48 protein-coding genes (1 of these 48 running past the window's edge) are annotated in these 57671 nt (G+C 50.0%); 30 read left to right on the forward strand and 18 right to left on the reverse strand.

The window, feature by feature from the left end:
• Positions 1-554: alpha/beta fold hydrolase (locus JRI95_02835; GenBank protein MBW2060480.1), on the forward strand; the 554-nt coding region annotated here is incomplete at its 5' end.
• A 95-nt stretch (positions 555-649) separates the two neighbouring features.
• Positions 650-1447 (forward strand): NAD(+) diphosphatase, encoded by a 798-nt coding sequence (nudC, locus tag JRI95_02840; protein ID MBW2060481.1) that lies wholly within the window; start codon positions 650-652, stop codon positions 1445-1447.
• 247 nt (positions 1448-1694) lie between these two features.
• On the opposite strand, the gene JRI95_02845 is transcribed toward nudC, so the two are convergent.
• Positions 1695-2888, reverse strand: coding sequence for a cation:proton antiporter (locus JRI95_02845; GenBank protein ID MBW2060482.1), 1194 nt, complete (start codon positions 2886-2888; stop codon positions 1695-1697).
• A gap of 214 nt (positions 2889-3102) precedes the next feature.
• Here JRI95_02845 and JRI95_02850 point away from each other — a divergent pair, with 214 nt between their 5' ends.
• The gene (locus JRI95_02850; protein ID MBW2060483.1) at positions 3103-3411 is read left to right on the forward strand and encodes a hypothetical protein; all 309 of its coding nucleotides are present in this window, start codon (positions 3103-3105) and stop codon (positions 3409-3411) included.
• Positions 3412-3496: 85 nt separating this feature from the next.
• On the opposite strand, the gene JRI95_02855 is transcribed toward JRI95_02850, so the two are convergent.
• From JRI95_02855 to JRI95_02865, 3 genes are all read right to left on the reverse strand, one after another.
• Entirely contained in the window at positions 3497-3976 is a 480-nt protein-coding gene (locus JRI95_02855) for a universal stress protein (GenBank protein MBW2060484.1), read from the reverse strand.
• 480 nt (positions 3977-4456) lie between these two features.
• Positions 4457-5845 carry a sigma-54-dependent Fis family transcriptional regulator gene (locus JRI95_02860; GenBank protein MBW2060485.1) on the reverse strand — a complete coding sequence of 463 codons (1389 nt, stop codon included), beginning with the start codon at positions 5843-5845 and terminating at the stop codon, positions 4457-4459.
• 7 nt (positions 5846-5852) lie between these two features.
• Positions 5853-8417, reverse strand: coding sequence for a PAS domain S-box protein (locus JRI95_02865; protein MBW2060486.1), 2565 nt, complete (start codon positions 8415-8417; stop codon positions 5853-5855).
• Between the two features lie 545 nt (positions 8418-8962).
• Between JRI95_02865 and JRI95_02870 the strand changes: the two genes are divergently transcribed.
• From JRI95_02870 to JRI95_02895, 6 genes are all read left to right on the forward strand, one after another.
• Positions 8963-9820, forward strand: coding sequence for an AAA family ATPase (locus JRI95_02870; GenBank protein ID MBW2060487.1), 858 nt, complete (start codon positions 8963-8965; stop codon positions 9818-9820).
• Between the two features lie 27 nt (positions 9821-9847).
• A complete protein-coding gene (locus tag JRI95_02875; GenBank protein ID MBW2060488.1) occupies positions 9848-11548 on the forward strand; it encodes a hypothetical protein in 1701 nt (566 codons plus the stop codon).
• Between the two features lie 118 nt (positions 11549-11666).
• On the forward strand, positions 11667-12518 hold the full coding sequence (locus tag JRI95_02880) for a zinc ABC transporter substrate-binding protein (protein ID MBW2060489.1): 852 nt from the start codon (positions 11667-11669) through the stop codon (positions 12516-12518).
• Positions 12519-12526: 8 nt separating this feature from the next.
• A complete protein-coding gene (locus JRI95_02885) occupies positions 12527-13288 on the forward strand; it encodes a metal ABC transporter ATP-binding protein (protein MBW2060490.1) in 762 nt (253 codons plus the stop codon).
• A gap of 1 nt (position 13289) precedes the next feature.
• Positions 13290-14150, forward strand: coding sequence for a metal ABC transporter permease (locus JRI95_02890; GenBank protein ID MBW2060491.1), 861 nt, complete (start codon positions 13290-13292; stop codon positions 14148-14150).
• 22 nt (positions 14151-14172) lie between these two features.
• Positions 14173-14607, forward strand: a complete 435-nt coding sequence (locus JRI95_02895; GenBank protein ID MBW2060492.1) for a transcriptional repressor — start codon at positions 14173-14175, stop codon at positions 14605-14607.
• Positions 14608-14792: 185 nt separating this feature from the next.
• Here the strand turns inward: JRI95_02895 and JRI95_02900 are convergent, their stop codons facing one another.
• On the reverse strand, positions 14793-15071 hold the full coding sequence (locus JRI95_02900) for a sigma 54-interacting transcriptional regulator (GenBank protein MBW2060493.1): 279 nt from the start codon (positions 15069-15071) through the stop codon (positions 14793-14795).
• Between the two features lie 332 nt (positions 15072-15403).
• Between JRI95_02900 and JRI95_02905 the strand changes: the two genes are divergently transcribed.
• Positions 15404-16792, forward strand: coding sequence for an aspartate aminotransferase family protein (locus JRI95_02905; protein MBW2060494.1), 1389 nt, complete (start codon positions 15404-15406; stop codon positions 16790-16792).
• Between the two features lie 437 nt (positions 16793-17229).
• Here the strand turns inward: JRI95_02905 and JRI95_02910 are convergent, their stop codons facing one another.
• From JRI95_02910 to JRI95_02925, 4 genes are all read right to left on the reverse strand, one after another.
• A complete protein-coding gene (locus JRI95_02910) occupies positions 17230-18228 on the reverse strand; it encodes a nitroreductase family protein (GenBank protein MBW2060495.1) in 999 nt (332 codons plus the stop codon).
• Between the two features lie 234 nt (positions 18229-18462).
• Complete coding sequence (locus JRI95_02915) at positions 18463-19296, reverse strand: glucose 1-dehydrogenase (protein MBW2060496.1); 834 nt, start codon at positions 19294-19296, stop codon at positions 18463-18465.
• 497 nt (positions 19297-19793) lie between these two features.
• A complete protein-coding gene (locus JRI95_02920; GenBank protein MBW2060497.1) occupies positions 19794-21044 on the reverse strand; it encodes a thiolase family protein in 1251 nt (416 codons plus the stop codon).
• A gap of 111 nt (positions 21045-21155) precedes the next feature.
• Positions 21156-22394, reverse strand: coding sequence for an acyl-CoA/acyl-ACP dehydrogenase (locus JRI95_02925; protein ID MBW2060498.1), 1239 nt, complete (start codon positions 22392-22394; stop codon positions 21156-21158).
• A 73-nt stretch (positions 22395-22467) separates the two neighbouring features.
• Between JRI95_02925 and JRI95_02930 the strand changes: the two genes are divergently transcribed.
• From JRI95_02930 to JRI95_02970, 9 genes are all read left to right on the forward strand, one after another.
• Positions 22468-22719: a hypothetical protein gene (locus JRI95_02930; protein MBW2060499.1), complete on the forward strand. Its 252-nt coding sequence runs from the start codon at positions 22468-22470 to the stop codon at positions 22717-22719.
• 351 nt (positions 22720-23070) lie between these two features.
• Positions 23071-23550 (forward strand): response regulator, encoded by a 480-nt coding sequence (locus JRI95_02935; protein ID MBW2060500.1) that lies wholly within the window; start codon positions 23071-23073, stop codon positions 23548-23550.
• A gap of 72 nt (positions 23551-23622) precedes the next feature.
• Positions 23623-25356, forward strand: a complete 1734-nt coding sequence (locus JRI95_02940) for a histidine kinase (GenBank protein ID MBW2060501.1) — start codon at positions 23623-23625, stop codon at positions 25354-25356.
• Positions 25325-27391, forward strand: coding sequence for an anion permease (locus JRI95_02945; protein MBW2060502.1), 2067 nt, complete (start codon positions 25325-25327; stop codon positions 27389-27391). The genes JRI95_02940 and JRI95_02945 overlap by 32 nt, the downstream gene beginning before the upstream one ends.
• A 35-nt stretch (positions 27392-27426) precedes the next feature.
• Positions 27427-27915: a response regulator gene (locus tag JRI95_02950; GenBank protein MBW2060503.1), complete on the forward strand. Its 489-nt coding sequence runs from the start codon at positions 27427-27429 to the stop codon at positions 27913-27915.
• Between the two features lie 44 nt (positions 27916-27959).
• Positions 27960-29624, forward strand: coding sequence for a GHKL domain-containing protein (locus JRI95_02955; GenBank protein ID MBW2060504.1), 1665 nt, complete (start codon positions 27960-27962; stop codon positions 29622-29624).
• A 25-nt stretch (positions 29625-29649) separates the two neighbouring features.
• The gene (locus JRI95_02960) at positions 29650-30096 is read left to right on the forward strand and encodes a response regulator (protein ID MBW2060505.1); all 447 of its coding nucleotides are present in this window, start codon (positions 29650-29652) and stop codon (positions 30094-30096) included.
• A 31-nt stretch (positions 30097-30127) separates the two neighbouring features.
• On the forward strand, positions 30128-31975 hold the full coding sequence (locus JRI95_02965; GenBank protein ID MBW2060506.1) for a DASS family sodium-coupled anion symporter: 1848 nt from the start codon (positions 30128-30130) through the stop codon (positions 31973-31975).
• Positions 31976-32286: 311 nt separating this feature from the next.
• Entirely contained in the window at positions 32287-33198 is a 912-nt protein-coding gene (locus JRI95_02970) for a response regulator (protein MBW2060507.1), read from the forward strand.
• 116 nt (positions 33199-33314) lie between these two features.
• On the opposite strand, the gene JRI95_02975 is transcribed toward JRI95_02970, so the two are convergent.
• The 8 genes from JRI95_02975 to JRI95_03010 all read right to left on the reverse strand — a co-directional run bounded on the left by JRI95_02975 (position 33315) and on the right by JRI95_03010 (position 43921).
• Complete coding sequence (locus tag JRI95_02975) at positions 33315-35777, reverse strand: hydrogenase iron-sulfur subunit (GenBank protein ID MBW2060508.1); 2463 nt, start codon at positions 35775-35777, stop codon at positions 33315-33317.
• Between the two features lie 101 nt (positions 35778-35878).
• Positions 35879-37075, reverse strand: a complete 1197-nt coding sequence (locus JRI95_02980) for a (Fe-S)-binding protein (GenBank protein ID MBW2060509.1) — start codon at positions 37073-37075, stop codon at positions 35879-35881.
• A complete protein-coding gene (locus JRI95_02985) occupies positions 37072-37497 on the reverse strand; it encodes a hydrogenase iron-sulfur subunit (protein ID MBW2060510.1) in 426 nt (141 codons plus the stop codon). Before JRI95_02985 ends, JRI95_02980 begins: the two co-directional genes overlap by 4 nt.
• Position 37498: 1 nt before the next feature.
• Positions 37499-40855, reverse strand: a complete 3357-nt coding sequence (locus tag JRI95_02990) for an FAD-dependent oxidoreductase (protein MBW2060511.1) — start codon at positions 40853-40855, stop codon at positions 37499-37501.
• Entirely contained in the window at positions 40852-41448 is a 597-nt protein-coding gene (locus JRI95_02995) for a 2-oxoacid:acceptor oxidoreductase family protein (GenBank protein MBW2060512.1), read from the reverse strand. The genes JRI95_02990 and JRI95_02995 overlap by 4 nt, the downstream gene beginning before the upstream one ends.
• 5 nt (positions 41449-41453) lie before the next feature.
• Positions 41454-42353 (reverse strand): 2-oxoacid:ferredoxin oxidoreductase subunit beta, encoded by a 900-nt coding sequence (locus JRI95_03000; GenBank protein ID MBW2060513.1) that lies wholly within the window; start codon positions 42351-42353, stop codon positions 41454-41456.
• Positions 42350-43474 (reverse strand): 2-oxoacid:acceptor oxidoreductase subunit alpha, encoded by a 1125-nt coding sequence (locus JRI95_03005; GenBank protein ID MBW2060514.1) that lies wholly within the window; start codon positions 43472-43474, stop codon positions 42350-42352. Before JRI95_03005 ends, JRI95_03000 begins: the two co-directional genes overlap by 4 nt.
• Positions 43475-43651: 177 nt before the next feature.
• On the reverse strand, positions 43652-43921 hold the full coding sequence (locus JRI95_03010) for a ferredoxin family protein (GenBank protein ID MBW2060515.1): 270 nt from the start codon (positions 43919-43921) through the stop codon (positions 43652-43654).
• Between the two features lie 461 nt (positions 43922-44382).
• Here JRI95_03010 and JRI95_03015 point away from each other — a divergent pair, with 461 nt between their 5' ends.
• The 5 genes from JRI95_03015 to JRI95_03035 all read left to right on the forward strand — a co-directional run bounded on the left by JRI95_03015 (position 44383) and on the right by JRI95_03035 (position 50577).
• Positions 44383-45822, forward strand: a complete 1440-nt coding sequence (locus tag JRI95_03015; protein ID MBW2060516.1) for a CoA-binding protein — start codon at positions 44383-44385, stop codon at positions 45820-45822.
• 59 nt (positions 45823-45881) lie between these two features.
• On the forward strand, positions 45882-46718 hold the full coding sequence (locus JRI95_03020; protein ID MBW2060517.1) for an alpha/beta hydrolase: 837 nt from the start codon (positions 45882-45884) through the stop codon (positions 46716-46718).
• Between the two features lie 81 nt (positions 46719-46799).
• Positions 46800-48761, forward strand: a complete 1962-nt coding sequence (locus JRI95_03025) for an FAD-dependent oxidoreductase (GenBank protein MBW2060518.1) — start codon at positions 46800-46802, stop codon at positions 48759-48761.
• A gap of 279 nt (positions 48762-49040) precedes the next feature.
• Entirely contained in the window at positions 49041-49763 is a 723-nt protein-coding gene (locus JRI95_03030; protein MBW2060519.1) for a TetR family transcriptional regulator, read from the forward strand.
• 313 nt (positions 49764-50076) lie between these two features.
• Complete coding sequence (locus JRI95_03035; protein MBW2060520.1) at positions 50077-50577, forward strand: rubrerythrin family protein; 501 nt, start codon at positions 50077-50079, stop codon at positions 50575-50577.
• Between the two features lie 175 nt (positions 50578-50752).
• On the opposite strand, the gene JRI95_03040 is transcribed toward JRI95_03035, so the two are convergent.
• On the reverse strand, positions 50753-51955 hold the full coding sequence (locus JRI95_03040) for an ISNCY family transposase (GenBank protein ID MBW2060521.1): 1203 nt from the start codon (positions 51953-51955) through the stop codon (positions 50753-50755).
• 406 nt (positions 51956-52361) lie between these two features.
• On the opposite strand from JRI95_03040, the gene JRI95_03045 reads away from it, so the two are divergent.
• The 6 genes from JRI95_03045 to JRI95_03070 all read left to right on the forward strand — a co-directional run.
• Positions 52362-53375 carry an iron ABC transporter permease gene (locus JRI95_03045; protein ID MBW2060522.1) on the forward strand — a complete coding sequence of 338 codons (1014 nt, stop codon included), beginning with the start codon at positions 52362-52364 and terminating at the stop codon, positions 53373-53375.
• Positions 53372-54151 carry an ABC transporter ATP-binding protein gene (locus JRI95_03050; protein ID MBW2060523.1) on the forward strand — a complete coding sequence of 260 codons (780 nt, stop codon included), beginning with the start codon at positions 53372-53374 and terminating at the stop codon, positions 54149-54151. The genes JRI95_03045 and JRI95_03050 overlap by 4 nt, the downstream gene beginning before the upstream one ends.
• Entirely contained in the window at positions 54148-55242 is a 1095-nt protein-coding gene (locus tag JRI95_03055) for an iron ABC transporter substrate-binding protein (GenBank protein ID MBW2060524.1), read from the forward strand. Before JRI95_03050 ends, JRI95_03055 begins: the two co-directional genes overlap by 4 nt.
• Positions 55243-55309: 67 nt before the next feature.
• A complete protein-coding gene (locus tag JRI95_03060) occupies positions 55310-55939 on the forward strand; it encodes a methyltransferase domain-containing protein (protein MBW2060525.1) in 630 nt (209 codons plus the stop codon).
• An 83-nt stretch (positions 55940-56022) separates the two neighbouring features.
• Positions 56023-56544, forward strand: a complete 522-nt coding sequence (tsaA, locus tag JRI95_03065) for a tRNA (N6-threonylcarbamoyladenosine(37)-N6)-methyltransferase TrmO (GenBank protein ID MBW2060526.1) — start codon at positions 56023-56025, stop codon at positions 56542-56544.
• A gap of 690 nt (positions 56545-57234) precedes the next feature.
• Positions 57235-57671: the start of a CocE/NonD family hydrolase gene (locus JRI95_03070; protein MBW2060527.1), read on the forward strand. Its footprint extends 1294 nt past the window's final position; 437 of the gene's 1731 nt are visible here — the first part of the coding sequence; the start codon lies at positions 57235-57237; its stop codon lies off the right edge, out of view.

The following is a 57671-nucleotide window of genomic DNA, read 5'->3' on the forward strand; positions in this document are numbered from 1 at the left end:
CCTGTGTGCTCGGTTACTCCATGGGCGGACGAATCGGACTCCAGTTTGCGTTGAAATATCCTGAAATGGTTACGGGGCTGGTCTTCGCCAACAGCGGCGTTATGTTGCCAGACATACAGCCTTCGCCTGAACAGATCGCCGAGATGATGGAACGCCGGGAGCAGATGATGGATTTGATAGAAACCGATGATATCGAGGCGATCGCTGACGCCATGGCTGAGCGTTCTCTTTCACCCGGCTTCAAGGACAAGGAGCCAGCTACATTTCAAAGATACAAAGAAGTCAAGCTGCAAAATAATCCCAAGCCATACCTTCCAATTATGCAGGCCATGACCGAGGCTATGGCCAACCCGCCGGACCTGACCCAATTGAGATGCCCGGCTTTAATTATCGCTGGGGAGCATGATAGCTTTATGGCCGTGGATGTAGCTAGCTCGATGGAAAAAGCCATCAAGGACGCGACGGTAAAAATCCTGCCGACAGGACATGCCGCTGCCATTGAAGCGCCGGAGGAATTCAACAAGGCCGTGCTTGGTTTCATGAACAGTTTGTAACGGTCAGTACGACCGATTTTTTTTGGCGGTTAGGATAGAATTTTTTTATCGGCTCTTCTCTATAATAAGAGACTCCTATGCGTTTTATACCGGCCATGATGTCTTCTTCAAAAGGGACTGGACCTGCCTGGTGGTTTTTATTTCGTGAAGACAAGCTTCTGGCCAAACAGCAGGATGGAGTCACCGCCATCCTGTATCTTACTGACCTGGCCGCATTAAACCTGAAGCCAATACGCACCCAATACCTGGGTAAACTTAACGGCAGCCCGTGCTATTCAGGGGAATTAGACCATGATGCGGCGGCGCCTTCCGGAATGACCTTTTTAGGGCTGCGGCGTCTGTTTGAACAGGTTGAACAGGATTTATTTAACATAGCCGGTCGTGCTTTTCAGATCGTTAAGTGGGATCAAACACATCAGTATTGCAGCAGATGCGGCGCGCCTACCGAAACCAAAAGCGACGAGAGAGCTAAAATCTGCCTCAAATGCGGGCTTATAAATTATCCACGAATCTCCCCGGCCATCATCGTGGCAGTGGTTAAAAAAAACCAGATACTCCTGGCCCGCAGCGAACGGTTTCCCACCGGATTCTATAGTGTGCTGGCCGGCTTTGTGGAGCCTGGAGAAACATTTGAAGACTGTGTAAAGAGGGAAGTCAAGGAGGAAGTTGGTCTAGATGTGAAAAATATACGCTACTTTGGCAGCCAACCCTGGCCATTCCCGGATTCTCTTATGGTTGGCTTTATAGCTGATTATGATGGTGGCAAAATACTGATAGATAAAACTGAGATTAAAGATGCCGGCTGGTTTACAGCTCACGACCTTCCTCAAATTCCTGGTAAAATCAGCATCGCCCGGCGTCTGATTGACTGGTTCGTGCAGAACTATCAATAGATACTTATTACAACCTGGCTAGTATTCAAATACGGATTTCATGATAATCGCTGTTTCCATGTGAAAAGAAACAGGCCTTTAACCGGTAAGTGACATCAATTAATCTGGAGAAGAATCTAATTTTATAAAACAGATAAATATATCACGCCTGATATAACAGCCATGTGCCTGTTTTATCTTCAAGCTTTTTCAGTTAAAAAAATCAGGACGGCATTAAAAAGCTCTGGGAAATCTTTATCTTAAAGGCCTAACTCGAGTTTCGGGCGGGGCCGGTTCCGACCTCTTTTAGGGAAACGAGTGAAATTCTCGTCAACAACGGCCCGATTATTTCGAACAGAACCGTTGAGGCTATGACAACAGGGAGGATTATCTCACCTAGGTCTGGACGTCGTTCAACTGCAAGAAGGGCCATGCCCAGGGCGATTCCGGCCTGAGGCATCAAGGCCATTCCCATCCATCGCTTAAATGGCGGGTCGGCCTGACTCAGAACTCCCCCGCTCACAGAACCAACAAAACGTCCTATAATCCGAAAGATAATATAGGCCAATCCGAGCAAGCCGATCTGCGAGAGCGATCCAGCCTGGAGCGAAGCTCCTGCCAAGACGAAAAACAGGATCATAAAAGGCCATTCAATACCTTCAATGGCATGGAAAGGACGCGAATGATGGTGGGCCAGATTTGCAACCACGGCCCCCAGAACCATCGAGGCCAGTAAAAATGAAACATCAAGCCACATTGCGACTCCGCCGCATAAAAAAACCAAACCCAGCGCCTCAACCAAGGTGGGTTCTCCCGGCCGAATCCGGCCGGTCAGGAAGGCCATGGGGAGGCCCAGGCCGACACCGACAAGAATAGCACCGCCAATCTCCCAGGCACCGGTCAGCAATGTGGCCAGGCCTTCACTATGTCCACCGAAGGCCTGGGCCGCGGTAAGCAGGAGGCTGAAAACAATCAGGCCCCAGACGTCATCAACGGCTACAATACCAAGCAGGGTGCGCGTGAACAGACCATCTGATTTGGTTTCGTAAACAACGTCAATCGTGGCCGCCGGATCAGTGGCTGCAGCGATTCCTGCAAGCAGCAAAGCGATCTCTACCCGCACCCCAATCAAGAGCAGACCGACCAGGACCACCGAGACCGTCATCACTACCTCAGAAACAGAAAACCAAAGCACCAGTTTGCCATGCTGGCGCAAGGCGGAAAGTGTAAATTTCTCTCCCAGGAGAAAGCCGATCATGACCAGGGCCAGGTTCGTCACTACAGAAAACCACGGCTCGTCTTCTGGAGACAACAGGTGTAAGCCAGAGGGGCCAATCACGAAACCAAAAATCAACAGGAGCGTAACACGAGGCAATCGAGTGCGGCGGCCGATCAGATCAGTCGCAAGTCCTAAAAGAAATAACGCACCTAAAGTAATGATTATTCTAGCCGAATCATGCATCTTTCTTTACAAACTTTGGCACTGTCCTCTCAGCTTTCCAAGAACAAACTTAGAAGGATAAGAAAGATTAAATCTTTCTGATTAATAATGGTTCTTTATGTCCCAGGGTATGAGGGTCATGATACTTGCCCATGGCCCTGGTTTTTTCTCATGGATAATACGGTTTATTCTCTGCTCATTACTGTCCCACACTTACTGCATTTCTGATCATAGCATGGAACCCCCAATTGATGAGGATCTCTTTGGCCGCAGTTTGGGCAGACGCAGAATCCGCCGGGGCCTGCCGCCCGGCCGCCTTGTCGGCCTCGGCCTCCGCCCCCTTGGCCTCGGCCTCCGCCTCCGCCGGCAGCTCCGCCGCTCGGTCCTGTCCCGTCTCCTCTTGGCATTTTCGCTTCTCCTTTCTGTTCGCTTTAAAGAATTTTATTCACCTGTGCGCATATTCGAGCGTAACTTCCTGAAAAAATTTCCGCGAATGCATCAAATAAAGCTCCAGGTCTTTGGCAAAACATACATATCCAGCTAGAAACACCCTGCTTCACGGCGCCCCTTGGTTGCAGCTATCTCCAGCGTAGCAACCGGCTCACTCCTTTAAGCCCTTTCTCATCAGGTTAGTCTTCGCTACTGGCAGCAGCCTCCTCAGTTGACATCCTGTAGGGATTTATAGTCAGAACAGGAATTGGGGATTTTTGAACAACATGATTTGCAACACTCCCGAATACAATTCGCTTGATCATCCTTCGGCCGTGAGTACCCATGATGATAAGATCAATGTCTTGTGACTGAGCGTATTTCAGAATCTCCTCGGCAGGATATCCAGAGACGACCTTGACCTTGACCGGATAATCTTTGAAACTGGCGGCTATGAATTCTTCAAGCTTTTTTTCAGCGCCTTTTACAATTTCAGATTCAAAGTCGCTCATATAGGCGTAAGGCATATCAATACTGACGTAGTATCCGGTGACATGCGCCACAAAAACAACATGAATTTCCGCTTCGAACTTATCGGCCATATCTTGAACATAAGAAACGATATGAGCTGAAGCCTCAGAAAGATCCACAGGAAACAATATCTTATTGAATTTCGTCATGGTATTCTCCTTTTTTATCCGGAATTCACAGCTACTATTTTACTCTCTTGGTATTGACCAGCCATAACATCCATAAGATCAATATAGATTTCTCATTCTCTACTTATTTATTTACTACTTACCTCCAATAATTTCAAATAATCTTCTTGGATTAGCCTTGCATCTTCCTTGTTTCCTTAGAAAATGCACCCGGGAACCACAAGGACCCTATTTAAAATCATTCTAGGCATGAAGCGTGCCATCTTATGATGATCCTAGTAAAGACTGTAAATTCAGACAGTTGTCATCGTAGATTCCCTGAAATTTTTTTTCATCCAGCCAAATTTAGAAAAAATTCGAAATTCTGCTTCTTAAAAATTCAAAACAAACGGTTCAATATAAATAATATTAATATTTACATTATTTAAGAAATATATCTTTTGAGAGGAATAATTGGCTAATTTGGAAACTGATGAATATGCAGGCATGATACAGAAAGGTTTAATCTATCCCTAATTTTTTTTTGCGGTAACGAAAGGTGTGGTGGTTTATATTTAGAAGTTTTGCGGCCTTACTTTCGTTTCCCTTAGCCATCCTGAGGGCCTCCTCGATATAGAACTTTTCCATTGATTTCTGAATGGAGGATATGTCAATACCTGCTGGGGGAATGGGCGGGAACTCAGGTTTCTCCCTAACTGGCTCCACCATTTCACCTTTATTCACTCCTTCTAGCTCAAGGTCTTGGATTGTCAGCTCTGGCCCTGGGCCGGTCAGCACTCCTCTTTCAATAAGGTTTTTTATTTCACGCACATTACCAGTCCAGTTGTAGTTTTCCAAGGCACGTATTGCCTCGGGAGAAATATCTGTAAATGTTTTTGAAAATTTTTTATTGAACTCATATAAGAAATATTTGGCCAGAGGAAGAATATCATCCCGTCGCTCATTGAGCGAGGGAACTTTCACCTTCACCACGCCTAACCGGAAAAAAAGGTCTTTTCTGAACAGACCTTGGTCCATCATGGTGTCTATATTCTTATTAGTCGCTGAGACCACTCTGGTTTTGATTTTTAACTTTTTTGTTCCGCCAACTCTATAAAATTCACCGCCTTCGAGGAATCGGAGAAGCTCTGCCTGGGCCTCTAAACTCAAATCACCTACTTCATCGAGAAACAGAGTCCCATTAGCCGCATCTTCTATCAATCCTTTTTTACCTGTAGCGCTTGCCCCGCTAAAGGCTCCCTTTTCATACCCGAAGAGTTCGCTTGCGATAAGATCTTTTGGGATGGCGGCACAATTCACCACGGTTAAAGGGCCCTTGAAATTGGGGCTCCTGTAATGAATGGCGCTGGCAATCAGTTCTTTACCTGTACCAGTCTCACCGAGAATAAGAATCGGGGTGTCCGGGCTTTGAGCGACCTTCTTTATAAACTCCATCGTGTTCTGGATGACGTTGCTTTCCCCGATGAAGCAAGGGACGTTCTCTTCAAGGTATGTTTCCTGGAGGAGCTTGACCTCCTTCCTCAGCTTGACGGTTTCGAGGGCATTCTGAATGGTCACCTCCAAGCCATCCATATAGATAGGTTTTACCACATAATCATAAGCGCCAAGTTTCATGGCGGAGACCACGGTGTTGATGTCTTCATAGGCGGTGATCATGATGATCACAATCTCAGGATCCAGGGCCTTGATTTCACGAAGCGCATCAATCCCATTCATGCCTGGCAATCCAATGTCGAGCAGAACCAGGTCAGGCGGATTGTTTTTGATGGCTTCAATCGCCTCTTCGGCTGCGGGAAAGGTCTCCACCTGATAATCTGACTCAAGGGCCATGGTTATGCCTTCCCTGATAGTCTGTTCATCGTCAATAACATATAAGGAGAAGGAAATCATTTTCAGTTTAAAGGGCCCTTTTAACTGGAATTTCAATGATGAATTCAGCCCCGCCCCACTTACTGGTAGATACTCCCAAAGATCCGCCGTGGTCAGTAATAATTCTTTGATTGAGGCTGAGGCCTATCCCTGTGCTGTCTGTCTTGGTGGTATAAAAAGGATCAAAAATTTTATTCCTCAGATTTAATGGCACACCCGGACCTGAATCAGAGACCTTCACGATAATATGGTCATCTTCAATAGACGAGGTCACTCCTATTTTTCTAATGCCATCTATATTTTTCATGGCTTCAGCGGCATTAGTAACCAGGTTTAAAACCACCGCTTCGATCAGGTGTGGATCCATGTGGCACTTGGGCAGGTTCTCAGCCAAGGCTTTCTCAATCGTAATCCCGCTTCTCCGTAAGCTTACCGAGGAGAGGTTAACGGCTTCTTCGATAGGATGATTGATATCTGCTAAAACAAATTTAGGTTCACTCGGTTTGGAAAAATCCATGACCCTTTTGATAACGGACTCGATCTTGCTGGAAGCGGATTGAATTTGTTTCAGAATTTTTGGCACCTTTTCCAGATTTTCCGCTTTTTCGTAAATCTTTTCCAGTGTGTTCAAATAGATGTTGATCCCTGAGAGGGGATTCCTTATCTCATGAGCGATGCCAGCGGCAATACGCCCCAGGGAAGACATTCTATCTTTTATCGTTAGAAGGTTTTCCAGCTCCTTGGCCCGACTCATATCCATCATGTTGAACAGGGTCGCTTCCCTGCCTTGATATTCAATCAGGCTAGCCCGGCAATCAACCCATTTCATATCAGGCTTACTACCCATTTTGCCTGCAGGATAAAACCTGAAATCCGCGTCTAAAGTCTTGGCTTCCCCGGAAATGACACGCTGAAAAAACTGCTTGACCTTTTCGACGTCATCCGGATGAAAATTTTCAAAATCTGCAAGGTTAAATGATTCAGGCAAATCGCCGAACAGCCTTTTTTGTTCTGGATTCTCGTAAACGATCTTTCCATCCTGAACGATAAAGATGCCTGTTAATGAATTATCCACCAAATCACGCAAACTCTTCTCGCGCATCCGCACCGCCGCCTCTGCCTTCTCCCTTTCAATGATTCTTCCCAGACGCCCGGCAATAGCGTTGAGAAGGCTTTTCTCTTCGTCGAGAAAGGTTCTTCCCTTGTTCCCCAGTCTTTCTTCCAGGTAAAAAATCTCCAGAACACCGCTCAGCTCACCATGCACCATAACGTCAGAAGCCAGCTTCCAAGGAGTTTCCTTAAAATTCCTGGTCCTTGCTTCCAGACCTTCCAGGGTGACCCGGGCACACGCTATATCTGGAAACTCCAAGGCAGGAGGAATAAGGTAAACAACTCCCTGAAGCATCTCCCCGAGAGAAATCCCCGGTCTTTCAACTAAGCGAGAAATGGCAAAGAGACAATTCAGCTCCTTGACACGCTCGTTAAGCTTGTAAACCGTGTCCCGCAGCGCTTCTTCCGCCCGCTTGCGTTCCGTGATGTCCCGGGCCACCGTGGAAGTCCCAACAACCTTGCCTTCTGCATCTCTGATCGGAGATATGGTCAAGGAGACAGGTAGCAGTGTTCCGTCTTTCCGGGCGCGAATGGTTTCAAAGCGATCCACTTTCCCCCCCTGACTGATTTTCGACAGAACCTGCGGTAATTCATCAGAATGCTTGGGAGGAACCAGGATAGAAATGGGTTTCCCCATGATCTCTTCAGCCGAGTAACCGTAAATCTTTTCCGCACCAGTATTCCAGGTTTGTATAACGCCGTCCAACGTCTTGCCGATGATGGCGTCGTCAGAGGATTCCACAATGGCGGCTAACTGGTTCACCGCCTCCTTTGTTCGTTTGCGATCTTTCTCCAGTTCGAAATTACGCAAGGCAGAGGCAACATCTTCACCAACATCCTTTAAAAGCTCTCGCTCTTCCTCTTCTGATATGAATTCCCTTGGAATGGACGCACTCAAAAGACCATAGATTTTTTCTTCGTAGGCCAGCCGAAGAGTCATGGCCGCCCGGCCAGCGTAGTTTAAGGCTAAGGGGCAGTTCGTGCAGGTGGAGATTGGATTTTCGATGCAGACTACCTCAGATTGAGCCAGCGCTAAACGCGCGCAGTCAGTTAATTCACCACGCCTCAACTGTTCGACCATAGGCAAAAAATTCTGACCTAGCCCGGCCGCGGCAGCCTCAACCAGTTTCCCGGCCTCATCCAACAAAGCAATCCAAACGTTGTAATACCCTCGATTTTCTATAAGGATATCGCAGATGCCTTGAAGCAGCCTGGAGCGATCTTTTTCCTTGGCCAAAAACTGGTCAACATTCCGTACAGCCCGCAGTGAAAGATTAAGGTGCCTTATCTTCCTTTGGTCCTGCCTGAGCCTCAAGCTCCACAACCCAATGATCAAGCCGAAACATCCACCCAAAAGGACGGGAGTAACGTAACCTTTTAAAACGAGAGGAGCCTCCACCACGATTCTTTGCAAGGTGTAAAGCAGGCCAAACACAACTGCTCCAAGTAAAAATGATAGGACTCCGATGATCAACCTTGGCATAAAAGCATCCAGATTTTATTTAATAATGTAGATCCAAATCATAATTGCCAGACATCGCTTTTTTGAAGCTCGCGGTCCGGGTTAACTCAATTCCTGTCCGGCAAGTACTTCCGCTCCATGACAAGCCACTTTACCATGTTCTTGGAAACACGATCATCCAGATTATTAAGTTTCAGTTTAGCACCTTTGTCTCTTCTTGCAAAGGGGATACCCGGTCCTAGGTGCGCCCTCAACTTTACCAGGAAGCATCATACGAGTGAAGGAAATAAGAACGAGCACGTCCAGAAAAGGCGAATAAGTTGCAAGTAAAAAAACCTTCACCTTGAAGGACTGCTTCCTGTCCCTGGTTTTTCGACGCGATGAGTGGCATACACTTAACTCTTGCTATGAAGGAACCATCCGATGTAAATTGAAATAATCGGTTCTCCTGATTTCAGGATTGAGGCGCCTTGCAGTCATGCGGCCTGGGGTTTTAATTCATGTCATTAGGGGGCCGGATTAATTTTTGATGGTAAAAGTTCTCAAGACACTGTTAGAGGAATGTCATGGCTGAAATATCGAAGCAGTTGAAAATCCCTCAGCCTGATCCGAACTTTTTTATTTTGAGGGATCACAAGAAAAATTTGGATAGATTTGAAAAGATGTCGGAAAAGCATCCGGTAAATATACTTACAACCGGGAACCAAGGATGCGGCAAATCATCGCTTGTGAGGCAATTTGCCTATATCTATCAGAGGCCCCTGGTTACCTTTCAAATTGGGCTTCTGCTTGAGTCCGGCCAGCTCTTTGGTCAGCAAAGACTGAAAGGGGGCGAGACTTATTACCAGGAATTTTTATTTCCCAAAGCCATCCAGACGCCGGGTTGCATCATCCATCTGGAAGAGATAAACCGGTCAGAGAGCCCTTATGCCTTAAACGAACTTTTTTCCGTTCTGTCTGAAGATCGAAGCATCTGGATAGATGAACTGGGTTTTGTGGAGGTGGCCCCACGCGTCATCTTTTTCGCCACGATGAATGAGGGTGACGACTTCACAGGGACCGAGGAACTGGATGCGGCCTTAAAGGACAGGTTTTATCACATTCATCTCGAATACCTTCCCCCTGATGTGGAGAAGGAGGTTTTGGTCCGAAAAATCGGCTTGGATGAATCAAAGGCCGACCGCATTCTAAGAGTAGTAAATAGCATCAGAAACAATGATGAGCATGGGATGAGCATCTCGATAAGACACAGCTTGATGATCGCAGAGCTTGTCTCCCTGGGGGCGTCTTTAAAAGAAGCGATGATTTACAGTCTTCATTTATCAAAGGATACTCTGGAATCAACGCTCCTGGCCGTGCATGTCGAAACTCAAGAATTTGAGGGAAAAGAGGATGAGTATATCCTGTTTCTCCCGCAAGGGTGACCGGCATGGACGGCCTATTATAAAGCGATGAAAGCTTATTCGAAATACTGGCGAAAAAATCGCTCTGAGCATGAAGCAGCTGAGCTTGCCTTGAGTTTGAGGGCTTTACGCAAGGTGGCGGGCCATATTGGACAAAATACTAAACCGATTTTTTGGAAAGGGATGGTCGAAGCCGGTGAGAACGCTCTTCTTCTGGATGCGGAGGATATTAAAAACCTGCACCCCATTCCTCACCATAGGTTTGACATCCTGGTGGGCAAGGTTGTGCTGGAAGAACTGTCCACGACCGAATGGACTGACGCAGTAACAGAAAAGGTGTTTGAACAAAATCCTGATCTCGTTGAATCCGTGAAACCCTACCTGGCAAGTATCATAGATGCTGCGGAGGATATCTATATCCATGAACTGGTCAGGCCGCATGTTTGGTCCTTCTATTTATCAAAATACTGGCAGATTGAACTTCTGACGGAAAAGAGGAATTCGACCCCACTGCCAAGTCCGTCGAACCTCGCCAGCATCTGGAGGAGAAAGGTCATTGTCGGCGAGCAGACTGAGCACTTACCTTACTATTTTCAGGACCTTTTGAATATTTTGATCAGTTATACGACCGCTATCAAGGCGGTTATCTCTCTTCCCTCTTCAGTAAAAAGGAGGGACAGGAGAGTGGACCTCTATCTGAGAATGTGGTCTGAGGTTTTTCAAATCCTCTCCCAATGGGAAGAAAACCCGCTTAACCCTGATGCAACTGATTGGTTCGATGAGGCGCGCTCCAGGATCGAGAAGTTCGATGTCAGAAGCATGGGAAGGAATGAGCAAGAAGAAAGACAAAAGGATAAGCAAGAAACTGATGGACTCGAGGAGGATCTTGCTGCAAAGGTGAGCCGGCTTATGGAAGGGAAAGGATTCGACCAGACCCAGGGTCTAGCCGTTGCCATGGAGAGTCCTGCGGCATCTTCCATGGGAACCGTGTTCACGCGCAGTGAGATCAGAACGAATATCAAGCCTGATGAAAGGATCGTAAGACACCTTAAAAGAATTTTCAAGAAGCAGAAGGCCCTCATAAGAAGGTCAAAAAAAAAGTATATCAGAAGGAGACTGCCAGCAGGCAAGTTGGACGCTCGCCGCCTTTACAGGGTGCCGTTTGACGAAAAGGTGTTTAAGAACAAAGAAATCCCCCGTTCCGACCCCATGTGGCAAATTTGTATCGTGACCGATGCCTCGGCCTCCATGGCTGGTAGGGGGCAGAGCCAAGTACCCTGGGAAATCGCAGAAAGGACCTTTGTTTCCCTGGCAGCCGCCGCCAGAGGATTTAAGAATCATCTGGATATATACGCTTACAATGAAGAGAAAAAAATATGTCAATTAATTCAACTCTATCGCGGCGGAGAAATCTATTCAGTGGCTCCTGCCGGCCGGACACCTTCTGGAGAGGCCATTATGGCTGCCGCCATGAGGCTCAAGAAAAAATATCAAAAGAGCATCATCATTCACATCACCGACGGGGCAACCAACTGCGGGTTGCCTCTCAGCGAGGCGGCCAGATACTGCCTAGACAACAAGATTGAAGTGTTTACCATTGGCTGTGGTTGCAGTAGACAGACAAAGGATTATTTAAGGCAATCTTTTCCAACCAGCCGTCTCTATTTTATGAAAGATATAAATTTGTTGGCCGAGGGCCTGGAGCAGTTATTCAAGAAGAAGATCTTCAACCAGACTTATAATAATTAGTTTATTTATATAATCGAGGCTGAAGATCGCGGAGGGAAGTTTAGACTTGACAATCATGCAACTTAGTTGCATGATTGTTTTTAGTTGTATTTATATTTACATTTATAAAGAAAAAAACATGAAACGGCTCATCACGTCCGGGATATCATTGGCCTTTCTGCTTTGCGCTGGATATGCCCATGCGGATTCGATGAAGGTTTTCGTGAGCATCGTGCCTCAGAAGTATTTTGTACAAAAAATTGGTGGGGACCTGGTTGATGTTGCCGTTATGGTTGAACCCGGCGCCAGTCCGGCCACGTATGAACCCAAACCAGCCCAGATGGCCGCCCTGTCCAAGGCCAGGGTTTATTTTGCCATCGGGGCGCCTTTTGAGAAGGTCTGGCTGGAAAAGATTGCCGCGATCAATCCCAGGATGCAGGTCGTGCATACGGAAGAAGGGATAAAGAAACGCACCATGAAAGGCCATGGTCATTCTCGTGGCGGCATTAAAGATCCCCATGTCTGGCTTTCGCCCCCGGCGGTCAGAATTCTAGCTGGCAATATCTTTAAAGCCCTGTATGCCCTTGATCCGGTCAACGCCATGGTCTACGAGGCCAACTTCCATAAATTCATCGCAGAAATTGAAGAAATTCATACCGAACTGAAATCCATACTTAACGGGCATGTAGGCATGCAATTCATGGTTTTTCATCCGGCCTGGGGATACTTTGCTGACGCTTACGGACTGAAACAGCTCCCCATCGAGATAGAAGGCAAAGAACCAAAACCCGCTCAGCTGATGGCATTGATCGAACACGCCAGAAAACGCGGCGTCAGGATCATCTTTGTGCAGCCTCATTTTTCCATTAAAAGCGCTGAAATCATTGCCAGGGAGATCGGCGGGCAGGTGGTTTTCGCCGATCCTTTGGCAGAAAATTGGGCGGATAATTTACGGAAGCAGGCCAAAAAAATCAGAACCGCTCTGAAATAGGGATGAAAATGGATACCCCGATTATAGAAGTCAATAATGTCTGGTTTTCTTACAATGGAGCGCCGGTTCTTAAAGACGTTCATCTCCGGGTTCACCGGGAGGATTTTTTAGCCATTATTGGGCCGAACGGCGGCGGCAAGACCACCTTGGTCAAGCTAATGCTCGGCCTGCTGGAACCTGATCAGGGGACCATCCGGGTGTTAGACGTTTCTCCCAGGGAAGTCTCCCCCCGAACCGGGTACATGCCTCAGGACATTGGTATCAACCAGAGTATTCCGATGACCGTAATGCAGGTCGTTCTCATGGGTACAATGCGGGGCGGCGGCGGCTGGCGCCGGTTTTCCAAGGCCGATCTCAGGGCCGCTCAGGAAACCCTTGAACATATTGATATGTGGGAACACCGCAAACAGCGCATCGGTGAGCTGTCCGGCGGGCAAAGACAGCGGGTGCTGCTGGCCAGAGCCATGGTCGGTCAGCCGGAACTGCTTTTTTTGGACGAACCGACGGCCAGTATAGATACGAAAGGGCAGACGGATTTTTATGAGTTTCTGAAAGAACTCAACAAGACGACCACTATCGTGGTGGTCAGTCACGATTTCATGGTGCTTTCAAGCTATATCAAATCCATAGCCTGTGTTAATGAAAAGCTTTTCTTTCATGATCGCCCGGAACTCACCAAGGATATGCTGGAAATGGCTTACCACTGCCCGGTGGAGTTGATAGCCCACGGTATGCCTCATCGCGTTTTGCATATCCATGAGGACGAATGACATGCTGGAAGCCTTAAGTTTTGAATTCATGCGAAACGCCCTGTTGGCTGGTCTGCTGGCCGGTATTACCTGCGGGATCATCGGTACATTCGTCGTTGTCAACCGCATTGTTTTTATCTCCGGCGGCATCGCCCATGCGGCCTACGGCGGGGTCGGTCTGGCTTTTTTCTTAGGATTGTCCCCGCTGGTGGGCATCCTGGGGTTTTCTCTTTTTGTCTCGTTCCTCATGGCCATGATCAGCCTGAAGACAAGACACCGGGCAGACACGGTTATCGGCGTCCTCTGGGCGGTCGGCATGGGCCTGGGCGTGATCTTGATTGATCTGACACCGGGATACAATGTGGACCTGATGAGTTACCTCTTTGGCAGTATTCTGACCGTTCCCGCTTCTGATCTCTGGATAATGCTGGTCATAAATATCCTGATCATCCTGATCGTGGGATACTTCTATCATGATCTGGTAGCCATGTCCTACGACGAGGAATTCGCCCAGGTTCGAGGCGTTCCGGTCAGAGTGCTCTATTTCATGCTCATGGCCATGATCGCTCTTTCCGTGGTCATGATTGTTCAGGTCGTTGGGCTGATTCTAGTCATCGCCCTTTTGACCATCCCGCCTTATATTGCGGAAAAGTTTTCCGGATCAATGCTTCAAATGATGATTTATTCCATCCTCCTTAACCTGATTTTTTCCTCGACCGGACTCTGGCTCTCCTTTACCTTCAACCTGACCTCTGGGGCCTCAATCATCATGGTCGCGGCCGCGTGCTTCTTTTTCGTTTTGTTTTTGAGCCGTTTTTGGCCCAAGACAACCAAATGGAATTCTGAAACTAAAGCCGAATACTTGACTAAAAATCTTTCATGACTTGCTTATATGGAGAAGGCTTATGAACGTCAGCGTTGATTTCGCAGAGTTGCTTGATATTTGCGGTATACCTGCCACGCCGCATCGTTTGGCGGTTCTTAAGGTAATTTCTGAAAGCCCGTCTCCGGTGCGGGCCCAGGATATCCTGGAAAAGCTTCATAAAACCAAAAACATCAACAAGGTCACTGTTTATCGTATCCTGGATTTGTTTGTGGAGAAGCATCTTGTGGAGCGTATCAGCTCCGGAGACCGATCATTTCGATATGGGCTGGCCACACAGGTCCACGGCCGGCCTCACGCCCATTTCTACTGCACAACCTGCGGCACCATGGAGTGCTTGAGTCCGGAAGATTTAAAGATAGACACCAGGCGGCTAAACCGTGCCTTCCCAGGGGCGATTAAAAAATTCGAAATCCGCCTGGACGGGACCTGCAGTAACTGCCTTAAGAGCTATTAAAAAATTAACGCCAGATGACCCTGGTGAGAGAATAAGCCGGTACTTCAATTTCGGCAGAGGCCTTGATAACCCGGGTCGGCGGTGCGCCCCTTGCAAAGTTATGGGTGAGATCAGGCGTGTCAAATGTCTCTATCCTGGTCGGGAGTCGCCCGTTTTTAAAGGCTGAAAACCTACATTTCCTGGGGTTACTGCCGGCATTGTGGATCATAACGGCTGCTCCCCACGGGACGGACCTCTTTTTCCTCAAGGGCCCGTGAGAGCTTTACCTGTAGTGAAGCGCTGATATCACCCACTTCATCAAGGAAAAGCACGCCACCTTGAGCTTCTCGAAACATGCCCGGACGATCTGAAATCGCTCCGGTGAAGGCGCCCTTTACGTGCCCGAACAGCTCGGACTCCAGAAGCGTATCAGGCAGGGCGCCGCAGTTGACCGCCACAAAAGGAGTCCAACAGGTCTTTATGATCTCTTATTCTAAGGTTTAGTGCCGGCTCATTCTTTTTATTATTGTGCATGCTTGGCCCCCGTCCCCTGGCTGTCTCATTATGTAACGCGTTCTGGATAAATGTCTTAAAAAGTTACAAGTAGTTGATTATATGTGCAACATTAGGCCGATGCCAACCACCCTGAAAAACCTGGAAGATAAAAGAGTTACAATAAGTTAGAAGCCACACCATCCGTTTGGCCCTTTTTTTGTTCTAATTAATATGTTATTAGATTTATTGGGATATCAAGAGACAGTGAGCTCGCAAGGCTCGATGATTAACTGCGTAAGCAACATAGCCCCAGGAGGTAAAAATGGCCGTAAATTCTGAAAAAATGGGTGCAACGGGATTGGATGCGGATGAGCTGCGTCAAAAGGCTCTCCTTTATCATATTCCAGCCGTTACTCCCAAAGAGGACAGGGAAAAACAAGGCGCATGGATCATAACCAAAGGAGAAGGCGCAAAGATTTATGACATCAACGGCCGCGAGTATCTGGACGCCGTGGGCGGCGGGACCCTGGCCGTGGGACTGGGTTATGGCAGCGAAGAAATGGCCAAGGCCATCTATGAGCAGGCCCGTCAGATGCATTATACCGCGCCTTATCTCGGGGTGACGCCGTCAACCATCCTGCTGGCGGAAAAACTGGCTGAAATAACCCCGGGCAGCCTGTCAGCGACCTGGTTCACCAGCGGCGGGTCCGAGGCCGTGGAATCAGCTGTCAAGCTGGCCAAGCAGTATCATTTTTTTACGAAATCCAGGGAACGATACAAAGTCATTTCACGTAATTACGCGTATCATGGGACCACGGCCGGCGCTTTAAGCCTGACCGGACCCTGCCAGTCCCATGAATTTTTAAGGTTCCTGGGTGAACCTGCCTTGATGCCCGGCGTCTCTCATATCTGCGCTCCTTACTGCTACCGCTGTGAACTCGGACTCGAATATCCAGGTTGTGACATCGCCTGCGCTAAGGAGCTTGAAGAGGAAATCGAGAAACAAGGCCCAGAGACAGTGAGCGCCTTTATCGGTGAGCCGGTTATCGGAGCGGGCGGCTGCATTCCGCCGGTGCCTGAATACTGGCCCATGATTCGCTCCATCTGCGATAAATACGGGGTGGTCATGATTGCAGACGAGGTCATTAACGGCTTTGGCCGCACGGGCAAATGGTTTGCCTGCGAACATTGGGGTATTGAGCCTGACATCATGACCATGGCCAAGAACATCAGCGGCTGCTATATCCCCCTGGGCGCAACCATCATTAAGGCTGAGATGGTCGAAAAAATACCTCTTTTCATGCATGTGTATACCTTTAGCGGACATGCCGTGGCCTGTGCTGCTGGGCTGAAAGCCATTGAGATCATGGAAAGGGAGAAAATGATAGACCATGTGGCTGAGGTCGGGGCCTATATGCTTGATGGACTCAAGACCTTATATGATCATCCTACCGTGGGGGACGTCAGAGGTCTGGGTCTTATTGCCGGAGTCGAACTGGTCAAGGACCGGAAAACCAAGGAGATTTTTAACGCCCGCGAAGCGGTGTCGGATAAGGTGGCTAACCGGGCTCTGGATTATGGTGTTTTTATTCGAGGTTCAGGGAACAGTGTTATCGAGATTGCCCCAAATTATAACTTTTCCAGAAAGAATGTTGACACGCTGTTAGATGTGCTTGACAGAAGCTTGACGGATATTGAGAAGGAGCTCTAGCCTGATGAACCATACATGGCCTTGTTATTTGAGAATGGAAAATTGAAGCTCCCTGCTGCAAGCAGCAGGGAATCTTCCAAATGTAAGGTAAGTTGGGCCATTTTAATTTCGCTCGCATTCCCCGCAGCAAGCTGCGGGGAATGCGCTCGCAGGCATATAGATACCCCCGGGCTTGCCCGGGGGTATCTATCTCCGGCTAAGTAATCAGTAGCTCGTATCGTTTCCATGGGCCTCTTGCCTCCGGTTTGAAAAAGACGCCATGTAATAGCATGAGCGCGCTTGTACCTGTTGAAGTTCAGTAAAGACATCCCTAAAAAGACACCAGTGCCATGCAGCAGATCACGCCGAGTTATGGATTTTTTCAGTAATACCTTCACCTTTCCTTAGCTTCATATCCAATACTTGTTCAACGATAGTACAAACACGAATACTCATTTTTATTCTATCTCAGGCTCCTCCGATTCTTCACGCATCCATACCACTGGCCTGTACTCCCGAGGCACAACGCCCTCCTGCTTGAAATCGGGCCAGCCCAAAACCAATGTAGTCACCACACGCCAGGGAGGTTTAAGTCCGATCTTATCTGCGATTTCAGGGGAATTGGCGGGGGCGGCCAAAAATCCGACCCAGCAAGCTTTGATCCCTAATGAATTGGCCACGAGGTTCATGTTCTGGCCCGCGATCCCGATGTTCAGCTCCGGGCTTCCTATGGCCCGTTCATCCCCAGCTAAAAGAATCACACATGGAGCCTTGAGAGAGGCAGGCATATTCTTTCTGGCAATCGAGCCCATGCCGCCTAATGCCAGCCGAGGGTCAAACGTTCCTCCACCCGGACTGCTTTCAACCACAGGCACGAGATTCTGCACGGTTTCATCGTTCTTATACATGGTGTAAATCCCGTTTATCCCGTTATAAGCAATTTCGTCCATCTCATTGATCAGGCTCCTGTTTGTGATGACAAAGAATTTCCACGGCTGGCAGTTCCCGGCGCTAGGCGCGAATCGGCCCGCTTCAAGGACACGACGAATAAAAGATTCAGGCACGGGTTCGTCCTTAAAGTTCCTGACACTCCGGCGTTCCATAATTTCCCGCTCCACCGCATTCCACTTATCCGGATTCCCGTCAGCGTCTCCCGGCTCCATGGGCAGTCTCGCTTCAAGAGGCCCTGGGTCCGTTTTCCAGTATCCATCATCAACACGGTATGGTTCGGCAATGGAAATAGCCTCCGTTGGGCAGGCGACCATGCAGTTATAACAGCTGAAGCACTCGTACTCATCCTTCAGCCTGGGAAACTCATCTTCACCCATCTCCCAGGCCTTAAAAGGACAATTTAGAATGCACAATCCACAGCCGGTGCAAATGTCCTTATCTACCTCCATCACCCCCATGTGAACGGTTTCCGGGCGTAAAATTGATTTTACATCTTCCCAAGGCATAACTTCCTCCTTTATAATAAGGTAGTTTCCAAATTCGCCCACCATAAATCAAAATACTTCTGGCCGAAATTTGTTTGGATCATCAAGCGAAAAAAAATGAAAGAGCCGTTTTAAATAATTTTGTTGACAGCTAATCTCTGTCAGAAAAAATCGGGATTAATATTCTTCCTTCAAAACTTCCTGATGCACTGTCAGACCGGTCTCAGCATCGGCCGGTTTTCCAGGCGCAAGAAGTTAAACCTCCTCTATGCCGAGAACTTCCATCATAGGCGATCTGATATCTTCACGATCAAGCATGCCCCCCCTGATTCCTCCATCCACGTGCAGGGCGGCTCCATTGACAAAGCTAGAATCGTCGCTTGCAAGCCAGAGGACGGCCTTGGCAATATCCTCGGGCAGGCCGCTGCGCTTGATGGCCTGAACGTTCTTAAAAATAGACTGGATCGGTTCAACGGTTTGTTTGGCTTCCTCGATCGAAAACCCGAGCGCTCTCCCGAATAGAGGTGTAGCAATCCCGCCGGGACAGACGCAGTTCACACGGATATTGAACTCGCCTAGTTCCACGGCCACGGAACGGGTGAGGTGGATGACCGCGGCCTTACAGGCGCTGTAAGTGTGGCCGGCGAAACCCGTTTTGTGTCCGGCTACACTGGCGGTGCTGATGATGCTGCCTTCACCCTGTTTTTTCATAACCGGCGCGGCATATTTCATGCCCATAAACACGGCCCGGAAGAGTATGGCTACCGTTATATCAAAGCCCAGCATAGGGACCTCATCAATCAGCCCCCCGGCGCCGCCGATGCCAGCGTTATTGAATAAACAATCAAGGCGTCCAAATTTTTCCTGGGCATAGTCAACCATGGCTTTAATATCATCTTCCTGAGCCACGTTAGTATGGAGGTAAATAGTGCTGGCCCCAAGCTCTTTAGCCAGCTCCTGGCCCTCGTCATCTAAAATATCAGCGATTACAACTCGAGCGCCCTGCCTAATAAAGAGCCGCACCGTGGCCTCGCCAATCCCGCTCGCTCCGCCGGTTATTATAGCGACCTTGCCATCCAATTTCCCCATTCGACTACCTCCTTGTTTAGTATTGACAATACCTGCCTCTTAAAATAGAGCAATTGGATAGTGGTTATCAATAAAGTAATCCACCTCGGATGAGAAAATTAATTCTCATTTCATTATTACTTCTATTCCAGTGAAACAGGATTCAGATATTAAAATTATAACTAAAAAAGCCTGCCGGCTCGAACCGGCAGAGGACTTATTATTTTCAGTACATTTTTAAAAAAATTCAGTTCGTTTTAATAAGGATAAGTTTTAAAGCTATTTATTGCTGTTTTAAAATTCTATTTCGTTTGAGTCAACACGAAAGTATCAGAATCGAGATTGCTCCATCGAGCCTGGCCAGAGCGAAAGAATAGGGCTCATAATGACATGCCTTTGTCAGTGCAATAAAGGCCATTACAATGAGCGCCAGCGACGCAGCAATCCCGGGGTTTCACTCGGAATGTGTCTTTGTCATTCATTCCAGTTCGCAGAAAAGCTCCTTATCGGCCCTTGATCTAAACCTTCTCCAGTATATGTATCATCATGGCGGCTTCGCCTTTTCCAATTGTGCCGCCGCCGTTTTCAGCCATGGCAAGGCGGTGGTTTTTTACCTGCCGCTCTCCCGCCTCTCCGCGGAGCTGGGTCACCAGTTCATAGATCTGGGCAAGTCCGGAAGCGCCAATGGGATGCCCGCGCGAAATCAGCCCTCCACTGGGATTGACCGGGATTTCCCCGTCAAGAGCCGTGGCCCCGCTCTCAGCCAAAATCCCCCCTTCTCCGGGCGGGCAAAAGCCCAAGGATTCCAGCTGAGAGACTTCTCCAAAAGCAGTGGCATCATGAACTTCCATGACGTCAATATCTTCAGGCCCGACGCTGGCAATCTCATAAGCCTTCTTCGAGGCCCGTTCACTGACATCGTCCGGCCGAACGCGAGTCCCTCCTTCAAGTACCGATACCTTGATTTTAACCGCCCTGGAGGTTGGATGTTTCTTTAGAAACTGCTCGCTGCAAACGATGGCCGCGGCCGCGCCATCGCCGATGGGAGCGCACATGGCGCGGGTCAGGGGATAAGATACAACGCGATCCTGCATGACCTGTTCCACAGTCTGGGGAAAAGTATACTGGGCCAGAGGATTCAGGGTTGAGTTGTTATGCGCCTTGGCCGCAATGACAGCCAACTGCCTTTGCGTTGAACTATATTTTTCCATGTGGGCGCGGGCTCCGGCGGCATAGAAATCCATGAACGCGGAATGACCGCCGGATTTTTCCTGCTGAATTTCTGTTCCCTTGTCCTTTGCCGCTTTTTCCCTCCGTTTTTTCTCTAACTCGCGCAACTGGGCTACCGTCCTGGTCATCTCCTCCACGTCCGTCCCCGCCATAAAGCTCCGCATCACCTTGGCCCGGTCTTGATCGTACAGCTTTTCAGCGCCAATGGCTAAGAGGCAGTCATAGAGACCGGCCTTAATAGCCATCCAGGCGCCGTTAAGGGCGGTGCTGGCGCTGGCGCAGGCATTCTCCACATTGGTTACCGGGATGCCTTCCAGTCCGTTTGCCGACAGAGCCACCTGCCCGCGAATCGAATGTTGAAAACTGTACATACCCCACATGGTATTGGAAAACCAGGCGGCTTCGACATCATCTCGAGTAAGCTCGCAGTCCTTCAGGACCAAATCCAGAGCTTCACCGGTTATGTCTTTGATGCTTTTGTCAAGCCATTTTCCAAATTTGATCATTCCAACACCAATGATGTAAACATCTTCACCCATTATCCTTCTCCTTAATGCCCTCAGGACCGGTTCATAAAAAGGCGTCCCAAAAGGCATATTGCAAAAAAAGGGGGTAAATTGCGACCCCCCTTTTGTCCATTTAAACCTCGGCTAGATCAAGTCATCGGCGGCCGCTATACTGAGGGCGTTATTTTCCCCATCTTCGATCATGGCCGCTTTTGCATCCCTGAAGAGCTTCTCAATGATGTATTCTTTTGAGAGGCCGTTGCCGCCAAAGACCTGGATGGCTTCCGAAGCAACCTCGAAAGCGGTCCTGGTTGAAAGCACCTTAGCGGCGACGGCATGTAAAGCTGAACCATTTGGAGCCATGGCAGCGTTATACGCGGCCATGCGGCGTGCAAAACCCCGCGCCGCTTCGACCTTGATGAACATCTCGAAAAGCTGCAATTTGATATTCTTGTGTTCGAATATGGGCACACCGCCCTGGATTCGTTCTTTGGCATATTTGAGCGCCTCGTCATAAGCCGCCTGAGCCAGGCCGACAAAACTGAGCCCCATACCGCCGTTGGCACTGGTCAGGATCATCTTGGCAACGGCGGACATAATGGCGCCGTCCGTGATAATCATGTATTTTTTGGGGAGCTTTACCTCTTCGAAAAATATCTCACCCTGGTTCAGCGGCCGCTGGCCGATCTTGTCCAAAGGTTTGCCGCGCGTGATACCGGGCAGGTCCAGCGGAACCACGGCCAGTCCGGTGCCCTGCATCCCTTTGGAAGGGTCCAGGGAAACATGAAGAGCGGCATGAGTGGCGATCGTACCGTTACTGACCCAGGCCGATTTCTGGCCGTTTATAATGTATTCATCACCTTTCAGGACAGCTTTGACCTGGGGAGCGCACCTTGGATCGTCGAAAGATGGTAACGTGGACATGATCCAGTCTGATCCATGGTCAGGTTCGGTGATGGCCCAGCATCCAATAATCTTCCCTTCGGTGTCCCCGCAATAGTCTCGCACCAGTTGCTGCAATTCAGGCTCAGGCGACATGGCGGCAAAAGTTATGGGAAAAGCCGAGACTCCAAGGCAAATAGTTAAACCGGCGTCTCCATAGCCCATTTCCTGGGCGATCAATGGTCCGACCTTGGGGTCCATATCCTCAGCCAGCCCGCCAAACGCCTTGGGGACACCTGCCTTGTGAAGACCCAATTCCCGGTATGTCTTGATTACATCCCACATCTTTGATCCCGGAGTGATTACATCAGCCGGATCAACCAGCTTATCCAGTTCGATCCCGGCTGGTCGCATGACCTCCATGGCGAATTTTTTAACCGTTTCATACATGGCCTTTACTTCATCGCTGATCGTAAGATCCAGTTCCAAGTAACCCATCATTACTCTCCTTTCTTCATGTCTCAAGATTCATGTTTCAGTTCGTCCAATAGACCCGCACCTTAATGATCTGAAGTTGTTTGAATCTTCATTATCTGAGCTTGAGGTCAGGCTTGGCCTGGCACTCAAAAAAATCATGGAAATATTTAGTCCAGAGCTCTTCAGTCATAACCGATTGATTTCAGGATCTGATAAAAATGAAACGCTGAAAATGAATAATCTAGTTATCGAAAAAAAGCAACTAAAAGAAAAAGGTTCTTTCCCTAAATCCTTGGCCCATTCAATGGTAAAAAACATGATTTACCTTAAGCAAGTCCCTTTCAAATGATTGCTTTTTTTAAAACTGTCTTGGTTAAAATTTTTCAGCCCACCGGTCTTTCATATCCTCTCGAATTTTTCGTTTTTTTTAACTATAGCGATTGTCATAATTATGTTCCTTTTGGCTTCCTGGTTTCAGAACCTATTTCGGAACATTTTTTTGGCAATTGCTCTAATTGTACTTACTAATATTATTTTTTATTCCCTTGTTTTCGAAATTCTTCTAAAGGAGATTTCGAAATTCTTCTAAATTTGGCTTGGCCATATCATTATTTGCCACCGTTTACGAGAATAACTGCTTGAATTTATAGGACTTATTCTTATGATAGACGAGTGGCATGCTTTGTGCTGCCATAAAGTTATGGCTGATAAGAGAGTATGGCTGCTCAATCCCTGTCTAAACAAATCGAGGTCAAAGATGGATTTATTCAGCAAATTAAGAGAGATGAAAATCTTACTCATAGACGACGATGAGTGGATCAGAGATTCTCTGTGTTTATTTTTTGAAGGCGAGGGGTGCCATTTGCTCGCTTTTGAGACAGCCGAGGAGGCCATGGAAGAGCTTAAGAGGCAGCCATATGACATTATCATCACCGATTACAAATTACCAGGTATTGACGGCTTGGAGTTTCTGAAGCGGATTCAAAAGCCCTTCCCCGATGCCATGAAGATACTCATTTCCGCTTACGGGAGTGATGAGGTTGTAGCTGAAGCGATTAAGAATGGAATCCATGATTTCATAGAAAAACCCTTTAAAACCGAGACTATTGAAAAAGCCCTGATCAGGATCATCGAAAAAAGGGAGTCGAAACTAGCCCCAAAAAAACGATGGCTGAAGTAATTGAATGGCAGATCACAAGGGAGATGCTCCAGGTGGAAAGAATGCCGCGAGGCAGCCGGAGACGAATTTAAAATGACTACTGTTCCGGAAGGAGACAAGAAAATACCCATTGAAAAGGAATATTTCCAGAGGCTTCGCCTGCGCCTTAAATTTGGACTCCTGTTGGCGCTGATGGTCCCGCTGGCGGCTCTCTCGTTTTATTTTCATTTTCAGTTCAACTCCACCTTGAAAGAGAGCGGGAAGGTCCCTCTGGCGGCCCTGGCCGAGAGCCAAGGCAATACGATTGACCTGTTTTTTCAGGAAAGGCTGGTCAACATATTCAGCCTTTTCCACAGTCAGGAGTTTAACCTTTCCCCTTCCAAAGAGGACATGATTCATTATCTGGCGAATTTAAGGCAGGCAAGCGATGCCTTTATTGACGTTGGATTCTTCGATGAACGAGGGACGCAGATCGGTTACGCCGGTCCTTTTTCTGATCTTCATGGCAAGGATTACAGCGGCGAGAAGTGGCTCACAACGCTGATGAAAGAAGAGCGAAATTACTTCATCAGTGACATTTACGAGGGCTTTAGAAATAAACTCCATTTTACCATCGCGGTCAAACAGTTGATTGACAGGCAGCCGTATGTGATGCGGGCCACGCTTGATCCGGAGAAGTTTTACCTTTTCCTGCGCACTATCAGTCGAGGCAAGGGAGTTGACTCGGCTCTAATCAACAAGGAGGGCTTCTACCAGGTTGTCAATCCGGAGCGGGGTGAGCTTTTTGGCAAAAGCGAGTATATGCCTGCCAGAACCGAAGGGTCAGGCATTGAGGAGGTCAGGGTCAATGGTGATTCTGTGCTGATTGCCTACGCCTGGCTCAAGGAAACACCTTGGGTGCTGGTGGTTAGCCAGCCCTTCAGCCTGGCCTACGCCAAGATGTACCAGACGAGGAGGATTATGATCGCGAGCACCGCCTTGATAGTGCTTATCATCGCGGGTGCTATCTGGTTTACGGTTGACCGTCTCGTCAAACGCGCCGAGGCCACGTCAGAGGCCAGGGAGGAGTTGAAGTCACAATTATACCACGCCTCAAAATTGGCTTCAGTCGGTGAACTGGCCGCCGGGGTGGCCCACGAAATTAACAACCCTCTGGCAATAATCTTTGCCGAAAGCGGACTCATAAGAGACATGCTGGATCCTGAGATCGAATTAGATGGGAGTCCGGGAAACATGAGGCAGGGGCTTGCCCACATTGATGCAGCGGTCTTCCGGGCAAAAGGAATTACCCAAAAATTGTTGAATGTCTCGCGCAAAACCACACCGCGGCTGGTTCCTTGTGATATCAACGAAATCATTGAAGACGTGGTAAGCGGACTCAAGGAGAAGGAGCTTCAGGTACATAATATTAAATTGATTCGCGATTATGACTATGACCTGCCAGAGATATCCCTCGATCCTGATCAAATCAGCCAGGTATTCTTGAACCTTATCAATAATGCGGGTGACGCCATCAAGGGGCCGGGGACGATTACCATTTCTACGCGCCGCGACAATAGATCCCTTCGTGTCACGATCAAGGATACCGGAGTGGGGATGACCTCGGAACAGATGAGTAAGATATTTCTGCCTTTTTATACTACCAAGGATGTGGGAAAGGGAACAGGGCTCGGCTTGAGCATCAGCTTGAGTGTCGTGGAATCATTAGGAGGCCGCATCGAAGTTCAGAGTATGTCTGATGCCGGGAGTTCGTTCACAGTTGTTTTGCCAATTAATGAACCAGGAGAATCTGACTATGGTGGACGCGAAAACAGTAAAGGGAAATAAACCATCGCCCAAAATTTTGCTGGTGGATGACGAGGACCAATTTCGCACGGCTTTGTCACAGCAACTATCTGTAAGGGGATATCAAGTTCTGGACGTGGACCGTGGGGATGAAGCTATCAAGGTCGTGCGCCATGAAAAGCCCGAAGTGGTGATCCTGGATCAGAAGATGCCGGGCATGGACGGAATCCAGACCTTAAAGGAGGTAAAGAAAGTAAGCCCTGAGGTTCAGGTGATCATGCTTACGGGCCATGGGAGTACTGATGTCGCCAGGGCCACTGGCAAGCATGATGTCTACTACTACCTGGAAAAGCCTTGTAGCCTGGATGAACTTATCAGGGTCATCGAGTCGGCGAGGCAGGAACGAGTGTATGCCATGGCCCGTCATGAAATTCCCGAGGTTCAAAAAACGAGCCTCAAGCAATGGCTTCTCGGCGCGCAGAATGCGCGTCCTGGATTGATCATGCTCGGTATTATTCTCTTCACGGCCATCGTGCTCATGCCTCCCCCGACCAAGCTGGTTTCATTTTTAAGCATGGAAAAGACCGGGAAGCTGGGTGAAAGCATCACCGGATACTCTGAGTACCGCAAGATGAACCTGGGACAGACTATCGCGGAATATTACAGTCAAAAGGCCGGGTGGTTTCAAAAAGTAAAAAACCCAGATGCTACGGTGACAAAAGTTCCTTTAGGCCCGGCCCAGGTGGCTTTTCGCGCCAAAGTCATGGTGGGAGTTTTGGTTGTGGCTGCTCTCTTTTGGGCTACTGGCGCCATCCCTATTGGTTTTACGGCTCTCCTGGTTGGAGTGCTCATGTATTTCTTCGGCATTTTTCCACCAAGCATGGTCGCCAAGGCCTACGCCAAGGATGCGGTCATTTTTATCTTTGGCGTGCTGGCCCTTTCCGCTGCCATAAGCAAAACCGGACTTGACCGACGAATCGCAATCCTGCTCTTGGGCACCAGCACCTCTATTAAAAAGTTCTTGTTCATCTTCGCTCCCCTTCTGGCCATGACGGCTTCCTTTCTTTCGGAGCACGCTCTGGTTGCTTTCCTGGCTCCGATTCTGATGCTGGTTTATATGGGAGCCATCAAGTCGGCAGGCTTAAAAAAGGACCGGAGCCTGGTGGTGATGATGCTGCTTCTCCTTACCTATGCCGCCAATCTCGGAGGACCGGGATCTCCGGCTGCCGGCGGACGCAACGCCGTTATGCTCGGTATCCTCAACGATTACGGCCTGGCGCCCAGTTTCGGCCGGTGGGTCATGATGGGGCTCCCCTTTGTGCCGGTCATGGCGCTCGTTATCGCTGGTTACTTCTTCTTTGCATTCCGGAAAAAGATCAAGACTCAAGGAGTTAATATTGCGGCCGAGGTGAGGAGAGAGGCGGAAAAAATAGGCAAGATGACCTCAGACGAATATAAGGCCGCCGGAGTTCTGGTGCTTCTGATCATTTTGTGGTCCACCTTATCCAGCCGGTTCGGGATGGGCGGCCCGGTCATGTTATGTCTCTTCCTCCTTAACATCCTGGGCATTCTTCGCTGGAAAGACATTAACAGTATTCACCTGGATATTGTGGCGCTTTACGCCGCGGCCAGCGCCATGGGTTACGGCCTGGCAACCACCGGCGCCGCCCTCTGGCTTGCGGACAGCTTTATTTCCATGCTTCCAGAGACCTTGAAAAGCGGAACCGGTCTTCTCATGTCCACGAGCCTTATTACCGGTATCATGACTAATTTCATGAGCGATGGAGCCACCGTGGCCGCGGTCGGCCCTATCACCGTTCCCATGGCCACCATCTCCGGAACATCGCCTCTCATGGTCGGGCTGGCCACCGCCTTTGCTTCTTCCTTTGCTCACATATTGATCATCGGCACACCCAACAATGCTATTGTTTACAGCATGGCTCGCGATCCGGAAACAGGCGAGCAGCTGGTCACGATGAAGGACTTCTTTATCCATGGAACGGCGATTTTAATATTGAGCTTCGCCGTATTGTGGATCTGGGTATTCCTCGGATACTGGCGCTGGATACCTATTTAAGCCGCTAAGAGGAATTGTAAACAAGAGGAAGAAACATGGAAAACAAAAAAATCAATCTTGTCATCGTGGACGATGAAGAGCAATTCCTGACCACAATCCGCAGGAGGCTGGAGATCAGAGGGTTCAATGTTATTGCGGTTGACCGAGGCGAAAAGGCCCTGGAGGCCGCGAGGGATTATCCCCTGGATATCGTTCTGCTGGACCTGAAGATGCCCGGTCTGAGCGGCGAGCAGACCCTGAAAGCTTTGAAGCAGGAGCACCAGGATTTGGAGGTAGTTATCCTGACCGGTTACGCCTCTATAGATTCGGAGCTGGAATGTCGCCGCATGGGCGCATATGCCTATATAAGAAAACCTTGCGAATGGGAGCAGCTTCTGGCGGCCCTTACCGGAGCATATAAAAAGAAGGTCATGAACAAGGCTCAAATAAAAGAGCATGAAATGGACGAATTGCTCAAAAAAGTTGACTCCAATTCACCTCTAAGCGTCCTGAATAAACTCAAGGAGTTGGACAAAGGAAGCTGAAGGGAAAAGTCGTGGGAAACAATCGCTTTAAAAAAATTCGGCGCATGATCCTGGGCCGTGTTCTGTTGGCTCCCTTTATCATTCTCCTGCTGGTGTGCGGAACTCTGGTGTACTATTTCGCCGGTTATTCCCGAGATCAGGTCGAAACGGAACTGGTGCGCATAGCCGCGGACCACCGGCGAATGATAGATCAATTTTTCGGCGAACGGGTTTCTGATCTGCAGTATATCTCCATTAGCTATACTTTTGATGAGCTGCGCCATCAGAGTAGCCTGGCCTCTGTCTTCTATAACCTCCAGGCGGGCTCAAAGGCATTTTTCGATCTTGGTCTCTTTGACGAAAAAGGAAACCACGTCGCTTATGTCGGTCCCTATGATCTGGCGGGCAAAAATTATGCGCAGACCGAATGGTTCAAAGAGGTTCGGGATAAAGGGCTGTATATCTCCGATGAATTTCTCGGATATCGCAATATTCCTCACTTCGTGATCTCGATTCGCCGGAACGAAGGTAACCGAAGCTGGTATCTTCGAGCGACCATAGACACCTTTTCCTTCAACGACCTGGTGGAAAGCATTCGCATGGGAAAGACCGGCGAGGCTTACCTTGTCAACCGGCAAGGCGTACTTCAAACCAAGCGTCGGTCAGGGGGAAAATTGATGGAGCCGGATGCGGATTACGGCTTTTACGAGATTGATGATGAAAGAATAACCTCCTTTTCCGCAGGCAGTTACTTGAATCAGCGCTATCTTTATGTTGTGGAGATCCTCAAGCACACCAATTGGCTTCTGGTGGTGCGGCAGGAAATGGGCGAGGCCTATGCCCCTTTGATGAGGGCGGTGCTGATTGCCATCTTTATGATAGTCGGCGGGGGAGCGGTGGTGTTCATCATGGCCTATATCTTGGCTTCGAGTCAGGCAAACCAACTGATGCTTGCCGATATTGAAAAACGGGAGATGAAAACCCAGCTGATCATCGCCGGAAAGATGGCTGAAGTTGGAGAGATGAGCGCCGGGCTGGCCCACGAAATTAATAATCCCCTTCAGGTGATGAAATCGGAGCAGACCCTGATTGAAGATATCCTCTCCGACATTGAGAAGAACGAAGTGATTCACGATCAGGAAAACCTTCGCCTCATCAAGGATTCGGTCAAACAGTTCGGTATCCAGATTGAACGCTGCGGTCAGATCACGGCAGGGCTTCTTCGGTTCGCGCGGAGAACCGAAGGCTCAAAGGAATCTGTGCAAATACAAAAATTTTTACCCGAAGTGGTAAGCATGATCGAGCAGAGAGCTCGCGTGGAAAACATACGCATCGTTCAGGAGTTCGATCCCGACCTTCCTTCCATAACGGGCGATCCCAACCAGCTGCAGCAGGTTTTCCTTAATCTTTTGAATAATGCCATGCACGCACTCAAAGGCAAGGATCACGGAGAAATACGTATCCGGGCCTTTCGAGAAAATACAAGCATTACCATATCGGTCGCCGACGACGGATGCGGAATACCCCCCGAGGACATGGAAAAATTATTCATTCCTTTCTTCACCACCAAGCCGGTGGGTCAAGGTACAGGGTTGGGACTGAGCGCCATCTACGGAATCATAAAGGGACTTGGAGGCGAAATAACCGTATCCAGCGAGGTTGACGCCGGGACTGTGTTCACCATCCATCTGCCGTTGGATGCGCCTGGCGAAGAGGAAAATATTGGCTGAAATTATAGTAAGGAGGACGGACAACATGGCGAACATACAGTTGTTGTTAGTTGACGATGAAGAAAGGTTTTTAGAAACTACCCAAAGACTCCTCAAAAAGAGAGATATCACTACCTATACCGCCACCAATGGCCTGGATGCCCTGAAACTCCTGGACGACCACCGGCTTGACGTGGCCATTCTCGATGTAAAAATGCCAGGGCTTGACGGCGTGGAGGTGCTGCGCCGGATGAAGAAAAAGCACGCCCTGGTGGAAGTCATCATGCTTACCGGCCACGCCTCGGTTGAATCAGCGGTGGAAGGGCTGAAGCTGGGGGCTTTCGATTATCTGGTGAAGCCGTGTGATATTTCAGCCCTGGTGGAAAAGGTGAAGGAAGCATATGCCAAAAAACAGGGCATGGAAGAAAAGATCCGTAAGGCGAAGATAGACAAAATTATCAAGCATCCCCTGTCAGTGTTTGAAAAAGATTAGCCTGCCTCTAAAATTCGGAAAAGGAAAGAAAATGAGCGGTGATACCAAGAAAGCGACCGGATACGATAAGTACATCAACTGGAAGACTTTCATTATTCCTTTAACGCTCCTGATCCTCATGCTGATCATTCCAACACCAAAAAGCATGCTTGATGTTGGCGTGGAATACTCGATGGGAACCAAATACGTTCAAGAATTCTTTTCCAAAGAGCTCTTTAACAAGCCCACTCATGAGTTGTCCCAGTGGCAGATACAGATGATCCGAATGATGGAAACCAGCATCAATAAATCATCATATAGTCACGGAACCTTTCAGGCCCGGGATAAAAAGTGGTGCGAGAAAAATAAGATTGCCTGTACAGAGGAGCATCTGGAGCAGGTCAGGGAGTTTGCGCAAAAGATTCCCCCTGATGAGTTTAAAACGCTAATGCTAAAAGGACAAACGCTCCGGTTAAGTGAGCTGAGTTACGATCAGCTGACGGATCAGGAAAAAAAGAAGGCTACCCGAGCTGGATTTCATGTCAAAGTGGCTGTGGGAATCGTGTTGTTTGTCGTACTCTGCTTCCTGACCGAAGCCATGCCGCTTCCCATGGTTGCTTTTTGTATCGGTATTATTGCCTTGATGACCGGAATCGTAGACAGGCATAACGTGGCCGCACTCTACTGGTCTGACGCCACCTGGTTCATCATGGGCAGCCTCATGTTTGCGACGGCCTTTGTCAAGACGGGGCTGGACAGGCGCCTGGCCATGATGATGTTTGGCAGGTTAAAAAACCCAGACATCAAACGGATCACCCTTATCATCATCCTGATTATTGCCCCGCTGACTATGTTCATGTCCGACCACGCCCTGGCGGCTATGTTCCTGCCAATCGGCATTTTACTGTATTCGACTTCTACCGCCGTCTCAGGCCGGGAAGACCCGGAACTGAGCAAGATGCTCATGATTACGATCGCCATGGCCTGCAATCTCGGCGGCTCCCTGGCCCCTTCGGGTGCGGCTCGAAACATCATCATGATGGGTTATGCAGAGGATATGTTCGGTATCTCCATCGGCTTCGGGCAATGGATGCTTTATTGCGTCCCATACCTCCTCTTTACCGTGCCGCTGACCTGGTTTATGATCAACTGGCGTTTCAAACCGCACATAACGAACCTGGGCGACTCGATTAATATCGTCAAGGAAGAGATAGTCAAGGACGGCGGCGGATGGACCCGGGGACAGATTGTTTCCCTGATCATTTTTTTCATTATGCTCTTTTGCTGGATTACGGAAAAGAACCTCATCCTGAATCTGACCGGCATACGCTTTGGAATTGGCGTTTTTGCCGTTATGGGGGCCATCGCCTATATCTTTGCTGGTGTTGTAAACTGGCGTGATTACCAGTCTCGCGTGGATTGGGGCGTGGTTTGGCTTTACGCCGGCGCTATCATCTTTGGTCGTATTCTGGTTATGACAGGCGGGGCTTACTGGCTCGCCCGTTCCATCCTCGAGCTTACGGTTCCCCTGGGGCTCGGTCAAGGCATCGGCCTCCTCCTGAGCGGAAATGCCATCACGGCCTTTCTGACACAGCTAATGGCTGATGGTCCGGCCTGTGCGGCCGTGGGGCCTGTGACTCTGGCCATGGCAGGTATCGCCCACCCCGGTTCTGCCATGATTCCATTTGTGGCCATGAGCACAGCCATGGCTTCGTCCCTGGCTTACTGCCTGGTCATTGGCACTCCGCCAAACGCCATTGTTTACGCCAGTGGCTATTTAGAGCCAAAGGATTTCCTAAGGGTCGGCGTTATTCTCCTGGTTACCAACTTAGGTGTGATGATGCTGCTGGCCTCGACATACTGGAGGTGGCTGGGCTGGTCCAACCTGGCGTCTTTCTAAAAGACGGAAACGCGCATGAGATAAAGATTAACGATAGGTTTAGATGCGATGTCGACGCCAAGAAAAGTCCGGCTGCGGATAAAGTACAAAACCATAAGGTTGTCTCAGTCTTATTTCTTTCACACTGTCTCGGAGCCGATATTAAATCCTGGGCAGTTCTATAAAGAACAGGCCGTCCATGACAATTGTACTGCCGCTCCTTATTGGCTATGGTTAATGTAACTTATGCAGATTCATTTCAAATGATAACCACATCAGATAGAGGCCGTTAGGCCTAGACTTCTTTGAAACCCAAAAGGGGGATTCTTGAAATGGATAAAAAAATAAAAGTGCTGATGGTAGATGACGAAGAGCAGTTTCGTGTCACAACTAAAAAGATCCTCGAAAGAAGGGGATTTGAGACGATCCTGGCAGGAAGCGGTGAAGAAGCCATCGAAAAAATCAAAGAGGGCCCCGACGTGATTATTTTGGATATCAAAATGCCGGGTATGGACGGCCTGGAGGCATTACAGAAAATTAGCGCTCTCGAAGAGGCCATCCCCGTTATCATGCTCACTGGACATGGTTCTGAGCCATCTGCCAAGCAGGCCTTGCAAGAAGGCGCCTTTGATTATCTGGCCAAGCCTTGTGATATAAATCTTCTTGCTTCCAAAATCGTGGACGCCTTTCAGCACAGGAAGGAGGAAATCCCGGCTGAAGAAAAACTGGTAAGAGATGTTATGATTCCCACAGAGGAGTATACCACTCTGACCATGCAAAACACTGTTCAAGATGCCATTGAGAGTTTGAAAGAGTCATTTACAGCCAAAATATCAACCAGTCGCATCATGGAAACCGGTCACCGTTCGGTCTTGGTGATTGACCAAAAAGGGAATATGCAGGGCATCCTGACTATTGTGGACCTTTTGCAAGGGATAATGCCTCCTTACCTTTTCGCTCCCAAGCCTTCCATGGCTGACACCATTCAGTATTCTCCGATGTTTTGGAAGGGCATGTTTACTGGGAATATTCAGGATCTGAGCAAGAGAAGCCTGCAAGAAATCATGTCACCGGCGCCCCCTACCATTGCCGACGATAAAAACCTCATGGAAGCTGCCTACACTCTGGTGAAAAATCAAGCCCGAAGATTGGCCGTCATGCGCGAAGGTAAATTGGTGGGAGTGGTTCGAGAGCAGGATTTATTTTTTGAAATGGAGAGGATTTTAGGGAAAACGATTAAATAATGTCTCAGGCCTTATATATTTTCAAGATAGAATATATTTTTATCATTCACCTTAATGAGGATATCATTTCTTGAATAAACATTCTTATGAAGTAAGTGTGCTGAATGTAACGTCTTCTAGACAGCCTCTTTTTCAGCGTCCTTTGCCTTTTTGCCTTTGGACTTGCTTTTCTGTTCCAGCAGTATACGTTTGGTCTCGGCTACCTCTTCCTCGGTCACGCTTCGCCTCAATTGTTCCATTTTCTCCATGACCTCTTTGAAGCGAACGCCTTCAGCAGCACTGATCCATTCCAGCTGAAGCCTCTCCGAACGGATGCCTAAACGTCCCATTTTTTTCCACATCCTTTTGACGCGCCGCTCTGTCCAGTGATTGGCGTCAATGTAGTGGCAGTCTCCGATATGGCAGCCTGAAACCAGCACCACGGGCGCTCCCTTCTCAAAAGCACGCCATATGAACTTATCGGTCACCCGGCCTGAGCACATGGTTCGGATCAGCCGAGCATTTGATGGATATTGAAGCCGGGACACACCCGCGAAATCCGCGCCAGCGTATGAACACCAATTGCAGGCAAAGGTCAGGATGCGATCCATGGACTCCTCTTCGAGGAGGGCGTCAATCTGCGCCTCGATTTGCGCATCGGTGAAATGATGCATCTCGATGGCGCCGGCGGGGCACTCTGCCGCACAGGCGCCGCACCCGGCGCATGCTGCGGTAGTGACAAGCGCCGGAGTTTTGGATCGGGTATCCACGCTGATGGCGTTAAAAGGGCAGACCTTGGCGCAGATACCGCAGGATGTGCATAACTGCGGGTCCACCTCAGCGGTCATGGCTTCCACCTTGAGCTTGCCAGGCGTCATGAGCCGCATGGCCCGCGAAGCCGCGGCTGAGGCTTGTGTGACCGATTCCCTGATATCCTTGGGCCCTTCAGCGCAGCCGGCGAAGAAGATACCACGGGTGGCGGAATCCATCGGCTGCAGCTTGGGATGGGCTTCAAGATAGAAGCCGTCTGAGCTTTTTTGCAAGGCCAGCATTCCCTGAATTACCTTCATATCCTCGGGCGGATTCACACCAACGGCCAGGATCACCATGTCAGCGCGGTGAGTTTCGAGCTCATTAGTTGAAGTGTTCTCTACCGTCAGGATAAGATTTTTGGTCTTGAGCTCTTCCTTGATCGAGCCGGGCAAGCCCCGGATATAGCGTACCCCCACGCCTCTGCTGCGCCGGAACAGGTCCTCAAAACCCTTACCAACAGCCCGGATATCTATATAAAAGACCTTGATGTCAATATCAGGATAATGCTCCTTGAGCATGAGCGTGCTTTTAACCGTGTTCATACAGCAAATGTTGGAACAGTAAGGGTTACCCCTCCGCTGCGAACGAGAACCGACGCACTGGATAAACGCCACAGATTCTGGCCGCTTCCTGTCTGTAAGCCTGATAACCTCGCCCTGGGTGGGTCCGCCAGCGTTGATTAACCGCTCCAGTTCCATTGAGGTCAGCACATTCTCGTAGCGGGTGTAGCCGTATTCATCGAGCACGGTCGGATCATAAAGGTCCATGCCCGTAGCCACGATGATGGTCCCGATTTTGAAAGTCAGTTCCTCGTCGTTCATATTGAAGTCAATACAGTTTTTTTCGCATTTTTCGATGCACTTTCCGCAGATGATAGGATTATGTCCGAGGCAGCTGTCAATATCAACCACATAGGATGAAGGAACCGCCTGGGGGAAAGGCTGATAAATAGCCCGCCTGGAGCTGAGTCCCATGTTGAATTCATCCGGTACGATAACCGGGCAGACGTCAACGCAGTCGCTGCAGGCGGTGCACTCATCCTCCACAACATACCTGGCCTTCTTAAGGATGTGTACCTCGAAGTTGCCGACGTACCCCGTGGCTGATTTAACTTCACTCAGTGATAGTAAGGTTATGTTTGGATGTCGCCCGACATCCGTCATCTTCGGACCCAGTATTCAGATGGAGCAGTCCATGGTTGGAAACGTTTTGTCCAGCCTGGCCATAATCCCGCCGACACTGGGTTCTTTTTCGACCATGATTACTTTGAAACCGGAGTCGGCAAGGTCAAGAGCCGCCTGGATTCCCGCCACCCCGCCGCCAATGATCAAGGTGGTTTGTTCGATCGGCACCTCAATTTCAACCCTGAGACTGAGATGTCGGGCGCGGGCGATGGCCGAACGCACCAGGTCCTTGGCCTTGAGCGTGGCCCCTGCCGGGTCATTGGTGTGAACCCAGGAGCATTGCTCGCGAAGATTGGCCATTTCCAGGAGATAAGGATTCAGCCCGGCTTCCTGGATACATTGCCTGAAAGTCGGTTCATGAAGTCGTGGCGAGCAGGAAGCAGCAACCACGCGATTGATGCCGTGCTCCTTGATATCAGCCTTGATCTGGTTCTGGCCCGGCTCTGAGCAGAGGTAGGCGTCATGACGGGAGATCACCACATCGGGCAGACCCTCCGCATACTCGGCCACCGCTTCGCAGTCCACCACCCCGGCTATATTCAAACCGCAGTGGCAAACGTACACGCCGATCCGAATTTCATCATTGGCTTCTTTTGATAGCATCTTGCGCTTCCTCTCTTCAGGGAAAAAATATATTATTTTAAATGAGCCTTAGACCCGGCCATGGTTCATTAAACGGCTAAACCACGATTTTCGGTCAAGACTCATCTCTTCTCCGATCCAATTGCCTTCTCTCCTTCCGACCACTCGATTCGATCAGCCAGCACGTTCGCCAGGTCGCGGATTTCCATGGAAAGAGAACCGCGCTGGACTGGGTCCCGCATGGCGCAGGTCAGGTGGATCATGCACTTGGGACAGGCGGTGACCAAAAGGTCCGCTCTGGTCGCTTTGGCTTCTTTGAGTCGCTCGATCTGAATTTGCTTGGAGTAAGCGTCACAATTGATAAAACTATTGTTCCCGCAGCAGATGGCGCTGTGCCTCGAATTTTCCATTTCCTTTAGCGCCAGATCGGGAATCATGTTGAGCAAGGCACGCGGCTCCTCGTACCGACCTAACGTTCGGCCCAATCGGCATGGATCCTGGTAAGTTGCCTTTCGTTTAAAAGGCTTAAATGACACGCCTCCTTTACGGATCTCCCGCTCCAAGAGATCAATGAGCAGGGTTACCTTGAGGTCAAATTCCGGGATTACTTCAGGCATGAAGCAACTTAAAACCTGGTAGCATTCCGGACAGGACACCACGACCTCCTCGACCCCGGCGGCCTTGAACTCCTCATAGTTCAGCCAGCAGAGAGTCTCGAAGTTCTCCCTGTCTCCGGTCCAGAGAAGATCGTGTCCGCAGCAGCGCTCTTCAGACAGGATTACCGGCTCGATATCCAGGAAATTCAATAGTCGGATGCTGTCTCGGGTGATGGAAAGGGTATCCACTTCAATCCCGGCAAAGAAGACATCGAAATACGGCGTGCATCCGGTGAAGAAGGCTATGGGGCCAGACTCTGCGACCTTGAGGTCTGGAACGAGCCAGTCCATCCGATTCTGTTCGAGATCGGGAGACGTCATCATCCTCATCCAGGAATGCAAGGCCCCATCGTGAGCCCGGTAGCCCTTGAGGCCCTTGGCCTTGGCGAGAATGGTTCGCATTTCTAAAATGAATCGGCTGAACTCAATGCCAGAAGGACAGCGTTCCTCGCAAAGCCCGCAGGTCAAGCACTCCCAGACCGAGTTCTCGATAAAGGCCTCGTCTTCCGGTTCGACGATAAGCTTCTGAGCCAGAAGTCTGGGTGAGTACTCCTTACCAGTAAGCATCCTGGGGCAGGACGCGGAGCATTTGCCGCACTCCAGACACATGTAGAGGGACCTGTCCCTGATGATCTCTTTGATCTTGGGATGGTCCAGCTTCATGACGCCTCCCGCTCCTGCCGCGGCTTGGCGGGATGGGTCCCTAAAGCCTCGATCTGTCTGGCAAACTCCCAAAGCGCTCCGACCAATTCCTCTCGTTCATGAGCCGCAAAACTGCGCTCTACCAAACGATTCTGGCCGACGCCAAGAAGGTGCAGAAGCCGGCGCACCCTTTTGACATTGGTGTGACCCATTTCCGGTCCTGGGCCATAGCGACAATCCTCGTCTTTACACTCCAAAAGAATTACGCCATCCGCGCCGAACTCAAAGGCCCTCAGTATCAGAGCCTGGTTGATGCGACCGATGCACATGACACGTATCAGCCGAAAGTTCGGCGGCATCTCCATTCGAGCCATGCCAGCCGCATTGTAGCAGGCATAGGGGCTCCAGTTACAACAGATACCCAGGAGATTTGCCCGGCCCATATCAGCGTTCCCCGGCCAGGGTGCCCATGACGATCTCTTCGAGCAGTTGATTGGAAAAATAAGGCATATCCATGGCTGTGACCGGGCAGCGGCCAACGCAACCGCCGCAGCCGACGCAGTTATATCGCAACACTTCAGCCGTATAAATACCTCTATGGTCGGACACCAGCGTTACCGCGTCAAACGGGCAGATCTCAACGCAGCGGCCGCATCCTCTACACCGCTCCGGGTCAACGCGGGGACTTAACTGGTGATCCTTCAAGAACGCTTCAGCCGCAGCGGTGGCCACCTCAGCAGCCAGGGCCGCGCCAGCCTCGTAAGCGCTCACCCTCTTCAAGGTTCGAGGCAAAACCCGGTACAGCCCGACTTGAGGCGAATGAAAAAAAGCGAAATCATAGCGGTAGAATTTCTTGAGACCCATCATATCTTCATGAATGGCAAGCGGCAGCACGTTCTCATCAGTCAGGCAGACGATATCAGCGCGCCACCGCCGCCGGGCGGCCCCATCCCTGGCCGTGACCCTGAAGTCCCCGATGTGACCCTGAATCTCCCCGATCTCCGCCTCTTTCACTAAACTGATAGACCGGTCAAGACCTCGAGGCGCACGCCTTTTACGGATCTCCTCGGGGAGGTCCGAGCCTGGGAGCCGGCACCGGTTGACCAGCTTCACTTTAAATCCTTGAAGCGCTAAATTTTTAGCGCAGCTTATACCAACCTCCGAACCGCCCAGAATCAAAATTTGCCTGCCAATTTCGGTTATGCCTTGCCTTAACGGCCCCATGAAGCGGGATCGGATAAAGGCCGCCCGAAGAAGGTCCCTGGCTCTTTCAACAATCTCATCCTCTGATTGATCTCCGCTTAGCAGGTGGTCACGCAGATTGATCATCTCGAAACGGCTGCGTTCCAGTCCCAGCCGCTCGAAAAGATGAATCCTGGCACGGTTTCGCTGATCATTGCATGAGATGCATTGGAACTCCAGCGGACAGCAAACGCATGAAGCCAGGATTACCCGCGCCAGATGGTTTTCGCGCACGGCCCGGGCGATCCTCTCCGCCCCGCCGGGGTGGCAGGCTGAAAAAATCAATTCGCTATGTTCGATCCCGGGGATTGAATCGGCCAGTTCACGTATGCGCTCGAGCGCGCTCTGAGGCGCCATGGTCCCATTGCAGGTGCAAAGGAAAAATCCAAGCCGCATCTCGTCAGGCCAGCCGAGCGTTTCTGTTTCCACTGGAACTGACGAAGCCCTGAGATTCAGTGTCTCGGCCATGATTCGGCCAGCCGTGGCGCTCCCCGCCACCAGCACGTCCATGAGGTCGGTAGCGCCCTGGAAATGTTCTGCCTTATAAATGCCTTCACCAAACTCAGAGACTGGTTCAGGCAGCTCCGCTTCGTCAGCCACGAGCACGGCCGGAGTTTCGAGCTCGATGTGCTCGCCGGTTCTGAAGTGATTGATAGCGCCGATATCAACACAGACCGACTCGCACAACCGACACTCACAGCAGCTACTGCACTGCAGGCATCGTTTTGCTTCGGAGATCGCCTGTTCGGTCGTGAAACCGAGGTCCACTTCAAGAAAGTCACGACGCCGTGCTTGGGGCTGTCGCTGAGGCATCTCCTGTCTGGGCTGTTTGGGAACATCCTCTGAAATCTCTACATAGTCGCCAACACCGCGTGTCTCAGCCATGAATTCTTCAAACGGGAACGGCTTCCGGGTCAGATATTCTATAATTCGCCCGGCTGCCATGCGGCCGTCAGCCATGGACTGTATGACGGTGGAAGGGCCGGTAACCACATCACCGGCTGCGAAAACACCCTGGCAGGAGGTACGCAGCTTCCTGTCCACTACCAGCCTTCCCCCGGGTCCGGTTTTGAGCGCTTTATCCAGGCCTGACTGATCGAGATGCGGCCTTTGGCCAATGGCGACAATGACCGTGTCCGCATCCAGGGTAAAGGTTTTTTCGGAGTCGAACACGATTCGGGGCGGCGCTGATTCAGAAAATTCCCAGTGAGCCGGACGACAGATAACCCGCTCCACCAGTCGGTCTCCTTCAAATGCAACTGGCGCAGCGCCAAGCCTGAATCGAACACCTTCTTCTCCGGCTTCACGAACCTCATCGGGACTGGCGGGCAATTCGTCTTCTTTTTCAATAGCCAGCACCGTAACCTCTGCTGAACCCAGCCGTAAGGCCGTTCGCGCCGCATCCATGCTTGAATTGCCGCCGCCAATGATAACGGTGCGAGCGCCAACCTCGCCCTGGCCTTTGATATTGACGCCGGTGAGGAACTTAACGCAGGGATGGATACCCTCCAGATCCTCACCGGGGATGTTGAGTCTGAGGTCAGAATGCGTCCCTGTTGCCAGGAGAATCGCTTTGTAGCATTGATCGAACAGTTTCTCAATGGAACTTATCGTGGTGTTGGTCTGTATTTTCACTCCCAGGTCAGCCAGGGCCTTGATTTCCGCATCCAAAACCTTTCGGGATAATCGAAAGGCGTTGATCCCGGCCCGCAGCATCCCACCGGCTTTAGGGAAGGATTCGAATATGGTGACCTTAAACCCTGCCCGGTGGAGGAAATACGCCGCGGTGAGGCCTGAGGGGCCGGACCCGATGATGGCCACTCTTTCCGGACGTTCCTTCCGCTCAGGTATCTTGAATCGAGGTGGACCCTGCGCAGCCTCGTAATCAAAAAGAAAGCGTTTCAGAGCGCGAATCGCCAGTGGCTGGTCAAGGTCGCTCCTGCGGCAGGATGACTCGCAAGGGTAATGACAAACACGGCCGCACACGCCGGGTAAGGGGTTGTCTTCTCTGATAACCGCCAGGGCCTCTTCAAAACGACCGGCCGCAGTGAGGGCCATATATGCCTGTACGTTCACCCCCAAGGGACAGCTCTCTCGACAGGGACTGACTTTTCTCTTGTCCAGCTCGAGCGCCCGGGAGGGGCAGTAAGCTGGAGTACGTGACAGGGGAGGCTGATCACTCTCCTGCAGGGGACAGATTTCCATGCAGCGGCTGCAGCCTATACAGAGGTCGTAATCAATATACATTGGAGACTGCTCGACTACCACCTTATAGCCGTCTCCACTTTTATCAATGGACGTGACGTGCGCTCGAGTCAGCGTCGTGATCAGGGGGTGACGAGTCACCCGCAGGTAGAGAGGTCTGAACTGGAAGTTAAGGTCTTCGGGCCATTCCCTGAAGCCTTCAATCCCACCTGGCAGCTCAAGGAAATGCTGGGCCCGAGTGACCCAAACCGCCGGAATGGCAGACTGGGCCATATCCTCTGCGATCTTGAGAGCCCCGTATCCCGAACCCAGAATCAATACCGCATTTTTCGGCGTTTTCGATTTTTCAGTCACCGTTGCGCTTTCCCCCGGCTCCGATCTTGCTTAGACCTGCTCTTGAGTATGGCCGCCCCATACTCCCGTCCACGGTCAAATGCCTGGGAGTTGCTTTCCTTGGTGCGGGGCGGCACCGAGCTGAGCACGGCTTCTTTGAGGGACTCGACGGTGACAAGGTTGCTGATTACTGATAAGAAGCCGAGCATTACGATGTTGGCCATCATCTTATTGCCCAGTTCTTCAGCGAACCTGGTGGCTGGAATATGGTAAGCCGACCAGTTTGGGTCGAGGTTCTTGGGTTGGACTAAATCGGTATCCCACACGAGAAGTCCCTTAGCGACAAGGGATTCCACGTTTTTCTCATAGCCTTCCTGGTTCATGCAGATCAATACTTCTGGCTGCTCCACGTAAGGAGAGAGGATCTCCTCGTCACTTATGATGAGCTGGGAGGAGCAGGACCCACCGCGGGCCTCAGGTCCGTATGACTGAATCATGATGGCGTGCCGACCGTCGTAGATAGTTGCCGCCTTGCCCAGGATGTTGCCGGTCAGGATGATGCCCTGACCGCCGAATCCGGTAATAACAACTTCTGTTTCTTTTTTAGCCGCCATGGGTGTTAGCTTGAGGCCTGCTCTTCTGGCACAAAGGCCTTCGGTTCGAGAGTCGGCCAGTCTCCCAGCTCTCGGCGATTCATCAATTGGTAATTATCCAGGAATGTGGGACGTTCTATGTCCACAAACGTGCCGACTACCAGGTTTTTATTGAAGTCCAGGACCGCGTCTTGAGGGTCTATGCCGTTTCTGATGACTGAACGTTCATGAAAGAACCGAACGAGATCAAGAGGGTTGCGGATCCTGTTGCGCCGGCCGAATGAGGTCGGGCAGGGAGATAGGATTTCGACGAAGGAAAAGCCCGGTTTTTGCATGGCCTCGGAGATCGAGCCGGTGAGCCTTCGGATATGAAGTGCGGTCCAGCGGGCCACATAGACAGCTCCACAGGAGGCCGCCAGGGCGCACATATTAAACGGCTCCTCGGGACTCCCGACAGGGCTGGTGGTCGTTTTGGCTCCAAAGGGTGTGGAAGGAGCGAGCTGGCCGCCGGTCATGCCATAGTTGAAGTTATTGACACAGATGACGGTGAGGTCCATATTGCGCCGGGCGGCGTGGATGAAGTGGTTGCCACCGATGGCCAGAAGATCGCCATCGCCTGAAGCAACGATGACACACCCTTCAGGATGGGCAAGTTTCAATCCGGTGGCAAAGGGAATGGCGCGGCCGTGGGTGGTATGGAACGAATCCAGTTTAATGTACCCTGCCATTCTGCCCGTGCATCCGATGCCCGATACCATGGCTATATCATCAAGCTCAAATTCGGATTTCTGAATAGCCGCGATGACGCAGCTGAACACGGTGCCAATCCCGCAGCCGGGGCACCAGATGTGAGGCAGGCGGTCGGTCCGCAAGAGCTCGTCTTGCGGATGCCGCTGTACAGCCTTTTTCTTTCTTTTAGCGCTCATGACGCCTCCTTAAGCGTCGCTTCGATAGCCTCAAGGATGGTCCTGGGTCTGATGATGGCCCCGCCGGGATGGGAAACCAGCTGTACATGGCAACGACCGGCAGCACACCGTTCGAGTTCAAGCACCATCTGACCCATGTTGATCTCCGCCATGATCATGGCCTTCACGCTGCCGGCCAGATCATGGATCATCTTTTCCGGGAAGGGCCATACTGTATTCAGTTTAATAAAACCGGCCCGAAGCCCCTTTCCCCTGGCATCCATAATTGCCCGCCTGGCTGACCTCGCGCTGATGCCGTAAGAAACCACCACCACCTCAGCATCGTCCATGTAAAAATTTTCGTAATTTATAATTTTGTCGGCATTAGCCCGGATCTTCCTGAGGAGCCTGTTTATCATTTGCTCCTGGGCGGTAGCGTCCATAACCGGGTATCCGCGCTCATCATGGGTTAGACCGGTGACATGCATGCGAAAGCCGTCTCCAAAATCCGCCATGGGCGCCACGTGGTCACGATCCGGCTTATAAGGTAGATACTTCTTCGGGGAAACCGACGGCTTTTTACGGTTGACAATCTTAATTTTACCTTGGGCAGGAATCACCACCCTCTCAATCATGTGTCCCACGACCTCATCCGCCATGATCATGACTGGCACCCGGTACTGCTCCGCAAGATTGAAGGCCCAGATGGTGAAGTCGAACATCTCCTGAGGTGACGATGGTGATACGGCGATGATCTCATAATCTCCATGGGAGCCCCAGCGCGCCTGCATCATGTCCGCCTGGCCCACAAGCGTAGGCAACCCGGTGCTGGGACCGGCTCGCTGCACGTTGCAAACCACACAAGGCACCTCGGTACATGCTCCCAGGCCGATGTTTTCCATCATCAGGGAAAACCCCGGCCCCGAAGTACTGGTCATAGCCTTGACGCCTCCCCAGCTTCCTCCCAGGACAGTGGCCATGGCGGCCATCTCGTCCTCCATCTGGATGAAGGTGCCGCCCACCTCGGGCAGCCGCTGCGACATCCGCTCGGCAGTCTCCGTGGCCGGCGTAATGGGATACCCGGCGAAAAGGCGACAACCAGCGGCTAAGGCTCCCTCACAGCAAGCCTCATCTCCATTCATGAAATGAATTCCGGTTAATACCGCCTGCCCGGGCACGAGGTTTCTCCTTTAATTCGTTTGAAGACTTCCAAGTCCTGATAAAAATTTATCATTCCTGAATTTACCTATGTCACCTAACCCTTGGCCCCACCCAAGGGCGAACGCGATTAAGATTGAAGCATGGATCACCTGCCAGGGCTAGTGAGCTGTTTCTGGAACCTCAACCGAGAAGATAGCGAATTCAGGGCAGAGAGCCTCGCAGAAGTGACAGTTGACGCACATACTTTCATCTACCACTTCCGGGAAATGATATCCCTTGACATTGAATGATTTGGACATTCTCAGGACATCGCGAGGACAGTAGTTAATGCAGTATTCGCAGCCCTTGCATCGCTCCTCGATGATGATCACTTTGCCTTTACTTACCTGGATGACACCCAGGTCAAGAGGCTCTCTCCAAAATTTCATCCTGGCTCCCTCTGACGACACACGGAGAGGTTAGAATAACTGTTGCGTAAAGAAGAACATCTGGTGGGTTCCAAGAGTCTCGTCGTGTGCTTCGCCCTGTCACCAATTTTGATGCTTAGATATCACCTAATCTTTAAAAATGCAAATGGAAAACACAGGGACAGAAGCCGTTGTTTTTTTTAAAAAGCCGATTTATTTGACCAAATTAGGGTTCAGATGCAGTTTTACAGGTCTGTCATGAAAAGGAATTTATTTTAAGGATTGACAAAGTGCCATCTCTGCATACAATCAAGGTGTATGTAAATATATTCAATCACTTCAAGTTGACTGGGCTGAGAGACTGGAAACCGTGTCTTGTCATGGATCATTATGATCAACTTGATACTAAGCCAGATTACACGCCTTGAGCAGGCCGCTCCCATGTGAAGCATCCGTTGCAGGCATATATTTAGGAGGTATGAATGGAACCATCAATAAAAAAACTTGACTATCTTTTTGCGCCCCGGTCCGTAGCGGTCATTGGAGCTTCAGGAAGTTTTGGCAAATGGGGTTTTGGCATTATCCACCAGGTACTCAAATTCAAAGGTGATTTCTCGGTTTATCCTATCAACCCTAAGATGAAGGAAGTCCTCGGAGTCAAGGCTTACCAAAACATCACCCGTGTCCCTGGAGACATAGATTTTGCGGTGATTGTCATTCCGCCGCAGAACGTTCCAGCGGCCATGGCAGATTGCGCGTCAAAGGGAGTCAAGGCAGTCCTGGTCATCACGGCCGGTTTCAGGGAGATTGGTGAAGAGGGGGCCAGGCTTGAAGCCGAGATGCTGCAGATCGCGAGGCAGGCCGGAATAAGGGTGGCGGGGCCGAACTGCAACGGCCATTTCAACACGGCCATAAATTTATTTACCATGGGCATTCGTGGAATTAAACCGGGCCCCCTGAGCCTCATCTCCCAGAGCGGTAACTTCGGGGGCTTTATTGTCGGACAGGGCATTGAGAGAGGGATCGGCTTCAGCAAGTACATCAGCAGCGGGAACGAAGCGGATGTGACGATCGAGGATTACATCGAATATCTGGGTGATGATCCGGAAACCAAAATTATCTGCGCCTATGCAGAGGGACTCAAGGACGGAAGGCGTTTTTTCAACCTGGCTCGAAACATTACCAGGGAAAAACCGATCATCATGATGAAGGTTGGCCGGACCGAGGAAGGGGCAAACGCAGCTAGGTCGCACACCGGCTCTTTGAGCGGTTCGACCGTTATCCACGATGCGGCCTTGCGTCAGGCGGGTGTGATTCAGGTTTACAAGGCGGATGAGATGCTGGACGTTGCCTCAGCCTTGATTCGTCAGCCCCTGCCTCGAGGCAGAAGGGTTGGGATTGTCACCGGCGGCGGCGGTTTTGGTGTTGTGGCCGCGGACGCATGTCGAAGCCTCGGTCTTGAAATTCCTGAATTATCCGAAGAAACCATTACTAGCCTGAACCGATGGATGCCTTCGCGCTGGTCCCATGCCAATCCGGTGGATATGGCCGGAGACTCTTACGGCTCCATCCCCACTCTGGGCACCATGCTCAAATCTGAGAACGTGGATGCGGTACTGGCGGTAAGCTGCCTCGGATTTCCTGCCCAGCCGCCTGAGGAGTTTCCGCTTGAAATCCGGGAAGAATTCAAGAAGTACCAAAAACAGATGGTAGAGGGGGAAGTCTCTCTTATGGATGGTTTGATCGAACGCATGGAACGGTATAACAAGCCGCTCATCATCGCCGCGGTCAGCGGTCGCGACCGGTCTAAGGCGATTGCCAAACTGGAGGAAAACGACATTTACACCTACCGCTCACCCGAGGATGCCGCCAGTGTCATGGCTTACCTGGCAAATTACGCCGACTATCTTTCCAGATCGTAAGAGAGACTCAAAGCAATGATTTGGACTGTAGCGTTAACAATGAATGAAGGAGAGGGATTATGTCCTGGTTAGAAAAGGGAAACATTCGGCTTTATTATGAAGACGTGGGTAAAGGAGCGCCGATTATAACCAATCATGGTTTAAGTGAGGATTGCGGTTACTGGAGCGAGACGGGCGTTACCGCGAAATTAGCTGAAAATTACAGAGTTATTTCTATAGACATGCGGGGTCATGGCCGCACGGTGGTCGAGGGCGAGCCTTATGGTTACGATGCGGACACCATGGCTGATGACTTTGATACGCTCGCTGACGAATTGGGTCTGGAACGGTTCCATTTATTGACGCATGCCACTGGCGGGATGGTCGGTGTGCGTTATGCCATGACCAGGTCTGATCGGCTTATCAGCCTTATGCTGACCGACACCGGTTCTGCCACATTGGTTGAAATGCCTGATCAAGAGGAGATCACAGAGCAGGAGCGCGCCGCGCGAATAAACAGGATGCTGACTGCGACCGTAGAGGAAAAGATGGCCAGAATTAAAACCGAACCGGGACCTTTCCTGTTTAAGATGGCTGAACACCCGAACAATGAAGGGATGTGGAAGATTTATGAAGGATTCCTGCGCCGCCAGAATCCAAAGGCAGTCCTGGATTTTATATTGAGCTTTTATACTGATCCTGACCCGCGGGTTGAATCGCTCAGACAGATCAAGTGCCCGACCCTGATCTTGCTCGGTGAATTCGACGTCGTCTTTCTGAAGCCGAGCGCCTTGATGGCCAGGGAAATTCCGGACGCAAGGCATGTGATTCTGGATGGTCTCGGACATATGACGGCCATTGAAGACCCGGAGCGAACGATAAAGGAGCTCCTTAATTTTCTTAAAACCCTTTCTTGAGCTACGGGAAGCCGGTCAGTCCAAGGACCTGTTGATATTTTATTTCCATACTAATTCGACTATGTTCCCGGGAGAAGTGAAATGAAAGAGACAAGAAAAATCTTCGAACCAATTGAGATTAATGGCATGAAGCTGAAGAACCGGATAGGATTTGCACCTTTGCTCAATATGCCCAGGGCAGAAGACCGCAGCCCCAACGATCTGACCGCCAGGTGGTTTGAAGAAAGGGCCAAAGGAGGAACCGGGCTGATAATGACCGGGACTTTTAATCCAATTCATCCGCTCATGCCCGGGGGTCCGGAGCGTTTTGCCAAATTGGCCGATGCGGTCCACGCACACGGCGCCAAGTTAGGTGTGCAGATTGGAGCCGGGGGTCCCATGGGTGGAACAGGCCCTTCGCCCATGCCTTACCCTGATGAGCATCATCCCAAGGATTCCATATTCGAAATATTGACCGGAAGTATATCACCCATGCCCGGCATCACCAGTGTCACTGAATTTCCGGTCGAGCAAATTGAGCAGTATAAAAACGCTTTCGCCAGCGCCGCCCTGGCCCTGAAAAAAGCAGGGGTTGATTGTGTCGAGCTTCATTGCGCCCACGGCGGGGCGACGCTTTACTGTTCTTTTATTTCACCGTTTTATAATCGGCGTGAGGATGAGTATGGCGGAACCTGGGAAAAGAGACTTCGTTTCCCCACGGAGACGATAAAAAAAATGAGAGAGGTGGTTGGTAAAGATTATCCTCTGTTTGTCAGGATCAGCGCCGATGAGTTACTGGGGCAGGCGGGAATCACCCTGGAGGATGCCACCAGTATCATTGTCCCGGCCATGGAAGAGGCTGGCGTGGACTGTCTCGACGTCTCGCAGGGCTCAATCCTTCATACTCCCCAAGGTATCACCATCCCGATGTATTATCCGAGAGGGTGCTACATCCATCATGCCGAGGCGGTAAAAAAGGTAACCAAGCTGCCAGTCATCGGCGTGGGCCGGATTGTTGACCTCGATATGGCCGAGAAATTCCTGCAGGCGGGGAAAGCTGACATCATTTACATGGGCAGACAATTAACCTCTGATCCTGAAACCCCGAAAAAGTATTATCAAGGGCGAACAGATGACATCAGAAAATGTATCGGATGTCTGGAAGGCTGCGGCACGCCCTGCCCCATTAACTATGATATCGCCCCGGGGTCCATTCCTTTAACCCCGGCCAGCAGCCCTAAGAAGGTTTTGATTATAGGCGGCGGTATCGCGGGCATGGAGGCTGCCAGGGTGAGTGCCAGCCGCGGTCATAAGGTTACCTTGATTGAAAAAAGCGCCAAGCTGGGCGGCACTGTGGCTGCGCTCGCGCTCGATCCCCTCACCGCTGAATTTGGAAACATAGTAGAATACCTCGGCGCCCAGATGAGGAAGCTGAATCTAGATGTGCGACTTTGTAAGGAAGCTGATAGGGCAGATATTGAGGAATTGAATCCTGACGTCATCTTTTTAGCGACAGGCGCATCTTTGAGAATACCAGAACTAGCCCTGGAAAAAACCGGCGTTATGGACCACATCGAGGCCTTAAGGCATAGAAATAAAATAGGCCAACGAGTTGTGGTTTGGGGCCTGATGTATGGAGCTGAACTGGCCGTCTCCCTGGCCGAAGAAGACCGGGAAGTGGTTTTAATGGGTGAAGCGGGTGAAAATTCATTGGCCAGTCACGCTTCAAGCAATCGCATATGGTGGGTCTTAAAAAAGCTCACGGATATCAATGCTGTTAGAGAGAGACCCGAATCGGTGCGGGTCAGCAATCCAGAAGTTTTATTTCATGTGAAAGTGAAGGAAATAAGTGGCGGGGGAATTTCGATTACGAATAAGGACGGGAAAAAGAGTATCCTTCATTATGACACGCTTATTATTTCTAGAGGCCGGAAAAAGAATGATTCCCTTTTTGAAGAACTCAAGGGAAGGGTACCGGAAATTTACAAAATCGGAGACTGCTCGGCAGCCGGGAATATACTCAGGGCCGTGTGGAGCGCCAACGAAACAGCTAGAAGGATTTAATCGAATCAGGTGAGGCAAGAGATTATTTATACCTAATTGAACCACTTAATCCCGACGGTGGTTCAGAGGGCTGGGGCAACCCATGAGGGCGACAGGCATTGCCCGGTTGGCTGAGATCGTCAATCAATTAAGCCTCTGACTCTTGGCCTGGCCAAGACATTATGAGCCTTTTTCACGAAAAATTTTTTCAGCAGCATTAAGTTCAGCAGCACAGGCAAAGGTCATGAAAAAAAGAAATAAAAACAGATTGAATTTACTAGCAGGGCCGCGAGTTCCGCGATGAGAAGGACAAAGGAACAAGCAGAGATAACAAGGAAAAAGATACTCAGGGCGGCGCGTGAAATATTCTGCAGAGAAGGTTATTCCAGTACGCGTCTGGAGGAGGTGGCGAAAAAGGCAGGAGTGACTCGCGGGGCCATCTACTGGCATTTCGGTGATAAATATAAGCTATTCGTCAGTTTATTAGATGAGGGTTTTCGCGGATATTCCAAGCGGATCGTGGAAATTATTAATGGCGACGCCTCTCCTGTCACTAAAATCCGCAATCTGATGAAGGAGGCCCTTATTTCCCTGGACGAGGATAAAAAGTACCGCAGTGCTCTGGAGCTGTACTCCTTAAAGGCAGAGTTTACAGAGAAGCGTGCCAGGCAGTGGGAGGAGCTGCAGAAGCAGCAGGAGGAATTGCAACAGCGGTTGATGAGCGTGCCCGAAGCCCATCAATGGCTTAGAAAAGCGGTGGAGGATTTAATTCAAGAAGGAATTGTCATTGGTGAGATTGTTCCCGACATTGATCCTAAATTGGCCGCTTTGGCATTAATGAGCTATCTCAGCGGTGTGCAGTCAACCTGGCTGGATGATCCTCAGGCTTTTTCAGGCAAGGAGACGCCGGATGAACTGGTGGAGTTTATATTAAGCAGGATTATTAACCCAAAAGGCAGGTTAGAGCTTTATTTAAAAAAGCACAGTATTTCATTGGAGAAACCTTACCAAAAAGGAGGGTAACGATGGGTTAAAAAAAGATCTAGTGAAATAGAATTATTTTAATTTAAGTACTTCGGAATTTAATTTCTTCTGCATAACAGACTAGTATGACATTATAGGAGCGTATTTTTTCCATTTTTTCCAGAAAGCACCAAAACGCTGAAAATGGAGAAGCATTCCTTTAAGGTCATCATTTTTCGCTTGATTCCAGACAACAGGCGGGTCGCGTTGAGCCAGGCCTGAGGGGAAGGCTGGTTCTCCTTAACGGTGAGAGGGGTTGGCTTGACCCGTAAACTGGTTTACCGCTATCTTGAAAAATAAGGAGTTTATCGTTATGTCAGAAAAGACGGAAAAAAATCTGGCCTATGCGTTTGCTGCCGAATCTAAGGCTGCTATCCGAAATGCTGCCTTTGCTAAAAAAGCCGAAACAGAAGGCTATGCGCAAATAAGCCGCTTGTTTAGGGCCGTTTCAGACGCGGAATCCGTGCATGCTAACCGATACATCATGTTGATGCGCGGCAAGATTGGACCTACAGAAGAAAACCTCGAAACGGCTTTTCAAAACGAGATTAAAGCCAATGTGGAAGAATATCCCCAGCTAATCAAGGAGGCATCTGAGGAAAGCGATGAGATGGCATTAACGGCTTTTTCACAGGCTAAGGACGTTGAGAGCCGTCATGCCGAGCTTTACAAAAAGGCCATGAACGATATGCTTTCAGATCGAAAGACAGACTATTATGTCTGCCAGGTTTGCGGCTATATCAGTGAGGATGAGCCTCTAGAAAAGTGCCCTGTCTGCGGAGCGGAAAAAGAAAAATTCAAACACGTCACTTAGCAATATCTCACGCAAGACAATACTAAAAAATATAGCCTGCCCGCACCTTCAGGCTGTGTCTTTAAATGGCACTTTGTGTCAATGACATTTTAAAATGACCGGTGTATGTAGCACATCAATTGACCGATGAATCGAAGGAGCCCAGTGGCGAGACACTTGTAAGCGATACCTCCAATTAGTGTCGCGCTGCAAGTGGCGTGACACTGGGCGGGGCTTCTTGTTGGTCATTTATGATTTGTCCCTGGTCATTATATTGAGCCAGCTTACGGGGACCATGGAAGACGGCATAAGTTCCGTCTGCATATTCATGGAGCCGCACCCTGGTCTTTACGTAATGGTAGCGATGTTTGTCCGGCGGGATTTGTAGGACAAGGCCCTTATAACGAACGGTATTATCGTTACTGACCGTTCGTTCTTCCTGCACGCTCAGAATATCCTCCAAGCGACCCCCCACCCAAGGGACGAAAGCGCTGCCTTCCTCTGTGGCCGGGGCGGCGAAACGACGATTATGCTCGGGCAAGTATTTGGCCTTTAAAAAGCGGTTGGCCTCTTCCATATCTGTAATACCGTGGAGGCGCAGCTCTTGGGGCAGGCGATTTTGCAGGGTCTCAAACATCCGTTCTGAACGTCCCCTGGCTTCTGGAGAGTAGGCCGGGATCAATTCGATGCCTAACTGTATCAGGGCTCGACCGACCTGGGTCGGTCTGGTCCGGTCCACCTGACCGCCGGCCTGGGGAGTGTGCCAGTAGTGGGAAGCTCGGTCGGCATACAAGGAACTGAACAGGCCCTGTTTCCGGATGACTTCCCCCAGACCCAGGAAAGAACTCATGGTCCCTTCCTCTGCTACAAAAAAGGCGGAATAGATGACGCTGGTGGCGTCATCCATGGTCACGATCAAGTCCCAGATTTTCCCTGGAACCCATTCATGGCTTGATCCGTCCTGGTGCAGCATCATCCCTGGCAAAGGCCGTCGGGGTCGTTTGCGGCGATGAGCCCCTCGCCGGGGAGCTTTCTTTACTAACCCATTGTCCTGCAAGACCTTTTTGGTCCAGGTGTAGCTTCGTTGAATACCGTGGCCCGCCAGCTTCTCGTGAAAGTGCTTGACTGTAAAATCATAGTACCTGGTTTTAAACAAAGTCAGCACCCCCATGACCTCGTCCACCGGCGCCCGGCGATGCGACAGCTTGCCCAACCGCCGATCCGCCAGACCCGACAGGCCCTCTTCTTCATAACGCTGGCGCATGCGGTAGAATGTGCTCACCGATGTCCCCAATAACTCCGCCGCGTCTTCACAACTCAAGGTCTTCGTTTGATAGCGACCATATGTGTCCTCAAACCGCATCATCCTCACCTCTTGTAGCACCTCTGCTCGTTTCATGTATCATCCTCCTAAAGAGGATCATCCATGATCGGTCAACTCATGTGCTACCTAATTCGGTCATATCATGTGCTACTGACAATGCTTTTTTTAATAGTTGACATACCCTGCATGAATGATATACTCACCCGGTAAAGTGGGCATGAAGTCCACGATATAAACATAAAAAAAACAATATAAGATAGAAAATTCAGGCCGCGAAGGCAGTTTCCTCAGAAGAGGAAAATGAACTGCGCGGCCTTTTTTTTCTTGGGACACCATATATGGCTGAGCCGGCAGGCGCAGAATGGAGATCTAGGTGAATTTTGCAGTGGCGTCAATAAGAAAGGATGAAGCAGTTACCCACGAGCCCGGTCAAATCATCGAGACATACAAGGCAGCCATCAGAAGCAAGGTTTATCTTTTTATGGTGCTTCTCTTTCTACTTCTGGCCCTGATGATCGTTGCCATTGCCGTGGGTTCATATGATTTATCCGTTATTAGGATTATTCGTACTCTTTTCGGTTTGGAAGAGGGTCCTCAAAGAATCATCGTCTGGAACATCAGGATGCCGCGTATCTTGGCCGCAATCGTGGTTGGGTGCGGGCTGGGCCTGTCAGGCGTGGGCACACAGAGCCTGCTCCGGAATCCCCTAGCTTCTCCGTTTACCCTGGGCATCAGCCAGGGCGCGGCCTTTGGCGCGGCTTTCTCGATAGTGTTTTTAGGGGCCGGAGGTATGCTGGATAGCGCTCTGAGAACCGCTGACACCAACACCTTTACTATCCACAGTGTCTACACTGTGACCTTCTTCGCCTTCATCGGATCAATAACGGCTACGGCGGTGATCCTTTTACTGGCCCGGCTGAAAAAGATGTCGCCAGAATCAATCATTTTAGCCGGTGTGGCCCTGTCATCGCTTTTCACTTCCGGTACCATTCTGGTTCAGTACTTTGCCTCAGAAGTGGAAATAGCCACAGTGGTTTTTTGGACCTTCGGCGACGTGGCCCGTTCCAGCTGGCAGGAAATTTGCGTTTTAAGCATAGCCACCTTTCTGGTGGTCATTTATTACGTGCTCAATCGCTGGAACCTCAATGCGTTGTCCACAGACGAGGATGCCGCCAGAGCCTTGGGCGTGAATGTGGAAAAAGTGCGGCTGCTAGGCATGTTTCTGGCGGCCTTGGTAGCGGCGCTGGCTACAGCCTTTCACGGTGTGATAGCATTTTTAGGTTTATTAGCTCCTCATATCGGACGCCAGCTCGTGGGCGCGGATCATCGGTTCTTGATACCCTATGCCTGCCTCATAGGAGCGCTGCTCTTGGTGGCGGCAGATACTATCGGCCGTCTGCTGGTGGGATCGGGTACGCTGCCCGTGGGCGTTCTGACCTCCTTCATGGGGGCGCCGCTTTTCCTTTATCTCCTTATAAGGGGATTAAATAAATGATTCTTTCAGTAAACGGCGTCCAATTCAGCTATAACAGCCATCCTGTCTTAAGTGACCTAAGCTTTGATTTACCGCCGGGACAAATCCTGGGGATTCTCGGCGTCAACGGGGCAGGTAAAACGACCTTACTTAAGTGCATCAATAAAATCCTCAAACCTCAAACCGGTACCGTTCTTTTAGAAAAACAGAGCGTTTTCCGTATGAGCGGAAACGAGATTGCCAAGCACTTTGGTTACGTCCCTCAAAAGTATGGGGATGAACCTCTGAATGTTTTTGATACGGTTCTTTTGGGCCGCAAACCGTATATCAAATGGGCGGTTACAGAACATGATCTGGAAGTAGTTGAACGGATCTTGAGACTGATGCACCTGGAACATATGGCCCAACGGCCACTCAGATATCTCAGCGGCGGTGAAACGCAGAAGGTTATCATGGCTCGGGCTTTGGCTCAGGAGCCGGAGGTGCTTCTCCTGGATGAACCGACAGCCAATTTAGACCTGAAAAACCAACTGCAGGTCATGGACCTGGTGACGAACGCAGTCCGTGAGCAGGGACTCTCCGCCGTGGTGTCCATGCATGATATAAATCTGGCCTTCCGCTTCGTTGATTTTTTCCTGATGCTCAAAGACGGAACCGTTCATACCCTGACCCCAAAAGAGGCTGTTTCTCCGTCAATGATTCAAGAAGTCTATGGTGTTGAGGTTATCCTCAGTCAAATTAAAGATTACACCGTTGTGATTCCAATCAGACATCAACAGGAGGATAGAAAGTTATGAAGAGGTTTCTGTTCATTTGTTGTGCCTTGATAGCAGTTCTGGTCATAACGAGTGGCGACTGGGTGCAGGCCGGGAATAAGATTGCCATCAAAGATATGGTTGGACGTGAGGTAATTGTGCCTCAAAATCCTGACCGAATTATCTGCGTCGCACCCGGCACGCTCAGGCTGATTATCTACCTGGGCGGAAAGAATAAGGTGATTGGTGTAGAAGGTATTGAAAAGAGATTTCCCTTCACCAGGCCTTATTGGATTGCTAATAATGATCTGGGCCGATTGCCTTCTATCGGACCGGGCGGCCCGAATTCCATCAACAAGGAGCCAGACCTGGAGGCGATTCTGGCGGTAAGCCCGGAAGTGATTTTCATCAGTTACATGGAAAGAGATAAAGCCGAAGCGCTTCAAAAAAAGATCGGCATCCCTGTGGTCGTTTTGACCTACGGACCTTTTGGCACTTTTAATGAGGTGGTGTACGACTCCCTCCGCGTGGCCGGTCAGGTTCTCGCTAAAGAAAAGCGGGCTGAAGAGGTGATCTCCTTTATTGAAAGCGCCAGGAAGGACCTTTTGTCGAGAGTGGAAGGGTTCCCGAAAACCAATAAGCCAAGCGTGTACGTGGGGGGCATTGGTTTTAAAGGCACCCACGGTATCGAAAGCACGGAAACCATCTACGCGCCCTTTGAATGGGTTAAAGCCAGGAACGCGGCCAAGGTCACAGGAAAGAAAGGCCATATGTTTATCAACAAGGAGAAGATCCTGGCCTTAAACCCTGACATCATCTTTCTGGACGGTGGCGGCAGCGAACGCGTTCGGCAAGATTACGAAAAGAAGCCGGAATTCTACCAGAGTCTCAAGGCATTCAAAAAGCGGCAGGTCTACATGCTTCATTCCTTTAACTGGTACATGACCAATATCGGTACCGTCATTTCCGACGCCTACACGGTTGGCAAGATACTTTACCCCAAAAAATTTGCAGACGTGGACCTAGGCGTCAAGGCTGATGAAATCTATACCTTCCTGATCGGCCAGCCAGTATATGGGAAAATGATAAAAATCCACGGTCCGTTGGGGCAAGTGTTACCGTATTTGAAGTGAGGATCTGCCAGCAAAAGTGGCCAGGGGAGCAATACATGGCTCTCGTGGCAATCCAGGTGGTGGAAGATTGTACGAACGCAAAGCATTCTATTTTGACTCACAGGTCGAGGCGCCCTGGGCGGCACAGGATTACGGCCCAGAAGAAAGGGCTAAATTGGGCCGGCTTTTTGCCCAAATCAAATCGCTTGAGGGATTGGCTGTACTGGAACCTGGATGCGGCACAGGCAGGCTGACTGAAATCTTGTCCGACCACGTCGGACCGAATGGTCGGGTGATAGCTTTGGACATCAGCTCCAAAATGGTCGAAGCCGCCCGCCTCCGGGTGGACGATCGTCAGAATGTCGAAGTGCGCCTGTCAGAAGTTGAAACCTTTCCACTGGAGGATGGTAGCTTCGATCTGATTTTATGCCACCAGGTTTTCCCTCACTTTGAAGACAAGGAAAAGACTTTAAACATTCTCGCCAGGTCGTTAAAGCCGAACGGAAGGTTCATAATCTTCCATTTCATAAGCTTTGCTCAGATTAATGATCTGCACCGCAAGGTTCATACAGCCGTACAAAACGACATGATTCCAGAAGCGAGGGAGATGGAGCGCCTTTTCAAAAAAGCCGGGCTGAAAATTGAATTTATAAAAGATGATGATCAAGGTTATTTCCTGAGCGCGGTGCCGAAGAAAATTGAATCAACATCTTCTTAAAATGTCAGCGATATAAAAAACTATAAATATTGGGAGCTTTTCTATTCGTGGCCGCAGAAAACTCAAAAACAAGGCAAACCACAATGGAGATAATTCTGAAGCCGGTGGGCCATGTCCGCAGTGAACTTAAAGCGCCCAGTTTAGTGGCCAGTTCAAGCGACATCAAACTCAAGAAAAACTTCGATCAGACCAGGAAAGAGGCCAGGGAAATCCGCACCTTAATCTCCGAATTAATCATAAACCCCGGTCTGGATGGCATCCTGGATGGACTTGAGGACTTTTCCCACATTCTTGTTCTTTACTGGCCACACCTGGTTCCACCAGAAGGGCGCACCTTGACCAAGGTTCATCCTATCGGACGTAAGGACCTGCCTCTGGTTGGCGTCTTTTCCACCTGCAGTCCGGCGCGGCCCAATCCTATCCTGGTGACTGCGGTTCGCCTTCTTGAACGAAATGAGAACGTGCTAAAAGTCCAGGGACTCGAAGCAATAGACGGCAGCCCTATCATTGACCTCAAACCATATGTCCCCAGCTATTACTCCGCAGAAGAAGTCGAATTGTCAGAATGGATGATGCGAATCAATAAGGAGATTTCCGAAGCCTGAGCCTGAACTCTCTTGACAAGACTTCCTCCATAAATTTTAAGTGTTTCTTGAATTGATCCGTTATTTCAAAATGTTATTATTTTTTGTAAGTGAAAACGGGAATATCTTGTGCCAGAGTGAGCTTGTGAGCTAACTTATGAGGTTGACATGAGGGTTCCCTGAATTTTTTACGATAGTCCCGTTAGGGACACCTGATAATAGCCCGGTAATCCATTACCGGGTTATAACTTCCTGGTTTCAGAACCTGTTTCGGAACATTTTTTTGGCAATTGCTCTAGATATTTGTAAAGAGTCAAGTCCCATAGGGACGATTGAAATTCCTTTGATGGGCTAATTTTTCAAGCGTCCCGATGGGACGCAAATTTTTTTCGCCATTGGCCCAGCGCTAAAGCACTGGGCTATTATCATATCGTCCTCCGGACAAAGAGCCTCTGAAAACCTCTATTTTTAGGGAAAGTCCTGGCATATCTTTTTCCTTGAAAGCTCAGGAAAGGAGATGGTATGAATGATTAATCTGAGGCGGTATTATCCGGTTGAGTTAAGATCAAGCGGAGCAGACGGGTCACAAGCTCTATTCTTTATGTGAGGCCTTGACCTTGGGGGGGATTTACCAAAAAAAAGAAAAAGTGTAAACTATAAGTTAATTTATCTGGAGTAAACAAATCATCATAAGAAGAGGAAGAGGAAACTATGGCCAACTCGATCCGGATTGACCGAGATATTCCCATGAAGACACGAGACGGCGTAGTGCTGCGCGCAGATGTTTATCGGCCTGACGATAAGGATAAACACCCTGCCATTTTGATCCGTTCCCCTTATAACAAGCAACTGTCAGGGAAGAGCGACTACTTATCGGCCGTGGATGCCGCCTTTGCCAGATATGCCTTTGTGGTACAGGATACCAGGGGTAGATTCACATCCGAAGGCGATTACATGCCTGGCATGCCCGAAGGCCTTGACGGTTACGATACCGTGGAATGGATAGCATCCGAACCATGGTGCGACGGCAACGTGGGTATGGCCGGTGGCTCCTACCTCGGACGCATTCAGTGGCAGACCGCCATGGAGGCACCTCCCAGCTTGAAGGCCATGGCCCCGCACATAACCACCGCCGGGCCTTTGAGCGA

The sequence above is a fragment of the Deltaproteobacteria bacterium genome (genome assembly GCA_019308995.1).
Taxonomy (GTDB): Bacteria; Desulfobacterota; Desulfarculia; order Adiutricales; family JAFDHD01; genus JAFDHD01.

Bases quoted from the DNA above. Each gene is read 5' to 3' on its own strand.
- JRI95_03000 (MBW2060513.1), bottom strand. From the start codon at position 42,353: ATGAGCGCTAAAAGAAAGAAAAAGGCTGTACAGCGGCATCCGCAAGAC.
- JRI95_03050 (MBW2060523.1), top strand. From the start codon at position 53,372: ATGATTCTTTCAGTAAACGGCGTCCAATTCAGCTATAACAGCCATCCT.
- JRI95_02940 (MBW2060501.1), top strand. From the start codon at position 23,623: ATGACTACTGTTCCGGAAGGAGACAAGAAAATACCCATTGAAAAGGAA.
- JRI95_02980 (MBW2060509.1), bottom strand. From the start codon at position 37,075: ATGAAGCTGGACCATCCCAAGATCAAAGAGATCATCAGGGACAGGTCC.
- JRI95_03035 (MBW2060520.1), top strand. From the start codon at position 50,077: ATGTCAGAAAAGACGGAAAAAAATCTGGCCTATGCGTTTGCTGCCGAA.
- JRI95_02920 (MBW2060497.1), bottom strand. From the start codon at position 21,044: ATGGGTGAAGATGTTTACATCATTGGTGTTGGAATGATCAAATTTGGA.
- JRI95_02895 (MBW2060492.1), top strand. From the start codon at position 14,173: ATGAACGTCAGCGTTGATTTCGCAGAGTTGCTTGATATTTGCGGTATA.
- JRI95_02915 (MBW2060496.1), bottom strand. From the start codon at position 19,296: ATGGGGAAATTGGATGGCAAGGTCGCTATAATAACCGGCGGAGCGAGC.
- JRI95_03025 (MBW2060518.1), top strand. From the start codon at position 46,800: ATGAAAGAGACAAGAAAAATCTTCGAACCAATTGAGATTAATGGCATG.
- JRI95_02870 (MBW2060487.1), top strand. From the start codon at position 8,963: ATGGCTGAAATATCGAAGCAGTTGAAAATCCCTCAGCCTGATCCGAAC.
- JRI95_02885 (MBW2060490.1), top strand. From the start codon at position 12,527: ATGGATACCCCGATTATAGAAGTCAATAATGTCTGGTTTTCTTACAAT.
- JRI95_02865 (MBW2060486.1), bottom strand. From the start codon at position 8,417: ATGCCAAGGTTGATCATCGGAGTCCTATCATTTTTACTTGGAGCAGTT.
- JRI95_02905 (MBW2060494.1), top strand. From the start codon at position 15,404: ATGGCCGTAAATTCTGAAAAAATGGGTGCAACGGGATTGGATGCGGAT.
- nudC (MBW2060481.1), top strand. From the start codon at position 650: ATGATGTCTTCTTCAAAAGGGACTGGACCTGCCTGGTGGTTTTTATTT.
- JRI95_02995 (MBW2060512.1), bottom strand. From the start codon at position 41,448: ATGGCGGCTAAAAAAGAAACAGAAGTTGTTATTACCGGATTCGGCGGT.
- JRI95_02965 (MBW2060506.1), top strand. From the start codon at position 30,128: ATGAGCGGTGATACCAAGAAAGCGACCGGATACGATAAGTACATCAAC.
- JRI95_03030 (MBW2060519.1), top strand. From the start codon at position 49,041: ATGAGAAGGACAAAGGAACAAGCAGAGATAACAAGGAAAAAGATACTC.
- JRI95_02950 (MBW2060503.1), top strand. From the start codon at position 27,427: ATGGAAAACAAAAAAATCAATCTTGTCATCGTGGACGATGAAGAGCAA.
- JRI95_03005 (MBW2060514.1), bottom strand. From the start codon at position 43,474: ATGAATGGAGATGAGGCTTGCTGTGAGGGAGCCTTAGCCGCTGGTTGT.
- JRI95_02955 (MBW2060504.1), top strand. From the start codon at position 27,960: ATGATCCTGGGCCGTGTTCTGTTGGCTCCCTTTATCATTCTCCTGCTG.
- JRI95_03010 (MBW2060515.1), bottom strand. From the start codon at position 43,921: ATGAAATTTTGGAGAGAGCCTCTTGACCTGGGTGTCATCCAGGTAAGT.
- JRI95_03055 (MBW2060524.1), top strand. From the start codon at position 54,148: ATGAAGAGGTTTCTGTTCATTTGTTGTGCCTTGATAGCAGTTCTGGTC.
- JRI95_02910 (MBW2060495.1), bottom strand. From the start codon at position 18,228: ATGCCTTGGGAAGATGTAAAATCAATTTTACGCCCGGAAACCGTTCAC.
- JRI95_03040 (MBW2060521.1), bottom strand. From the start codon at position 51,955: ATGAAACGAGCAGAGGTGCTACAAGAGGTGAGGATGATGCGGTTTGAG.
- JRI95_02880 (MBW2060489.1), top strand. From the start codon at position 11,667: ATGAAACGGCTCATCACGTCCGGGATATCATTGGCCTTTCTGCTTTGC.
- tsaA (MBW2060526.1), top strand. From the start codon at position 56,023: ATGGAGATAATTCTGAAGCCGGTGGGCCATGTCCGCAGTGAACTTAAA.
- JRI95_02960 (MBW2060505.1), top strand. From the start codon at position 29,650: ATGGCGAACATACAGTTGTTGTTAGTTGACGATGAAGAAAGGTTTTTA.
- JRI95_02985 (MBW2060510.1), bottom strand. From the start codon at position 37,497: ATGGGCCGGGCAAATCTCCTGGGTATCTGTTGTAACTGGAGCCCCTAT.
- JRI95_02875 (MBW2060488.1), top strand. From the start codon at position 9,848: ATGAAAGCTTATTCGAAATACTGGCGAAAAAATCGCTCTGAGCATGAA.
- JRI95_02945 (MBW2060502.1), top strand. From the start codon at position 25,325: ATGGTGGACGCGAAAACAGTAAAGGGAAATAAACCATCGCCCAAAATT.
- JRI95_02970 (MBW2060507.1), top strand. From the start codon at position 32,287: ATGGATAAAAAAATAAAAGTGCTGATGGTAGATGACGAAGAGCAGTTT.
- JRI95_02855 (MBW2060484.1), bottom strand. From the start codon at position 3,976: ATGACGAAATTCAATAAGATATTGTTTCCTGTGGATCTTTCTGAGGCT.
- JRI95_03015 (MBW2060516.1), top strand. From the start codon at position 44,383: ATGGAACCATCAATAAAAAAACTTGACTATCTTTTTGCGCCCCGGTCC.
- JRI95_03020 (MBW2060517.1), top strand. From the start codon at position 45,882: ATGTCCTGGTTAGAAAAGGGAAACATTCGGCTTTATTATGAAGACGTG.
- JRI95_02925 (MBW2060498.1), bottom strand. From the start codon at position 22,394: ATGATGGGTTACTTGGAACTGGATCTTACGATCAGCGATGAAGTAAAG.
- JRI95_02860 (MBW2060485.1), bottom strand. From the start codon at position 5,845: ATGATTTCCTTCTCCTTATATGTTATTGACGATGAACAGACTATCAGG.
- JRI95_02890 (MBW2060491.1), top strand. From the start codon at position 13,290: ATGCTGGAAGCCTTAAGTTTTGAATTCATGCGAAACGCCCTGTTGGCT.
- JRI95_02935 (MBW2060500.1), top strand. From the start codon at position 23,071: ATGGCTGATAAGAGAGTATGGCTGCTCAATCCCTGTCTAAACAAATCG.
- JRI95_03045 (MBW2060522.1), top strand. From the start codon at position 52,362: ATGGTGCTTCTCTTTCTACTTCTGGCCCTGATGATCGTTGCCATTGCC.
- JRI95_02850 (MBW2060483.1), top strand. From the start codon at position 3,103: ATGGAACCCCCAATTGATGAGGATCTCTTTGGCCGCAGTTTGGGCAGA.
- JRI95_02845 (MBW2060482.1), bottom strand. From the start codon at position 2,888: ATGCATGATTCGGCTAGAATAATCATTACTTTAGGTGCGTTATTTCTT.